Genomic DNA, 47,018 nt, shown 5'->3' with positions numbered 1-47,018 from the left:
GGCGGATCAGTGCGGTGGCGGATCAGTGCGGTGGCGGACCCAAACCTCCGCCAGCGAAGCCGCGATGCCGGGTCGGTTGGTGCGAACCATGGTGGACGATCGCTTCTCCCAGGTAGTCGTTTCAGCCCGCAGGGCTTCAGTCTGCGGGGTTCCGGCCTCCGGGGTTCCGGCCTCCGGGGTTCCGGCCCGCAGGGCTTCAGTCTGCGGGGTTCCGGCCCGCAGGGCTTCAGTCTGCGGGGTTCCGGCCTCCGGGGTTCCGGCCTCCGGGGTTTCGGCCCGCAGGGCTTCAGTCTGCGGGGTTCCGGCATGCGGGGTTCCGGCCCGCAGGGCTTCAGTCTGCGGGGTTCCGGCCTGCGGGGTTCCGGCCTCCGGGGTTTCGGCCCGCAGGGCTTCAGTCTGCGGGGTTCCGGCCTGCGGGGTTCCGGCCCGCAGGGCTTCAGTCTGCGGGGTTCCGGCCTGCGGGGCGCTGCAGGATAAGTCCTGCCATGGAGCGATGTAGCGGAACTTCATTATGCGTTGGTCTCACCAAAGCGGGCCATCCGTTATTGTCACACCCTGCTGAGATGCTTTTCTTATGGAAAGCACGGGTGCTTGGACAGTGGGGAACGGGGAGGCCTTGGAGGCCGCCGCCGGGCTTGGGGCCGCCGAGGCCCTGGCTGCTGTCGCAGCGTCCATTGCTGTTCTCGGCCGTATCATCGGGCCGGATTTCCGTGACCGTGCAGATGGCCGTGACGTTGATAGCGACCGGGACTCCGACCCGTTGCGGCGCCGGCGCGATGCTTGTCTGGACGCCTTGGCCGAGGTAGGCCGGTTCGAAGCTAAAGCTGCCGTGTTGAAGGTGCAGCTGGCAGCTGAGTACGTCGAGGCCGCTGAGGCCATCGCTTCCCCGGCTGTCACCGTGCAGGAGGCGACCGCGCAGGAAATGTCCACAATCGCTGAGGTCGCGTGCGTCCTCACCATCAGTGAACGCTCCGCTGCAGCGCTCCTGGACCAGAGCCGTCACCTGACCATCGGGCTGCCGCTCACCCTCAACGCACTCCGGGACGGGGTGATTTCGTGGCAGCATGCCCGCATCATGTGTGATGAAACCGGCAGCCTGGACGGTGCCGGGGCCGCCGCCCTGGAAGCGCACTTCCTTGACCCGGATTCGCCGGATGCTGCGCGGGGCTGCCCGGCCGGTGAGCTCGTCCCGTCCCGGTTCCGCGCCAAAGCCCGGAGCTGGCGGGAGCGACACCATCCCGTCTGCATCGAAGTGCGCCACCGCAAGGGTGTCCTGGACCGGCGGCTGGAATACACACCGGACCAGGACGGCATGGCCTGGCTGTCGGCCTATCTGCCGGCGGGGACCGCCGCCGGGATCTGGGACCGGACCACCACCGCCGCCAGAGCCCTTCAAGGCCCCACGGAGCCCCGCACCCTCACCCAACTCCGCGCCGATCTTGCCGCTACATGGCTCCTCACCAGCACCGGCAGCACCGGCAGCATCGCCACCGGCGGTAGTTCGATCGCTGGCCTTGGTGCCATCGGCGAGAACGACCGGCTTGCTGACGAGGTGAATAAGGGCGCTACTGAGTTCCTGGCTGATGGCACGGCCGACGCAGTGACTGACAGCGTGGGGCTGGGTGTCGGGCGTGTGGGCGTTACGTCTCCCAGGGCCCAAGTGCTGGTCACCGTCCCTGTCCTCTCCCTCCTGGGAGCCACGGATGAACCAGCTATTTTGGACGGGTACGGGCCGATCCCGGCGTCCATGGCCCGGGATCTTGTCGCCGATGGAGCCGAATCCTTCCACCGCGTCCTGATCGACCCCCGTGATGGAGCACCGCTGGAAATCGGCCGTACCAGCTACCGCATCCCCAAATCCATGCGCCAATGGCTACGCCTCCGCGACGGTAAATGCCCCTTCCCGGGCTGCCACAACCACTCCCTCGACAACGAAGCCGACCACCTCCTGGCCTGGGCCGACGGTGGAACCACAGGCATCACCAACCTCGGACAACCCTGCCGCAAACACCACCACCTCAAACACAGCACCTCCTGGACCCCCTCCGAAGCAACGAAAAGCCAACCACCTGGCTGGACCGCGCCGTCAGGCCGCCACTATCCGAGTGAACAACAAGACTGGCAACCACCCGCCTGGCCCGATCACATCGGCATACCCGGCAGCGCCCCCAACCTAGCCGAGAATCTGGACTTGGAACCGGATCTGGATCAGGCGCTGCCCGTGGACCCTTTCACCGAATGGTGCCCTTGGCCGGCAACGGAGACGGAAGATCAGGGCTGTCCACTGCCTGAATACCCAGGCCCAGACGAACTCCCGCCTCCGCAACTGGAGCGCCTTGGCGATCCCTTACACGACTGGTACCTCTTGCAAGCTGCTTAAGTTCCGGCTCGCCGTAGTTCCGCCTCGCCTCGGTTCCAACCCGCCGTAATTCCGACTCCCCTCGGTTCCAACCCGCCGCAGCTCCAACCCGCCGTAGTTCCGACTCCCCTCAGTTCCACCGTTCCAGTAGGCAGTATGGTGCCCAGCGTTCAGTCAGGGATCGCCCCCGCAGCGAGGACGGAGTGCCACTTTTGGCTAGATGCTGTGACGTTCTACGAGACGCCCGTACCGCTTAAACAGGAGCCGAAACTGAAGGGGAAGTCGACGACGGCGACGCCTCCCACCGTCGTCGGCCTGCCTAGCGTGCCGCTCCCCTACAGCAGCGACCGGCTGCCCCCGTTGCATTCAAAGCTGCAGTTGAAGCCACACAAGAGTGCGGGCCACCTGAATCACCGGTATGACTCCTATGACTGCTGGGAGCCATGCGCCCAACACGGCCAGCGCACTAATCCAGGTTGTTCTCCGCCGTTTCCGGCCCACACTTTTGCACCTTAAATGTTAGGAGGACAAGCCCGTGTTCCCCAGCACCAAAGAGGAGTAGCCCGCATTCCCCAGCAACCAGGCGGAAGCGGCCGGAGGCCGCGGCCCTATTCGTCAGTAGCCATGCTGCTCTAGTCAGCTGCCCTGCTGCCCAGATCTACTCCCCGAGGACCCGCAGCAGGAACGGGACCGTGGCGTGCATCATCCGCAGATCCCCGCCGCTGGCGGCTTCCTCGCCAAGGTAATCGCCATGCCCGCCGGGGACGATCAGCAGGCGGGCACCCGGGATGAGGCCGGCCATTCGAGCGGCATAATCAGGGGTGACAATCTCGCGGTCACCGCTCACCACAAGTGTTGATGCTGTGATGGTGCCCAGCTCTTTGTCGGACCATCCGGGGAAGTCCAGGATGCGCTGTCTGTCCAGCTCGAAGAGCCTCTCCAGGTGGCCGGGTTCAGGGTTGAGAAGGCGGTCGGCGTCCTTGTAGGTGTCCGGCATGTCGTCCACGGTGGCCCTCGCCATGCTGGCCCAGAACTCGTCCGGCACGGCATCGCGGCTCACAAAAGTGGAGGCAATAATGAGGGACCGCACCACGGCGGGATTCCCGAGTGCCAGCGCGACGGCGGTGTGGCCACCGGCGCTGAATCCCAACACATCCACAGTTTTCACGTCGAGCTGGTCCAAGACAGCGAGGATGTCGCCGGCCGAGTTCTCGGCAGTGAGGGGGCGGCTGGTCGGCTGCGTGCGACCGTGGCCCTCCTCTTCAACGGCAATCACCTGGCGCTGTTCAGCCAGCAGCGGGATGAGTTCGGCGAAGTTCGTATCGATGGTGGAGCCGCCGCCCGGAATGAGGAGCAGCGGCGGTTGGCCGGGCACCTCCCGGCCGTGGACCTCGTAATACATACGAAGGCCGTTGTTGTCCGCGTAGCCGTGGGTGAAAGTCACACGGCATCCTAACCCCGGTCATTCCAGACGAGAAGAGCCCAGGTCTTGGCGGACCTTTCGTCGCAGAAGGCGACGTTCTGAGGCAGCTCCACGGTGCCTAAAGCAATCAAATTGAGTTCAGATCTATCCAGTTCCGGCTTTAGGCAATTGAATATTCCCAACTGAATTCGGAGAGGAGCTAGAAATGCCCAACGACCTTGAGGACATGGTAAGTGTCCGATACATGGTGGACGACGTCGAAGCGGCGGTCGACTTCTACACAAGGCATCTCGGATTTACCCTCAGGATGAGCGCCGCGCCGGCGTTCGCCGACGTCGCCCGCGGCCGGCTTCGGCTTTTGCTGAGCGGTCCCAGCAGCTCTGCGGGCCGGCCAATGCCGGACGGCACGGTGCCGGCACCGGGAGGTTGGAACCGGATCCACCTCATCGTGAGCGACATTGCGGCCGAAGTGGACCGGCTCCGTGCCGCGGGCCTGACGTTCCGAAACGACATTGTCACCGGTCCGGGCGGTCAGCAGATCCTGCTGGAAGATCCGGCCGGCAACGTCGTCGAGCTGTTCCAACCCGCCGGCGGGTGAGCACTGCGGGGAAAGTCGCGGGCGTCCTAACGCCGGACGCCTCCAAGGAACGGGGTCTGTGCGGCTTCGTCCCGGTCTACATTGCGGCCTCTTCCTCGGCCAGTCTGATCATGCGGAGTTCGTCCAGTACCGCATGGGAGGGCCAATAGTCCTTCGCCAGCTTTATTGCCCGGTTTCGGTCCGCTGCAGGGAAGAGCTTGCCCAGCAGTTCGGCGGCCTCAAGCAGGGCGATAAGTGCAGTCATTCGGGAATCGCTGGGTCCACCGCCTTTAAGTGCCGCTTGGACCTTTTTCAGGATCGACGCTTCGGGACCATGGTCCTTCTCCGGGTAGCGCACGGTCCGGAACAGGCCGAGGTGCTTCTCGCCGACCTGATCCACGATGCCCAGTGCTGCCATCCCCTCGTAGACACGCTGCACTGCGGCGCGGCCCTCCAGCATGGAGACCCACCGCTTGGGAGTGTGGGGTCGTGATTTGTGACGGATGAGCTCCAGTTCATGCTGGAAGTCGGTTTGCGGGGCGGCCTCGGTGGCCCTGACATGCTTCCCCTGCAGCTCGATTGCACCGATCAGGTCCAGCTCGGCCAATATTGCCCCTGCCAAAGTGGTCCTGAGTACGTAAGCCGGCACTGAAGGTTCGCCGTCCGTGTCGTTCGTTGCCAGAAGGAGGAAAGCCTGGGGAAGGTTCAGCTCCTCCGCCTTAGGTGTTTCAGCATCCATACGCTCATGGTGGCGCAGTTACGCAGCCACCACAACGGACGACCGTGAGGGCAGGACGACGGCGGGGCGCGAGGCATCGACGGACGACAGCGATGGTTGGGCAGTACAGCTCGCGGGTACGACGGCGGACTGCAGCGTGGTGCCCGGCGGAGGTGGCTGGATAAGTTCTGGTGAGCCGCCGCGGCGGGGAACGGACGACGGCGGGTGCCTCCCGCCGTCGTCGTCTCGCTAGCGGTCTTGCGGGCCCAGTGACCCAGAAGAGTTCCTTCGGTCCGCTGGCCAGCTCGGCCACTGGAATTAAGGCACACGCGCGATAACAGGCCTAACGTCATACAACGCGAGGCATCCGGATCCGGGCAAGCAACGTCCTACCCTTAACACGTGACGTTCACTAAGATCCGTACCGCCGCCGCGAGCTCCCTCGCCGCCGCAGGTCTCCTGCTTGCTCTCGCCGCCTGTTCCACGCCGGCCGCCACCCAGCCAACTACCTCTGCACCGGCTTCCCCGGCAACCGCTTCATCCAGCGCCGCCTCCGAACCCTGCGCCGGTGTGAAGGTCATCGTCGACTCGGGCGCCCTGAAGCAGGCTGCCGCTGATAAGTCCGTTTGCGTTCCCGTGGACGCGCCGACTCCCGCTTCCAAGGTGCTCGACGAGGCAAACGTTAAGACCGAGGGCACTGCCGCATATCCCAAGGAACTGGTGTGCCGTGTAAATGGTGTGCCTGCCGCAGATTTCGACATCGCCCACAAGGGCGGCACGTACCGGGAAGAATGCAAAAATACGCCCGCGGCCTTTGCCTACTGGGCTCTTTGGGTTAAGCCGGCCTCCGGTGACTGGGCATACGCTCAGGAGGGCCTCGCCACCCTGAAGGTGAACCCCGGAGAGAGCCTGGAACTGCTCTTCACGGTCGACGGCGAACCGGCCGCCCCCACGGCATGACCTTTCGACCCGCGCCGTTACGTGCAGCGGCGGCTCTCGCCGTCGTCTTCATCGCGGCGCGGGTCATCTACCGCATCCTTTTCAACGGAGCGGGCATTGGTGAGCCGGTTCTACTCAACCTGGCGCCGGTGCCGCTGCCTGCCCCGTACGCCCATGTCGTCCTCCTGGGTCCCGTAACGGCATCTGGTCTGTGGGTGGCGGTCCTGTCCGCCCTGCCGATTGCCGGGATCATCCTCGGTTTCGGTGTCCTCAACGCCTGGGTGGACGTGGCCCGTGGCTTCGTGCACCTAGCCCGCCGCGGCCCCGTGCAGGGCATTGCCAGGACACTTGTGGTGGCTTGGGCGGCGCTCCCTGCGCTTGCCGACGCCGTGACCTCCGTACGCCTGGCTTTTCGATTGCGGGGCGAACGCTTCGGTCCCCGCGCCCTTATTCCCGTGCTCGAGCGCACCCTGGAGCATGCAGGCCGGGTTGCCGCGGCCCTGGAACTGCGCGGCTTCGGAAGCCGGGCAGCACACCAACCTGGCCAAGGTATCCAAGCACCGGTCCTCATCCGGGACGCACAATTCCGCATTGGTGACGCGCAGGTGCGCCTCGCAAGCTTCACGCCGTCGAGCGGGTCCATTACGGTCATTACCGGGCCGACGGGCTCCGGCAAGTCCACCATCCTGCGGGGTATCGCCGGCCTCCTCTCACACGTTGACGGTGGAGAAATTTCCGGCACCGTCCGCGTCGCCGGAACAGACCGTGCCACCGCGCCACCGCGCGAAACCGCCCGCCTCATCGGCGTGGTATTGCAGAATCCGCGCGCAGCATTCGCCACCACACGGGTCCGGGATGAAATCTCCCTCGCCCTTGAGCTGCACGGCATGGCATCCGGGACCGCCAAGGCCCGGGTGCTGGAGGTCGCGGAGAGTATCGGGGTGTCGGCGCTGCTGGACCGGAACGTCAGCACCCTCTCGGCTGGTGAGGCAACGCTCGTAGCCATCGCCGCAGCGGTGGTGGACCATCCGGTCCTGCTCCTGGTTGATGAGCCCCTGGCCGACCTCGACACCGCAGCACGCCGCCACGTCATCGCCGTGCTCGACGCCCTCGCCCACGACGCCGGCGTCTGCGTCATTGTGGCGGAGCACCGGGCGGAGCCGCTCGTACCGGTTGCTGACTCGTGGTGGACCATCGACGACGGCGCCCTGGCACCGGGTGCCGCGCCATCCGCACCTGCGCACCGTGCTACTGCGCTTCCGACGCCGGCAGAGCCAGCGGAGCTCGTGCCAGTGCCAGTGCCAGTGCCAGTGCCAGTGCTGACGGCAACAAAGCTCGCGGTGCACCGCAAGGGCACGCCGCTCGTGCGCAGCGCATCCCTGACCCTGTACCGCGGTGAAGTTGTCGCCCTGGTGGGGCCGAACGGGGCCGGAAAGTCGTCCCTCCTGGTGGCGCTCGCCCTTGGTGAAGGTACTGGCGCTGAAGGCACTGGCAGTGAAAGCACGGTCGACGGCGGCCGCGTCGCCCTCGTCCCGGACGCGTCGGATGACCTCTTCACGAGGGATACGGTCGCAGGAGAGCTCCGAGCGGCCGACCGGCGCCAGGCGCGCGCTGTGCGTCAAGCCGGGCGGCATCAAGCGGGCCGGCGTCACTCAGACCGGTGCCGCTCACATCGATATAGCCCGGGCGGTGACCAGCTTGCCCCAATGCCTGCAGCGTCACGCCTGGCCCGTTTGCGGGGAGACGCTCGGATTCCCATTGGGCACGAACATCCCCGGGACCTCTCTGCAGGAGAGCGCAGAATCCTTGCCATCGCGCTTCAGAGCATGGACGACCCACAGGTACTGCTGATCGATGAGCCGACCCGCGGACTTGATCCTGCGGCGCGTGCAGCAGTCTCGGGGGCGCTGCGGGCCGCAGCGGACGCCGGTGCGGCAGTCCTGATCGCCACACACGACCTCGACTTTGCCCACGGCCTCGGCGCCCGAATTCTCCCGATGCGTGACGGCGTCGCGCCCTCTTCCGTTGCTGCCAATGCGCCCGAATTGGCACTTCCGTCTCCCCGGCGAGCAGGTGCCGGACCAAGACCAACAGTGATCGGTGAACCAACAGATCCGCAGGGCGCGGGAAGACAGCGCCGCATCCGGATGCCGCGGGGCATTGAGCTGGCAGTTCTTTCAGCTGCTAATCTTCTGGCCCTCGCGGCATTTTGCTGGCCGTTGCTCGCCGCTGCCCTCCCGGAGGATGCCGCCGCGGCCCTCCCCTACGCGGCGTTGGCTATTGCGCCGCTCGCCGTCGTTGCCGTCGTCGTGTCCGTCGACGGCTCGGTCCGCTCCGCACACACGGTAGCGTTGCTCGGCGTCCTGGCCGCCGTTGGCTCGGCAGTGCGGGTGGCCAGCACCGGCGTCGGGGGCGTGGAGGCGGTCTTTATCCTGCTGATCCTGGCCGGCCGGGCCTTCGGTGCCCGTTTCGGCCTGCTCCTGGGCGCCGCCACGATCGCCGTCTCAAGCGCCTTGTGGAGTGGCATCGGGCCTTGGACTCCGTTCCAGATATTCGCCTGTGCGTGGGTGGGCGCCGGGGCCGGCCTGCTCCCCCGCCGGGTGCGTGGAAGAGCGGAGCTGTGGATGCTGTGCGCCTACGGCGCCGTAGCGTCCTACCTGTTCGGTCTGCTGACCAATCTGTGGTTCTGGCCCTTCGCGGTAGGCGCCGGCACCGGCATCTCCTATGAGCCCGGCGCGCCGCTTGGCACCAACCTCAGCAGCTTCCTGCTCTACTCGCTCGTGACGTCGACGGCGGGCTGGGACACCCTGCGTGCCGTCACCACGATCATCGGAATCGCTGTGGTGGGGCGGGCAATTCTCGCCGCGTTCCGGCGGGTGAAGCCGGTCTCCAGCGTGGGCGGGCAAGAGGCTCAACCCACTCAGGCCAGGGACCGGCTTCAACTCACACCTTGAAGTACTTCGCCTCCGGGTGGTGGAACACGAATGCGTCGGTGGACTGTTCAGGGTGCAGCATCAGCTCATCGCTCAGGACTACGCCCATCCGCTCGGGTTTCAGCAACTCCGTCACTTTGCGGCGGTCCTCCATGTCAGGGCACGCGGGGTAGCCCAGCGAGAAGCGCGCACCGCGATAGTCGAGCTTGAAGTACCCTGCCTTGTCCTTCGGCTCCTCGGCCGCGAAACCGAGCTCGGAGCGGATGCGCGCATGCCAGAACTCCGCAAGCGCCTCAGTGAGCTGCATAACCAGGCCATTGAGCTCGTAGTAGTCGCGGTAGTGGTTCCCGGCGAACAGCTCGGAAGTCACCTCTTCGATCTTCGACCCGGCAGTAACCAGCTGGACTGGCAGCACGTCGATCTGGCCCGATTCGCGCGAGCGCACGAAGTCGGCCAGGCACAGGTGCCGGTCCCGGCGCTGGCGCGGGAAGTCGAAACGCAGCCGCTCGGTGCCGATCGGACCGCCTGAACCGCCATCAGGGGCGAGAAGACCGGCCGTGCCGAGGACGCCGTCGTGATCCTCACCGTGGTGCAGCACCACCACCTGTTCGCCCTCGGAGACCACCGGGAAATAGCCGTACGCGACGGACGCATCAAGCATTCCCTCGGCGAGGATGCGGTCCAGCCAGTACCGCAGGCGCGGCCGGCCCTCACGCTCCACCAGTTCCTCGTAGGAGGCGCCTTCGTCGCCGCGGCCGGGCTTGAGCCCCCATTGCCCCATGAACGTTGCGCGCTCATCGAGCAAAGCAGCGTAGTCGTGCAGCGCCACGCCGCGCACAATGCGCGTGCCCCAGAACGGCGGCGCTGGCACGGCGTTGTCGGCGGCCACATCGGAACGCCCGGGCATCGCCTCCGGTTCGGTCACCGTGAACTTCGCGCCTCCCTTATGGATCCGCTTCTTCAGCGGCGGAAGGCCGACGGCGTCCGGGGCAGCGCCGCGGGCCACCTGCACCAACGGTTCCATGAGCGCGAGGCCCTCGAAGGCGTCCTTGGCGTACCTGACGGTTCCCTCAAACTGCTCCGCCAGGTCCTGCTCCACGTAGGCACGGGTCAGGGCTGCGCCGCCGAGGATGATGGGCCACTTCTTCGCGAGGCCCCGGGACTGGAGCTCGGCGAGGTTTTCCTTCATCACCACGGTGGACTTCACGAGCAGGCCGGACATGCCGATCACGTCGGCGTCATGCTCCTCAGCTGCGGCCATGATCTCGGCGATCCCCTGTTTGATGCCGATGTTGACGACTTTGTAGCCGTTGTTGGTGAGGATGATGTCCACCAGGTTCTTGCCGATGTCGTGCACGTCGCCGCGCACGGTGGCGATCACCATGGTGCCCTTGCCCGAGGAATCCGACTTCTCCATGTGCGGCTCGAGCAGGGCAACCGCGTTCTTCATCACCTCGGCGGACTGCAGCACGAACGGCAGCTGCATCTCGCCGGCGCCGAAGCGCTCACCGACCACTTTCATGCCCTCGAGGAGCTGGTCGTTGATGATGCCGAGCGGGGTCATGCCTTCACTACGTGCGAGGTCGAGGTCCTCTTCGAGGCCCTTGCCTTCGCCGTCGATGATGCGCCGCTGCAGGCGTTCGCCGGTGGGCAGCGCCGCGAGTTCCGCCGCGCGCTGGTCCTTGAGCGCCGCGCTGTCGACGCCGGCGAACAGGTCCAGCATGCGGGCCAGCGGGTCGTACGTGATGTTGCCGTCGGCGTCGTATTCGCGGCGGTCCCAGACGAGGTCCAGCGCCACCTGGCGCTGCTCCTCCGGGAGCGATGCGAGCGGCACGATCTTGGCCGCGTCGATGATGCCGCTGGACAGACCCGCCTGCACGGCCTCGTGCAGGAACACCGAGTTCAGGACCATGCGCGCGGCCGGGTTCAGGCCGAAGGACACGTTCGAGACGCCGAGCGTGGTCTGGATGCCGGGATACTTCGTGGTGATCTGGCGGATGGCCTCGATGGTTTCGATGCCGTCGCGGCGGGTCTCTTCCTGGCCGGTGGCGATCGGGAAGGTCAGGGCGTCGACGATGATGTCCTCGACGCGCATCCCCCATTCGCCCACCAGGGCGTCGATGAGGCGGCTGGCGATGGCCACCTTGCCCTCGGTGGTGCGTGCCTGGCCCTGTTCGTCGATGGTCAGGGCGATCACGGCGGTGCCATGTTCCTTTACGAGCGGCATGATGCGTGCGAAGCGGCTGGCCGGGCCGTCGCCATCCTCGTAGTTGACGGAGTTGACCACCGGGCGCCCGCCGATATGTTCGAGCCCGGCTTGCAGTACGGGCGGTTCAGTGGAGTCGATGACGAGCGGGAGGGTCGAGGCCGACGCGAAACGTGAGACGATCTCCTTGATGTCCGTGACGCCGTCGCGCCCCACATAGTCGATGCAGACATCGAGCAGGTGCGCGCCAACACGGACCTGCTCGCGGGCAATATCGACGCAATCGTCCCAGCGCTCTTCGAGCATCGCCTGGCGGAACGCCTTCGAACCGTTCGCATTGGTGCGCTCACCAATGGCGAGGTAGGCGGACTCCTGGTCGAACGGCACATGATGGTAGAGGGACGCGATGCCTGCTTCACGCTCGGTGGGAACGCGGGCGGCGCCGTTGCTGCCATTCCCGCCGATGGCGAGGGTGCCGCTGGTGCGGAAGGGCGCAAGACGCTCGACGACGGCGGCCATGTGTTCCGGCGTCGTACCGCAGCATCCGCCCACCAGGCCCAGGCCGAATTCGCGCACGAACTGCTCGTGCGCGGTGGCGAGTTCGGTGGGTGACAGCGGGTAGTGCGCGCCGTTGGCGCCAAGCACTGGCAGGCCTGCGTTGGGCATGCAGGCGATGGCCACGGAGGACTGCTTGGACAGGTGGCGCAGGTGCTCGCTCATCTCATCCGGCCCGGTGGCGCAGTTCAGGCCGATGGCGTCGACGCCGAGCGGTTCGAGCGCGGTGAGCGCGGCGCCGATTTCGGATCCCATCAGCATGGTTCCGGTGGTCTCGACGGTTACTTCGACGAAGATCGGGAGCCGGACGCCGCGGGAGACGATGGCCTGCTTGCAGCCGTTGACCGCGGCTTTGGTCTGCAGGAGGTCCTGGCTGGTCTCGATGAGGAAGGCATCCGCTCCGCCGTCGATGAGGCCCTCGGCCTGCAGGGCGAAGGTCTGCTTGAGGTAGTCGTAGCTGGTGTGTCCGAGGCTGGGGAGCTTGGTGCCCGGCCCCATCGAGCCGAGGACCCAGCGCATCCGGCCGTCTGTTTTTTCAGCCGCTTCGGCACGTTCGCGGGCGATCTTTGCACCCTTCCGGGCGAGTTCTTCGATCCGGTCGTCGATGCCGTAGTCGGAGAGGTTGGACCAGTTCGCGCCGAAGGTGTTGGTTTCCACCGCGTCGATGCCCACAGCGAAGTACGCGTCATGGATGTCCGCGAGGACATCCGGGCGGGTGTCGTTGAGGATCTCGTTACAGCCCTCGAGCCCCAGGAAGTCAGCCTCGAGCGACAGGTCCCGGCCCTGCAGCATGGTGCCCATCGCGCCGTCGGCAATGACGACCCGGTGGTTCACGGCATCCAGGAGTTCCTGCGAACGCGCAGGGCGGGGGACGGGTTCTATATCAAGTGCAAAACGCGGCATCTAAATAGGTTACGGGCGACACGCCGAAACATTGCTTCGTATTTCCCTGTACTACGACGGCGGGGAGTGGCGGGAACGCGGTAAATTTGACGCGATGATTCACATTGACCGGGACGATCCCGCACGCGGCGATGTCCACCAACTGCTGAGCGAGCACCTGGCAGACATGTTCGCCACCTCCCCTGCTGATAGCGTTCACGCCCTGGACCACTCCGCGCTGTCTGCACCGTCGATCTCGTTCTGGACGGCCCGCGAGGACGGCAATCTCCTGGGGTGCGGCGCACTCAAGCTTCTGGATTCCCCGCCCGGCTCCGCAAGGCACGGAGAAATCAAGTCCATGCGCACCACGGCAAGTGCACGGGGACGGGGCGTGGCCACACTCCTACTCCGGCATATCCTTGACGACGCCCGGACCCGAGATCTCAAGCGCGTCTACCTTGAGACCGGAACCCAGGACTACTTCGCTCCCGCGCGGCGCCTCTATGCCCGTCACGGCTTCATCGAGTGCCCACCCTTCGCGGACTACGTCGTGGATCCCAACAGCGTGTTCATGGAACTCCGCCTCTAGGGAACGGGCCGCCGAGGCTCACAAGGAAGCGAACGACGGCGGGACCTTCGGTACGTCGGGCAGTATGGGTAATCATTGCCCCTTGAATCCCGATTTTCTTTGATGTCACCGGCTCGAGCAGGAGCCGCCCAACAACGTACTCAAACCCCCGCCACAGGCAATGCGAACTGCGCCGCACAAGCTCCGAGCGAGCCCCGCCCGCGGCCAGCAACTCAGCGTGCGTCCCCTGCTCTATGATCTGCCCGGCCTCCATCACCAGGATAAGGTCGGCGTCGCCATGCGCGACGCCGATCCCATCTCTTCAACCGAGTTTCATCCCGGATTGAGTTACCAATTTGAGTTCAGTGATTCGATCATTTTTGTCCTGGTGATGAGTTACGGTTGGCAACACAACATTTTTCTTCAGGGGGACGAATGGAATTTGCAGAAAAACTCTCGGCTTTGGCAGCAAAGGTGCGCCAGCAGCGAGGAGCGATTCAAACCGAAGAGGCAACAAAAAATGCGTTTGTCATGCCCTTCATTTCAACGATTCTTGGCTATGACGTGTTCAATCCGATGGAGGTCGTTCCAGAATTTATCGCGGACGTGGGATTGAAGAGAGGCGAGAAGATTGACTACGCCATCGTCAAGGACGGCGTGGTCCAGATCCTGATCGAGTGCAAGAAATCCGCAGAGCCGGTGAAAATCGAGCATGCATCCCAGCTCTTCCGGTACTTCGCTGTGACGAACGCTAGGATCGCCATCCTCACAAACGGCGAGGTCTACCAATTCTTTACAGACCTCGATGCCCCCAATCGCATGGACGCCAAACCATTCCTGGTTCTGGATTTGAACGACATCGACGAGTCGCTCATTCCTGAACTCCAGAAGCTGTCCAAGGATGTTTTTGACCTTGACTCGATCATCAGTGCCGCAGGTGAACTGAAGTACATCGGCGAATTGAAACGGACTCTGGCCGTTCAGTTCAAGGAGCCGGAGGACGAATGGGTCAAATTCCTAACTGGTCGTGTCTATCCTGGCCCGTACACCCAGAAGGTGCGTGAGCAGTTCACGGCACTGGTGAGCAAAGCTTCCAAGCAGTTCCTGAATGACCAAGTGAACGAGCGGCTCAAGAAGGCCCTCGGCGCTCCAGGTTTCCCACAGACTGAAGACTCCGCGGCAGCCGCGAGCGTAACTAGTGCCCCTGTGGCGGACGCGGATTTGGCCGAGGCGGATGGTCTGGAGACGACGTTGGAGGAGATCGAGGGATACCAGATCGTTCGAGCCATTGTTTGCAGTGAGGTAAAGCCGGCCCGCGTAGTCCAGCGCGATGCCAAGTCCTACTTCGCCGTGCTGCTCGACGACAACAATCGCAAGCCGATCGCCCGACTGCACTTCAACCGCACTCAGAAGTACATCGGGATATTCGGCGCTGACAAAGAAGAAACGCGTGTCCCCATCAGCTCGCTTGAGGAGATCTACGAACACACAGAAGCACTCCGCGCGAGCGTGAAGAGCTACCTGTGAAGTCCTCGGAGCGACGATGATCAACAAAATGGCACTAGTCATCGTCTTGGTTGGGACGGTTCTTGTCGTATTTGCAACTGCATACATAATGGGGGCGTTGGGTGCTACCCCAAACGCGAGTGAGACAGTGAGTACCGACGAGAGAGCCGAAGTGGCAAAGGTAACTACGGCACCGGACATCTTCGATCGAATGGGCGAGAGGTGGGAGTACGGGCTTGGCGAAGGCTGGGAAACCTCCCCGGTCTTTTTGGTCGTGACACAGGACACCGATAAGGCAGCAGCAGCTCTGCGGGCTGCAAGTCCCCGGCTTATGCGGGTGAACGAGCGCGGCCAGGAAGTGGATCTCGACGCCAGCCCCGACGAATACACGCCGGGCTACGTATCGGAGGTCGATGTCACGAACAAGGGCTTGGAAATTTACGTCGACACCGATGGAGAACTACCGAAAGCCATGGCAGATGCGATGCTGCGCATCGTTGTGGAGGAGCTCTCGGCGGCCCGCATAACGGCTCATGTGACCGCACCTTCGTCAGCTTCGGATACCGATGTCGAAACATATGAGCCGCCCGTAAGGAGCACCTAAACCTCCGCCACAGGAGCCGCGAACTGCGCCTCGTACAGCCGCGCGTACGCCCCGCCGGCGGCGAGCAGTGAGGCGTGCGTCCCCTGCTCCACGATCTGGCCGGCCTCCATTACCAGGATGAGGTCGGCGTCGCGGATGGTGGACAGGCGGTGCGCGATCACGAAGCTCGTCCGGTCGGACCGCAGCGCGCTCATGGCCTGCTGCACCAGCACCTCGGTTCGGGTATCCACCGAGCTCGTGGCCTCGTCCAGGATCAGCACCGAAGGCCGGGCCAGGAACGCCCGCGCAATCGTGAGCAGCTGCTTCTCACCGGCCGACACGTTGGAGCCCTCGTCATCCAAAACCGTGTCGTACCCGTCCGGCAGGGAGCGGGCGAACCGGTCCACGTACGTCGCCCGGGCGGCTTCCAGGATCTCGTCCTCGGTAGCCGAAGGCCGCCCATAAGCGATGTTGTCCCGGATGGTCCCGCCAAACAGCCAGGTATCCTGCAGCACCATCCCCATCCGCGAGCGCAGCTCGTGCCGCGTCATCGAGGTGACGTCCACGCCGTCGAGCGTTATCCGCCCCGCATCAATCTCGTAGAAGCGCATCATCAGGTTCACCAGCGTGGTCTTCCCCGCCCCGGTTGGCCCCACAATGGCCACCGTCTGGCCCGGTTCCGCCACCAGGGACAGAGAGGAAATCAGCGGCTTGTCCGGCGAATACGAGAATGACACGTTCTCGAACACCAGCCGTCCCCGTGCCGCACCATCTGGAGAAGCAGCAGGCAGCGGGTCCGGCGATTGCTCGTCGGTGTCCAGCAGCTCGAACACCCGCTCGGCTGACGCAACACCGGACTGCAGCAGGTTGGCCATCGAGCCCAGCTGCGCCAGCGGCATGGTGAACTGCCGCGAGTACTGGATGAACGCCTGCACGTCGCCCAGCTGCATGGCCCCGGACGCCACCTGAAGCCCGCCCACCACCGCAATCCCCACATACACAAGGTTCCCGATGAACGTCATTGCAGGCATGATGAGCCCGCTGATGAACTGCGCCCCGAAGCTCGCCTCGTACAGCTCCACGTTCTTCTGCCGGAACCGCTCCTCCACCTCGCGCTGCCGGCCGAACACCTTCACCAGCGCGTGCCCGGTGTACGTCTCCTCGATCTGGCCGTTCAGTTCGCCCGTGTTCTTCCACTGCGCCACGAACAGCTTCTGTGAGCGCTTCGCAATCAGCGCCGTGGTCACGAGCGTCAGCGGCACCGTCACCAGTGCAATCAGGGCAAGCGTCGGCGAGAGCAGAAACATCATCACCAGCACACCCACGACCGTGAGCAGGGACGTGACCGCCTGGCTAATCGACTGCTGAAGGCTCTGGGAGATATTGTCGACGTCGTTGGTCACCCGGCTGAGCAGCTCACCGCGCTGGATCGAATCGAAGTACCGCAGCGGCAGCCGGTGGATCTTCGCCTCGATCTGCTCCCGCAGCCGGTATACCGTCCGCTGCACGACGCCGTTGAGGATGTACGCCTGCGCCCAGCCGAAAGCAGAAGCCAGCAGATACAGCGCCAGCGCCCACAGCAGCACCGTGGACAGCGCTGTGAAATCAATTCCGACGCCCGGCGTTAGCGGCATAGCGCTGAGCATGTCGGCTTTTTGGTTGTCTCCGGCCGCCCGCAGCCCCGCAATCACGTCAGCCTTGCTGGTCCCGGCCGGAAGGTCCCTGGAGACGACGCCGCCGAAGATCAGGTTGGTGCCCTCCCCCAGCAGCCTGGGACCGATCACCGAGAACGCCACGCCCACAACCGACAGCACAAGCACCAGCACCAGCCACAGCCGCTCCGGCCGCAGCGTCGCCAACAGGCGCTTGGCCGAGGGCAGGAAGTTCATCGGCTTCTCGGCGGGGATGTTCATCCCCGCGAACGGTCCTCCACGGCCGGGTCCGCCTGCCGGGCGGGGCACGCGAGCGGGACTGGACACCGCCGCCGTCGGGGTTCCGCCGCCACTCATGCCGCGTCCTCCACAGCCAGCTGCGAGTTCACAATCTCCTGGTACGTTTCCGAGGTTTCCACCAGCTCGTCGTGCGTTCCCTGCCCGACGATCCGGCCGCCGTCGAGCACCAGGATCTGGTCGGCGTCGACGATGCTTGACACCCGCTGGGCGATGATCACCAGGGTGGCGCCGGAGGTGTTGTGCTTGAGCGCCTGCCGGAGCCGGGCGTCCGTGGCGGTGTCCAACGAGGAGAACGAGTCGTCAAAGATATAGAGCTCGGGCCGCTTCACCAGCGCGCGGGCGATGGCCAGCCGCTGCCGCTGCCCGCCGGAGACGTTGGTGCCGCCCTGCGAGATGGCCGCATCCAGGCCGCCCTCCATCTCCCGGACGAAGTCCTGCGCCTGGGCGATAGCGAGGGCCTGCCACAGCTCGTCCTCCGTGGCATCGGGTTTCCCGTACAACAGGTTGCTGCGCACCGTGCCAGAGAACAGGTAGGGCTTCTGCGGGACCAGGCCGATGTGGCCCCAGAGCAGGTCGGGGTGCAGCTCCCGGACGTCGACGCCGTCGATCCTCACTGAGCCGCTGGTCGCGTCGAAGAGCCGCGGCATCAGGTTCACCAGGGTGGTCTTGCCGGAACCGGTGCTGCCGATGATCGCTGTCGTCTGCCCTGACCTGGCCGTGAAACTGATGCCGCTCAGGACCGGCTGCTCGGCACCAGGGTAGGCGAATCCGACGTCGTGCAGCTCCAGTTCGCCGCGGCGCTTGCCGTTGACCGAAACAGCACCGGTGCGGTCAGCAAAGCCAACGGGGCGCACTGGCGGCCGCACGCTCGTCTCCGTCTCCAGCACGTCCCCGATCCGGTCCGCTGAGACAGCTGCCCGCGGAATCATGGCCGCCATAAACGTGGCCATCATGACCGACATCAGGATCTGCATCAGGTAGCTGAGGAAGGCAATCAGGGTGCCCACCTGCATGGACCCGTCCTCGATCCGGAACGAGCCGAACCAGATCACCGCCACGCTGGAAACGTTCAGGACCAGCATGACCACCGGGAACATCAGCGCCATCAAGCGCCCGGCGCGCAGGGCGGTGTCGGTCACGTCCTCGTTGGCATTGGCGAAACGGTCGGTTTCTATGTCCTCCCGCACGAAGGCCCGCACCACCCGGATGCCGGTGAGCTGCTCGCGGAGCACCCGGTTGACCGTGTCGATCCGGGTCTGCATCTTGCGGAACAGCGGAATCATACGCCGGACGATCAGTCCCACACCGATCAGCAGCACAGGCACACTCACGGCAATCAGCCAGGACAGCTGCACGTCCTGCCGGACGGCCATAATCACCCCGCCGATGCTGAGCATGGGCGCCGCGACCATCATCGTGGCGGACATCAGGACGAGCTGCTGGACCTGCTGGACGTCGTTGGTGGAGCGGGTGATGAGGCTTGGCGCACCGAAGTGCGTGACCTCCTGCTCGGAAAACTCGCCCACCCGGGTGAAGATGGCCCCGCGGAGGTCCCGACCGACGCCCATCGCCGCCCTCGCTCCGAAGTACACGGCCGTCACCGCGCAGACGATCTGGAGCAGCGTGATGAGCAGCATCACGCTGCCCATCGACAGGATGTAGCCGATGTCCCCCTTCGCCACGCCTTGGTCAATGATGTCGGCGTTCAGGGTGGGCAGGTACAGGGACGCAATGGACTGCGCCAGCTGGAACACGACGACGGCGAGCAGCAGCCGCCGGCGCGGCCGCAGGTATTCAACGAGCAACTTCCAGAGCATCGCGGGCTCCATCTCACTAGCAGCTTCATGCGGTCCCGACTCCTGGCAGGCCCGTGCGAAGAGATTCGGAGTTCAGTCTACGACCGGATTCTGGTGGAATCCCGAAGATCGTTTGCCCGTTCCCGGAGAGCGTATTTCTCCCGGGACGCATGAGGACGACGGCGGGATGCCCGCCGTCGTCCGCCTCACCCAATGACCGTCTAGCTCGCTGGCCGCAACGAGGTGATCATCCGTTTGATGTCCTGGTACTCGGGCGTGTCCGCGTACTTCTTGGCTTTCTCCAGATACGGCAGGGAGTCGTCTCCGGGCGTCTCGTTATTCGCGGGGTTATAGAACGCGCCGAACATGGCAGCGTTGGGAGGCCAGGTGAAGAAATGGAAGATGGGGCACGCCGACTCCCCCGTAGGCGCCGGAACGGACGTGATGCCATAGGCCGCCGCGGGAGTGTCCGCCGGACCCGGATCGGTGGCGTCACCGCGGGTCTCGAAAACGTACCGTGGCGCCACCCCTTTCTGCGCCAGCGCCGCCAGCTCCTGCGACTCCAGGACCGAGTAGGGGTACCGCTCCGTGCAGGTGGAACCCGTCGCCATGTTGGTCCGGAGCGTAGCCAGCGGCTTGCCTGCCTGGTTGGTGACCTCCGCGAAGGTACCGCCGCCTTCGGCCAGTTCTCCCGCCGGGTCTTTGACGCTCCAGGCAGAGGGAAGGTCGAAGGCCAGCTGGCCGTCCGCCGTCGTGTATGTCTTCCAGGAGGCCGACGGCGCGGCAGTGCCAGTACCGCCCGGCGTCCCGGTAGCCGTCGGTGCAGTTTCAGTTGCAGTTGCAGTCGCGGAGGTGGCGGAATCGCTCGGGTTCCCAGGCGTCGGTGTGGGCGGCCCTGCTTGCGGACCGCATCCTGCGAGCAGCACAGCGACGAGACATACTGCGGGAATTACGCCGGACGAGGCTGACCGTCGCATCTCACCCTCCTGGGGGCTGGGGATAATTCTTCAATTGTGGCGCCGCCGGCTGCGCCGGGACCTCCTACGGATTGATTGCCGCTGAACTGTTGCATGGTGTAACGATCCGGCCCTACGCTCTGGCCCCGCACACGCACATAAAGGAGGAGGTGCTGCCTTGGAGGGTGCTGCGCCTGCCTGGACTTAACCCTGACCTCGGCTCAAACCCTGACCTGGGGTCAAATGCCGGCCTGTAGGCTGAGAATTGCCGGCGGCATACCGCGGTTAATCGCATGACGCTCAACCCGCACGTTCAATCGGAGGAGAGAATCCCGGTGACGGACACGATCCTGATGCCCGAAGTAGCCGATGCCTTGGCCGCCCACGGTGTCGAGCACGACGTTCTTGGGTGCTCCCCTGACCTCGCGGACACTGCCCAGTTCTGCCAGCACTACGGCTTCACTCTCGAGGAGGCGGCCAACACCATCCTCGTAGCGTCAAAGAAGGTGGACCCGCCGCGGTATGCGGTGTGCGTCGTCCTCGGCACCACCCGGCTGGATGTGAACCGCTCCGTCCGCGGACTGCTGAACGTCAAGCGGGCCTCCTTCGCCGACGCTGAGACCACCACTGCCTTGACCGGGATGCTGGTGGGCGGAGTCACCGCACCCGGGATCGAGGGGCTCCCGATCTACGTGGACCGTGCGGTACTGGACGCGGAGCGGGTTGTCATGGGCGGCGGCAACAGGTCCAGCAAGATTGTCCTGGCCCCTGCCGAACTCCTGAAACTGCCCGGCGTCGAAGTCGTGGACGGGCTTGCCACCCCCAGCGAACCTGTGGAGCTGCTGCAGGAATGAACCTGACGCAAGGGTTCGGGGGCGGACTAGCGGCACGACCCATCCACTTTCTGGGATTGACTATGGCATGGCGGCGCGCGCCTGCCCTAGGTTGATGAGGCCCGACACCTTTGAGAAGAAAGAGCGAGCCATCATGGAGAACGAGTATCCCTTTTCGCAGATAGACGTCTTTGCTCCCGGTCCGAAGCCCGGCAACCCGGTGGCCGTCGTGCACGACGCCGACGCCTTGTCGACCGAGCAGATGCAGACGTTCGCAAACTGGACGAACCTGTCCGAAACCACATTCCTCCTCAAGCCGTCCCATCCGGACGCGGACTACAGGCTGCGGATCTTTACGCCCCGCGCCGAGCTCCCTTTCGCCGGACATCCCACGCTCGGTTCAGCCCACGCATGGCTGGAGAATGGCGGCCAGCCGGTCCGCGAAGGACAACTCGTCCAGGAATGCGGAGTGGGGCTGGTCAAGATCCGGCGGGCAGGCGCGGAGCTGTCCTTCGAGGCTCCCCCGCTGCGCAGGTCCGGCCCGGTTGAACCCGAGGTCCTGGAACAGGCGGTCTCGAGCCTCGGCGTCGGCCCCGAACAGGTTTTGGAAAGCAGCTGGGTGGACAACGGGCCCGGCTGGCTGGGCGTCCGGCTGGCCTCGGCCCAGGAGGTGCTGGACCTGAAGCCCGATTTCTCAGCCATGGGAGACCTCCTGGTTGGCGTCATCGGCGCCTTCCCGGCGGGCGGGCCGGCAGACTTTGAGGTCCGGGCCTTCGCCCCGGGACTCGACGTCCCCGAGGACCCGGTAACCGGCAGCCTCAACGCCGGCCTGGCGCAGTGGCTCTTAGGCGATGGCGTCGTCGGCGGGAACTACACCGTCCGGCAGGGCACGGTGCTGGGGCGGGGAGGCCTGGTCAGCATCACCGGCGAGGCGGACAGCATCTGGGTGGGTGGCGCCAGCCGCACGGTGATCAGCGGCAGGGTTTCGCTGTAGGCAGGGCGGCGCCTAGTTTTGTGGCTCGCTGTGGCCGCTGCCGTGCGGCACTGTAGGGCGGCGCCTAGTTTTGTGGCTCGCTGTGGCCGCTGCCGTGCGGCACTGTAGGGCGGAACCCAGGTGGCGCGCTACAGTCCGCCGGCACGCTGCCTCCTTCAGCCCGATCAGCCGCCCAGCACCACGTTGGCCGGGGGCTCTCCTGCCAGCATGAGGTCGATCTGCCGCTGCAACAGCCGGCCCATCCGCGGGCGCATTGCGGAGCTCGCCCCGCCCACGTGCGGGGTGATGATGACGCCGGGTGCGTTCCAGAGCGGGTGGTCCCGCGGCAGCGGTTCGGGGTCCGTGACGTCGAGGGCTGCCCTGATGCGTCCGGAGCCGGTGTGGCGGACAAGGGCGTCAGTGTCGGCCACGGGTCCCCTGGCCACGTTGACCAGCAGCGCGCCGTCGGGCATTGCCGAAAGGAACGCGTCATCAATGAGGTGACGTGTGGCGTCGTTGAGCGGAACCGCCACGATCACAATGTCGTGCTCCGGAAGCAGCGCGGGCAGCTCGTTAATTCCGTGGACGACGCCGTTCTCATCCGTCCGCTTCCCGCTGGCCACCCGCGTGACGCGGGTTTCGAACGGAAGGAGCCGCTGTTCGATCGCTTTGCCGACGCCGCCGTAACCCACGATGAGGACGCGCCGGTCAGCAAGGCTGGCTGTGGGCCGCGCTTCCCACAGGCCCTCCCGCTGGTTCCGGATGTGGCGCGGCAGCTCCCGCTGGCTTGCCAGCACCATGGCCAGGGCCAGTTCCGCGGTGGACGTTTCATGCACCCCCGCTGCATTGGCGAAGACCCGTCCGGACGGGAGCGCCTCCGCCACCCCGTCGTACCCGATCGACTGGCTCTGCACGAGCCCCGTCTGCACTGACTCGAGGTTCCGCAGGACCTGCGGCCCGCCCATGTACGGCGGCACCACAATGTCGATCTGCCGCTGCGGCGGGTCGCCCGCGAGGTCCCACTCGAGCACCGTGACGTCAGCATGCGGCTTCAGGTACTCGCGAAGTGCCGAATCCGGCAAGCTCACAGTTATCTTCCGGGTCATGGTTCTCCAACTGCTCCGTTGGCTCGGGGCAGGGCCTGTCACAAGGGAATGCGCCTGCCGGGTGAGTGTTCACCTGCCAGCCTAATGGAGCATCGGGGCGGGCAGCCGGCGCCGCACGCCAGTTGACACGCACGACGCCGTCACCCACACGCAGCGTAGCGACGAGCGCGTGGGGCGGGTCTGAGTATCTCCCTGGTCGGATCCCGGTCGTCACCGTGCCGGTTCAGGCACCTCGCGTTCGCCGGCAAGAGGGGTCAGGTTGCCGACGGCGGCAGGAACCTCAGGCGAGCCGGGCGCCGTCGTAATTTCTTCGGTTTTCCCCTGGAAGGCTTCCAGCATCGCCTCGCGGTCAAACTGGCCCTCCCACTTCGCCACGACGAAGGTGGCCACGCAGTTGCCCAGCAGGTTTACCACGACGCGCATGGAATCCATGGCCCGGTCCGCGCCGAGCAGCAGCGCCACGCCCGCCACCGGGAAGATGCCGAGCGCGCCCGCGGTGGCGGAGAGCGCCAGGAAGGCCGAGCCCGGCACGCCTGCCATCCCCTTGGACGTCAGCATCAGGATGCCCAGCGCCGCCAGCTGCTGGCCGAAGTCCAGGCTGTGCCCGAACGCCTGGGCCAGGAACAGCAGGGAGATCGAAAGGTACAGCGCGGCACCGTCAAGGTTGAACGAATAGCCCGTGGGCACCACGAGACCGGTGGTGGCACGCGAGCAGCCGGCGTTTGTCAGCTTGGTCATGATGCGCGGGAGCACTGATTCCGTGGAAGCCGTTCCCAGCGCGAGCATGAATTCCTCCCGTGCGTACCGGATGAACTGCCACAGCGGCACCCGCGGATAAACCCAGGCCACGAGGAACAGCAGGGCAATGAAGATGATCGCTGCGCCGTAGCAGGCAGCGATCAGTACGGCGTAGGTGCCCAGCGAACTGATGCCGTACTGGCCGATGATGAAGGCCATCGCACCAAACGCCCCGATCGGCGCCACGCGCATCACCCAGCCCATGATTTTGAAGAACAGCTCCAGCACGGTCTCCAACAGATTCACCACCGGCAGGCAGCGCTCCCGTCCCACCACCACGATCGCGGCACCGAAAAACACCGAGAAGCAGAGCACCTGAAGGAGGCTGTTGGAGGCAAAGGCGCCCACCACGCTCGTGGGGATGACGCCCAGCAGGAACTGGCCGGCGTCCTTGGGCGGCGCCGTTCCGGTCTTGGCCTCCAGCGCGTCCTGGGAGAGCGAGGTCGGATCGATGTTCAGCCCGGCGCCAGGCTGGACCACGTTGCCCACGATCAGTCCGAAGACCAGGGCGAACAGCGTGGCGCCGGTGAAGTACAGCAGGGCCTTCACGCCGACGCGGCCTACGGCCTTCACGTCGCCGACCGCGGAGATCCCGGTGACGATCACCAGGAAGATCAGCGGCGCGATGATCATCTTGATCAGCTGGATGAAACCGTCGCCCAGCGGCCGCAGGTTCGAGCCGAGGTCCGGCCAGAAGTGCCCGATCAGGACGCCGAGGCACACGGCCACAAGAATCTGGAAAAACAGCTGTCTATAGAACGGCTTTCTGGCCGGAAGTTTCGTGTCGGTGGAAATGGCCGCGGCTGAGGAGAGGTTCATCGGGGTGCCTGTCGGTGTGAGGGAGGCACGCGGGTGCCTTCGGTCACAGGCAACGCTAGGCAGCGTTTGTTTCCGGAACGCTAAATCCGCAATGCGGAATCGTTTAACCGCTAAATGAAACTGCCGCCGCCTGTTTGGCCGTAGATTACTTGGCCTCCCGGCCTTCGCGTCGGGACTCCTTCACGTGACTCCACGCACGTTATTTTGATCTAGTCGGAATAAGCGCCTAGACTTGTTGCCAGGCCACTGAAGCCCCTAAGTGCCTCGTGGTGAAGCAACGCCTTAGTTTGCATCCACCGCGGCGGCCCCACCGGAGTCGGCGCCGCGCGGGAACACCTGTTTGAGCCCATCAACCGGCCTGGATCCTATCCGCCGGTTTGGCTTCCGCAGCTTCATTCCCCCGCAGCCGAGATCAACTTCGGCCAAAACGGCAGCCGCTGGGAGGAACGGGCACTTAACTACCGGCAAAGAAATGACGGCAGATCCCGCACCGCCCAGGGCCAGGCCGCAGATCATCCAGCTCAACCCGCGACCCATCAGGAGAACACCATGCGACTGCAGACCGAACGCTTCACGGCCCCCGAAGCCACCCCCGCCCGTACCCTCTCCACCCACAAAGCACCTCGTGGCGGCAGCTACGTGACGCTGCCCGAGCGCAGGCATGACCTCCCCCGCACGGAGGGGACCTATGTCACCACGCCCGGCGGCAGCGCCGGCAACGGCGAACGGGTCCACGGCCGCTACGTCACACTACACACGCCGCTCCTGGACGAAACCGAAGGAAGCTACACCCGTCGCGCCTAGCAGTTTGGCGCTGGCGGGCGCCGCGGCTCGCGCGGCAAATCCTCAGGATCACATCAAGATGCGCCAAGGAATTACCAGAGGCCGGAAGAGCCACCCTAGGTCGGTCGCCGCGGCGCCGGTAAGGCACGGCAAGAACTGACCGGGGACGACGGCGCAACGTCAGGTGCCGCCGTCGTCCTCCTTTCATTTTCGCCCTGTATAGTTCACAGCCCGCGCGTGACTTCGGCCTCAGGCAGGGACGATCCTCCGGCGGCTGTCGTTGGAAGGGAGTGGAAGGAGACCATTTGCTTATTGTTCTGACCGGTATCGACGGTTCAGGAAAAACCACGGCCGCCCACGCCCTTGTGTCTGCTGCCCTTGCCGAGGGGAGGGACGCGTTGTTGCTGAGCAATTACGCCGGCCGGCGCCGGATGTCGTTGCTCAGTGCCAGGTTCGGGGTGCAGCTTCCCCCGAGGCTGGGCGACGCCGTGGAATCAACCATCCGCGCAGTGAACGTTCTGGCGTCCCATGCCCGGGCCAGCCGATTCCGCGGCCTGACGGTCATGGACCGCCATCTTCACTGTCAACTGGCCCTCCGGCAGGCCAGGGGCCTGCCGCGGGGACGCGTTCTCCCCCTGCTCCTGCGGATGCTTCGTCAGCCGGACCTCGTCATCTACCTGGACGTCGACCCGGAACGTGCCCACGAGAGAATCGTGGCCCGCGGCACTGACGAGGAAACCCTGGCAGACCTGGCGTCGCTCCGCCACGCCTACCGCTCGCTGCCCGAGTTCACGCAATTCACTGTGCTCGACGCCGACGCTTCGCATACTGATGTCCTCGCCGAACTGGCACGCATCCTCGCCGGGGCTGCGGTGGCCGATGCCGATGCCGATGCCGATGCTGCGAGCCTCAAGGTTTAGTCAAGAATTCCTAATACGCCGCACTTTCGCCCCGCTTCGTCCCGGCCCGGCTGTACATTATTTCCAAGCTCTCCGCGTTCCCCAGACGGAGAGCCAGGGAGTCCCTGCACTGGAGTCACAGTACTCGCGCAGGGGCTCCCTTTCAGTTTCCCGGTACCTCGTCCGCCCGCAGCCACCCACTGGCCAGGTGGCGACATCACCCGATATGGTAAGCATACTGACGAATTGAGTTGTGGTTCGTCATCGTCTGTTCAAGTCGACGAAGGAGACACTGTGAGCACGAGGATAGAAAAACGAATTCTGGTCAATGTGCCGGTCAGTACGGCCTACAACCAATGGACCCAGTTCGAGGACTTTCCCCGGTTCATGAGCGGCGTGAAAAGCGTGACGCAGCTAAGCGATGACCGCCTCGAGTGGGTTGCCGAGATCGCTGGCGTCAAGCGGAAATGGGAAGCGAAAATCCTGGAACAGATCCCGGACCGCAAGGTCGCCTGGGCCGCCACCGAAGGAGCCACGAACGCCGGGTCGGTCGAGTTCGAGGACGTGGGAGGTGGGCAGACGTCCGTCCGGCTCTTCATCGACTACGAGCCCGGGGGCCTGGTGGAGAAGGTCGGCGACAAGCTCAACGTGGTGGAGCGCCAAGCCGAGTCCGATCTCCAGAAATTCAAGGAATTCATCGAAGACGAACGGTATGCCAGCGGCGCCTGGCGCGGCTCCGTCAACGAAGGCGGGTCAGTGGGCACGCCCGGCGTGGAACAGGCTGCCGAGTCGCGCGGGGACAGCGGCAAGGCCGGTGTGTCAGGCAAGCTCGCCGCCGGAGTCGGTGTTGCGGCGGCAGCAGCGGCCGGAGCCGTGGCCGCCACCCGCAGCAGCTCGGACACAGGCACGGACACGGACACCACACTGCCGGTCGCGGGCGAGACCGCAACTCCGGCGGTAACGCCGGTGTACAACGACACGGCGGGCGCCACGGAGACCACAGGCGCAACCGGAGCGGCTGGAACCGTGGGCGCTGCCGGCGTCGGAACGGCGGCCGTCGGCGCGGAAGGATCGGCCCTGACCGACGAAAGGATCGCACATCCCTTTGACCAGACCAACGACCTCATTGACGATGAAGGCGATTCAGACGAGACCGCGGCCAGTGACACCCTGAGCGCGGCCGATCGCGATGAGGCTGCGGACCGCGGCCCCGGCGGCATCCCGCCCGCAGGAGGCTCGCTGGGGCAGCACTAGCGGTCCCCTAGGCTGGGGACGACGGCACTGACGAGGACGACGGCGGAACTTCCCGCCGTCGTCCTCTTGCTTTTCCCTGCACCGGGTCCCTTAATGGTTCTCACTCAACGGTCTTCGTTGAACGCCGGACCATCAGTTCTTCCCCGCGGGGAAGGGCAAGTAGCGGAGGCCCCGTGGAGAGTTTCAGGACGCCGTTGTATCCACAACTTGCCGCTGAGCGAGGGTCCGAAGCCCCGTGACGATCGCGGAGTCCGGGTTCAAAAATCCGGACCGGTCCATTGCCTCCCGGGACCCAGCCCTTCCGGGCCTGCCCTATCTGCTCGACAACAGCCGCCTCTCGGACCTGCTCGGTGAACCCGTCCGTGTCACGCGGGTCCGCTACAAGCCTCACACCTCACTGCTGGTGGCCTTCCGCCGCGCCCGAAGGGGCACTTTCGACTACGGCTGGGCCATGACCACGGCAGCCAAGTCCAACGGCAAGCTCCTCCGGCGCGAGCAGACTTCCAACTCCCGCGGCGGGGACATCCGCATCCTCCATATTGACCCGCAACTGCCGGACACGCTGGTGGCCGTGGGCGGCGTCGAGGATGACTGGGCGCTGCAGGAAAACCTCATGTGGCTCCGCGAGCACGGCTTCGCGAGGCTTGGCCTCCGGCAAGCGGTACCGGGCAGCCTGCTCAGCGGTTCGACGACTCTGCTGGGCTACAAGCCGGAACGCCGACTCGTCCTGCTGCTTCAGAATGGCGGCTCCCCGGTCGTGGTCACGGCCGCGGCCAAAGCGCTCGGCACCAAGCACCAGCATCTCCACGACACGCTGCATCTGAACGGCGTGCCTGTCCTGCCCCAGCTGGGCGACTCAAAGTGCGCGGAGCACGGAATCAGCGCCTGCGTGGCCTGGGGCGGAGGGGACCTTGCCGGGCTCGTTGACACCCACGGAGCGTGGCGTGCCGGCGGGGCCCTGGCACGGGTCCATCACATCCCGGCTCCGGCGGATTCCTCCGCCGAGAGACCCGCCTTGCACTGCGACGTCGCTGAACAGCTGACCGCAACGCGCTCCATGGTGGCGTCGCTCGTCCCGGCCCTGGAGACCTCCACCCGAAAACTGGAGGATACTCTGAGCACCTTGCTCGCAGCCCGCGGGTCACGCGCGACCCGCGGGCCCGGGGAACCCGTCCTGGTCCACGGCGACTTCTCACCGGAGCAGGTGCTGGTGAAAGGTTCGGAGGTCCGCATCATCGACTTCAACAACGCCCAAACCGGCCCCCCCGAGGCCGACTTGGGCTCATTTGCCGCAGCAGAAGAGGCCAGCCAGCCGCTGCCCGCATCACGGTCCGCCGGCGGTCCTCTGACTGAACGGCTGGCCGAGGGCTACACGGAAGCGGGAGGCCGGTTCAGGCAGACCGGGGTTAATGCCTGGGCAGCCTTCCGGTTGTTCATGAGCTGCCTGGAACCCTTCAACAATCGGGCGCCGGAGTGGGCCGATGACATGTCCTGGCACCTGCGCAGGGCGCAGGACCTGACCTCGTCCTGATCTCCCCCTGACGACAGTCTCCTGACAGCAGGCGGGCACGGAAAACGGCCACCCAAGCGCCACAATGCGCCTGGGTGACCGCTGGTTTCGTGGCGGCTCCCCGACCGGTCAGTGCACCGGGTCAGGTTTTCCGGCCACCTTGTTGTGGGTTTGCATCAGGTGCAGTTGCAATTTCGCTTCTGCTTCCCGCCGCCGCCGAGCCTGCTCGCGCAGCTGCCGTGTTGCCTCGGAGCCTTCAGGATGAAACATTCCGGCCGTTCGATTTCGGGACGCGCCACCGCCGGAGGGTGCCGCTGCCATCATCTCTTCGCTCATGCCGGTATCCTCACACGCTCCATGGCCGGCCGGGAAGAGCCGAGACCGTAGTGTGACCGGATCGGAACCTGGTGCTGTGCGCTGAATAAGGGCCGGCGGCGCTTTTGGGAAGGCACCCCGGGCTCCCGGGGCTCTTGCCGTCGGCCCCACACCAATTCTACGGAGGAAAAGGTTCTGCGGACAGGGTAGTTTCCAGCATTTCCCGAGGCCGGCCCGGCAAATCTGCACCACTTTGGCCCATGGCTTGGCCGGCGTGACCATGAAAACCGCGGGTGCGGTAGCAGGGTAGCCAGGAAAGCGGTGCAGAACGTGCGCGCCTGACGGCCAGGCAGACCCAGCTGAACCACGCCCCCTTGACGCATTGCCCACCGCTTCCCTACACTTTTCATAAAGCAGAATCTAAATTCCACAAAGCGGAAACCGTAAGATGCCGCGATGCACAGGAAGATAGATCAAAGCCCCTCCTCGGAAGGACCTACAATGACGTACACCGTGAACTGCTCCATCCTGCTGACGGAACTGCCGCTCCTGGAGCGTCCCGCCGCAGCGAAGGCTGCCGGCTTCGACGCCGTCGAATTCTGGTGGCCCTTCGAAATCTCCGTCCCCACCGACGCCCAGATCACCGAATTCGAGAACGCCATCACCAGCGCCGGCGTCCAGCTCACGGGCCTGAACTTCAACGCCGGCAACATGCCCGGCGGCGACCGCGGCCTCACCTCATGGCCCGCACGCTCCACCGAGTTCCAGGACAACATCGACGTTGTCGCGGGCATTGGTGAACGCCTGGGCTGCAAGGCCTTCAACGCCCTCTATGGCAACCGCATCGACGGCGAATCCCCCGAGAAGCAGGATGCCATTGGCGCCGAGAACCTGGCCGCTGCAGCCAAAGGCGTCGCGCGCATCGGCGGCACCGTCCTCCTCGAGCCTGTCAGCGGCGCACCCAAGTACCCGCTCCTCACCGCTGCAGACGCCCTCAAGGTGATCGCGCGCGTCAAAGAGGAATCCGGCGCGGAGAACATTAAGCTCCTCGCGGACTTCTACCACCTGGCGGTCAACGGCGATGATGTCGCCGCCGTCATCGAGAACCACGCCAAGGACTTCGGCCACATCCAGATCGCCGACAACCCCGGCCGCGCGGCTCCCGGAACCGGTGAGCTTCCCCTCGGCGAATGGATCGCCCGCAGCCGCGAACTCGGCTACGAGGGCTACATCGGCCTCGAGTACAAGGAACCGGCAGAGACGGCCTTCAGCTGGGCCATCAGGGAACACGCCTCGCGCTGACCGGTGATCGAGCTTGACGAGATCTCGGTTTCGACAGGCTCAACCACCAGCTTCCACCGCATCACCACAGACTTCAGTAAAGGAACCACAATGAGCAACGTTGCAGTCATCGGCCTCGGAATCATGGGCCTGCCCATGGCCATCAACCTCGTCAAGGCCGGCCACACCGTCACCGGCTTCAACCGCAGCCAGGACAAGATCGACAAGCTCGTCTCCGAAGGCGGCAAGGGAGCCACCAGCATCGCCGACGCCGTGAAGGACGCCGACGTCGTCATCACCATGGTGCCCGACTCCCCCGACGTCGAGGGTGTCGTGAGCGGCCCCGACGGCCTCTTCGCCAACGCCCAGCAGGGCACGCTCTGGATCGACGCCAGCAGCATCCGCCCCGACGTGGCCAAGCGCCTCGCCGACGATGCCAAGGCCGCCGGGATCCGCGCCCTCGATGCCCCGGTCTCCGGCGGAGAACAGGGCGCCATCGACGCCGCCCTCTCCATCATGGTCGGCGGCGAGGCGGCCGACTTCGAAGCAGCGCAGGACGTCCTGAACGCCGTCGGCAAGACCATCGTCCACGTCGGCCCGTCCGGCTCCGGCCAGACGGTCAAGGCAGCCAACCAGCTGATCGTCGCGGTCAACATTGAGGTCCTCGGTGAGGCCATCGCCTTCCTCGAGGCCTACGGTGTGGACACCGACGCGGCCCTCAAGGTCCTCGGCGGCGGCCTGGCCGGCTCCAAGGTCCTCGACCAGAAGGGCCAGAAGATGCTGGACCGCAACTTCGACCCCGGATTCCGCCTGGCCCTGCACCACAAGGACCTCGGCATCGTCACCTCAGCCGCCCGTGAAGCCAACGTCGCCATCCCGCTCGGCGCGGTCGTCGCACAGCTCGTCGCCGCCACTGTTAACCAGGGCGACGGCGGACTCGACCACTCCGGCCTCTTCAAGCAGGTCCTCCAGCTCAGCGGCCGCAAGTAACCCAGGCAGCGAGTACGAACAGCTAAAGTCGGCCGCAGCTGAGCGATCACAACTGCGGCACTTCGACACGAACACGCCGGCCGCCGTCGTAATTTACGACGGCGACACCCCCAAAGTGCCCCGCGACAGTCCGCCGGGCCTCCCTTCAGCACACCCTGTTTCAGGGTTTCGACAAGCTCAACCACCGAGCACAACCACAGACTTTCAAGGAGCACACCATGACGAAGATGCGTACCGTAGACGCAGCCGTCGCCATCCTGGAAAAGGAGGGCGCCACCGAGGCGTTCGGCCTGCCAGGCGCGGCAATCAACCCGTTCTACTCGGCGATGAGGGCCCACGGCGGCATCCGCCACACCCTGGCCCGCCACGTTGAAGGCGCCAGCCACATGGCGGACGGCTACAGCCGGGCAGCCGACGGCAATATCGGCATCTGCATCGGCACGTCCGGCCCCGCCGGCACCGACATGATCACCGGCCTGTACGCCGCGTGGGCCGATTCCATCCCGATGCTCTGCATCACCGGCCAGGCGCCCGTGGCCAAGCTGCACAAGGAAGACTTCCAGGCCGTGGACATCGAGTCCATCGCCAAGCCGGTCACCAAGATGGCCATGACCATCCTGGAGCCGGGCCAGGTTCCCGGCGCCTTCCAGAAGGCCTTCCAGCTGATGCGCTCCGGACGCCCGGGTCCCGTGCTGCTGGACCTGCCTATCGACGTGCAGATGGCCGAGATCGAATTCGACATCGAGACCTACGAGCCGCTGCCCATCGAGAAGCCGAAGGCGAGCCGCAAGCAGCTGGAAAAGGCCCTGGACATGCTGACCGCCGCGCAGCACCCGCTGATCGTGGCAGGCGGCGGCATCATCAACGCCGGCGCCTCCAAGCAGCTGGTGGAACTGGCCGAGCTGCTGAATGTTCCTGTCATCCCCACCCTGATGGGCTGGGGCGCCATCTCGGACGACCACCCGCTGATGGCTGGCATGGTGGGCCTGCAGACCTCGCACCGCTACGGCAACGAAACCTACCTGCAGAGCGACTTCGTGATCGGCATCGGCAACCGCTGGGCGAACCGCCACACCGGCGGCCTGGACACCTACACGGCCGGGCGCAAGTTCGTGCACATCGACATCGAGCCCACGCAGATCGGCCGCGTGTTCTCCCCGGACCTGGGCATCGCGTCCGACGCCGGCGCGGCGCTGGCCGGGCTCGTTGAGCTGGCCCGCGAGCGCCGCGACGCTAAGACCCTGCCGGACTACTCGGGCTGGGTTGCCGAATGTGCCGAGCGAAAGGCCACCCTGCACCGCAAGACGCACTTCGAGAACATCCCCATCAAGCCGCAGCGCGTGTACGAGGAGATGAACCGCTCCTTCGGACAGGACACCACCTACGTGTCCACTATCGGCCTGTCCCAGATCGCCGGCGCCCAGATGCTGCACGTCTTCGGCCCGCGCAAGTGGATCAACGCCGGCCAGGCCGGCCCGCTGGGCTGGACCGCCCCCGCCGCCCTGGGCGTGGTGCGCGGCAAGCCGAACGAGACCGTTGTGGCCCTGTCCGGTGACTACGATTTCCAGTTCATGATCGAGGAACTGGCCGTGGGCGCGCAGTTCAACCTGCCGTACATCCACGTGGTGGTGAACAACTCCTACCTTGGCCTGATCCGCCAGTCGCAGCGCGGCTTCAAGATGGAACAGAACGTGTCCCTGGCTTTCGAGAACATCAACAGCCCCGAAACAAATGGCTACGGCGTTGATCACATCAAGGTGGCCGAAGGACTGGGCTGCAAGGCCATCCGCGTGGCGGACCCTAGCGACCTGGGCTCCGCCTTCGACAAAGCCAAGGCCCTCATGGGCGAGTTCCAGGTTCCCGTGGTGGTTGAGGTCATCCTGGAGAAGATCACCAACATCTCCATGGGCACCGAGATCAACGCCATCAACGAATTCGAGGAGCTGGCCGAGACCCGCGAGGACGCCCCCACCGCAATCCTCGCCATGCAGCCATAAGCTGCTGGGCAACTTCGAAAGACAGTGCAACCAGGAAAGACAGGCACCGCAATGCGCATTGTGATCGCGCCGGACAAGTTCAAGGGCTCGCTCTCCGCCCCGGACGTCGCCCAGCACCTTGAGAAGGGGCTGCAGGCCGCCGCGCACGCGGCGGGGCGCGGCACCTTTGAGGTACTCCGGATTCCCGTGGCCGACGGCGGCGAGGGCACCTTGGATGCCGCCGTCGGCTCCGGCTTCACCCGCCGGAGCGCCGTGGTTAGCGGGCCTACCGGGCAGCCGCTGACGGCCGAGTTTGCAGTCCGCGGCCGGGCTGCGGTCATCGAGATGGCCGCCGCATCCGGTCTCGCCGTCCTGCCGCACGCAGCTGGGAACGGTACGCCCGAGGACCGCACATCCGGGAACGGCGGCACCGGAACCGGCGCCCCGGACTCCGCCACCGCTAAGGCAGCCACCAGCCTGGGCACCGGCGAACTCATCCGGGCCGCCCTCGACGCCGGCTGCCGGCAGATCATTTTGGGCGTCGGCGGCAGCGCCAACACCGACGGCGGCGCCGGAGTCCTGCAGGGACTGGGCGCCCGGCTGCTCGACGCCGAGGGCAACGACCTGGCCCCCGGCGGCGCCGCCCTCGCCAACCTGGCAAGCATCGACTTCTCCGGCTTCGACTCCCGGCTGGACGATGCCCGGTTCGTCCTGGCCAGCGACGTGGACAACCCGCTGCTCGGCGCGGAAGGAGCTGCGGCGATCTTCGGGCCGCAGAAGGGCGCCACGCCCGAGGACGTCGAAACGCTGGACAACGCGCTGGCCAACTTCGTCAAGATCCTCGCTCAGGAGATCGGTCCCCGCGCGGTGAAGGCCGCGGACGCACCGGGCGCCGGAGCGGCCGGCGGCGTCGGCTACGCGGCCATCGCGGTCCTGGCCGCGACACGCAGGCCCGGCATCGACGTCGTCCTTGGATTCACTGAACTTGCGGACCGGCTGGCCGGCGCCGATCTCATGATCACGGGCGAGGGCAGCCTTGACGAGCAAAGCCTGCTGGGCAAGACGCCCATGGGAGTCGCCCGCGCGGCGGGCCTGGCCGGCGTGCCGGTGGTCGCCGTCTGCGGCCGCACCACGCTGACCGCTGAGCAGCAGCAGGAATCCGGCTTCCGGCAGGTCTACCCGCTGACCTCGCTGGAGGCCAAGGTAGAAGTATGCATAGCTGAAGCAGGACGGCTGCTAGAACAATTGGGACAGCAGATAGGCCTGGCGGAGCTTGACCCGGCCGGGACCGCCCCGGCGAACAGTGCACGCACAAAGGAGCCCTTGAATGTCTGAAGAAAGCTTTGACCTCGTCATCCGGGGCAAGCGCGTCCTCACCACCGCCGGCATCGCCGCGCGTGAAGTGGGCGTGCGCGGCGGCAAGATCGTCGCCCTTGAGCCGCTCGGCAACGGCCTCTCGGGCCGTGAGATCGTGGACCTCGCCGACGACGAAACACTCATCCCCGGCCTCGTGGACACCCATGTCCACGTCAACGAGCCAGGCCGCACCGAGTGGGAGGGCTTTGCGTCCGCCACCCGCGCAGCCGCGGCCGGCGGCGTAACCACCATCATCGACATGCCGCTCAACAGCATCCCGCCCACCACCACGGTGGAGGGCCTCAAGCTCAAGCGCGAGGTGGCCGAGGACCAGGCGTTCGTGGACGTCGGATTCTGGGGCGGCGCCGTTCCCGGCAACAAGTCCGAGCTCCGCGGGCTGCACGACGAAGGCGTCTTCGGCTTCAAGTGCTTCCTCCTGCACTCGGGCGTGGACGAGTTCCCGCACCTTGACGCGGACGAGATGGAGGAGGACATGCGCGAACTGAAGTCCTTCGACTCGCTCATGATCGTCCACGCCGAGGATTCGCACGCGATCGACCATGCACCCCACCCCGGCGGGGACAAGTACGCCACCTTCCTGGCCTCCCGCCCCCGCGGCGCCGAGAACAAGGCGATCGCCGAGGTCATCGAACGGGCCCGCTGGACCGGTGCCCGCGCGCACATCCTGCACCTGTCGTCCTCGGACGCGCTGCCGATGATTGCCTCCGCGAAGCGTGACGGCGTCCACCTCACCGTGGAGACCTGCCCGCATTACCTGACGCTCATGGCGGAGGAAATCCCCAACGGCGCCACCGCGTACAAGTGCTGCCCGCCCATCCGCGAGGCTTCCAACCGCGAGCTCCTTTGGCAGGGACTGCAGGACGGCACCATCGACTGCATCGTCTCGGACCACTCCCCGTCGACGCTTGACCTGAAGGACCTGGAAAACGGCGACTTTGCCGTGGCCTGGGGCGGCGTCTCCTCGCTGCAGCTGGGGCTCTCGCTGATCTGGAGCGAAGCCCGGCACCGCGGCATCCCGCTGGAGCAGGTGGTGTCGTGGATGGCCGAGAAGCCTGCCGCCCTTGCCCGGCTCTCCAACAAGGGCCAGCTCGCCCTCGGATACGACGCCGACTTCTCCGTCTTCGCGCCGGACGAGGCCTTCGTGGTGGACGTGTCCAAGCTCAAGCACAAGAACCCGATCACGCCCTACGACGGCAAGTCACTCTCCGGCGTCGTTCGCCGCACGTACCTGCGCGGCAACGTGGTGGACGGCCAGACCCCCAGCGGCAAACTGATCCGCCGCGGCGGCGTCTGAGGAATTCTGGCATGGCTGTCCATGTCCACACGCCAGCCCCGAGGGGACGGTGCGCCCCGGTCGCCTTTAGGTCACCTGCTTCTGGCGGACCGTCCCCTAAGGCGCCGTCCGTTAAGCCGCCGTCCCCTAACGTGCCGTCCCTCAAGGCGCGGGGCCTGGCCGTCTGGGTGACGGTCGGGGCGGGGCAGGACATTGATGAAGCTGCACTGGCCAGCGCCGCCGAACTCGTGCTGGCCCGTGCCCTGAAGATCGCTCCGGAGGCGGAAGTCCACTGGCCTGCGGCCGGAGCTGCAACGTCCGACGTCGGGACCTCCCCCGCCGGTGCGCCCCCTGGGGAGGGGGCGCAGGCCGGGGCCGAGGGCGGCACTCCCGCGCCGCCCTCGTCCTCTTTGGAGGACTCCCCGCACACGGACGACGGCGGTGCCTCCCCCCTTCCACCCTCACCCGGTCCCGTCAGCCGTGTCGCCGTAGACCTCGCCAAAGGCGAGGTGCTGCTGGACGGTAAAGCAGTGTCACTTACCGGCGTCGAATTCACGCTCTTGCGCTACCTCGTGGAGAATTGTTCACGAACGATCAGCCGGGAGGAACTGCAGCGGTTCCTGGAGCGGTTCGACAACCCCGGCGCTGCGCCCCGCTCGATCGACGTGTATGTGGGGCGTGTGCGGCGGAAACTGCTGGGCGGCCGGCACGCGATCGCCACTGTCCGCGGCGGCGGCTACCGGTTCGTCCCGAGCCCCAGTGCGACAGTGCGCGGACCGGCGGAATACAGTATCTAGCCGGGCCGTTAACCACTCCAGCGTCATTGTCCTGCCGGCTTTGTTTTGCACAGCTTGTAGTCCCTGGGTTGAATTGCCTAACTTGTTTTTGCCCGATCCATCCGAAGGAAATGCCATGAGCACCTACCTGACCACGAAGCTCCAGCCCGGAATCCAGGCGCCGGACTTCACCCTGCCGGACGCCGAAGGCAAGCAAACCTCGCTGGCCGACTACCGCGGCAAGAACGTCATCGTGTACTTCTACCCCGAGGCCGCCACCCCGGGCTGCACTACCGAGGCCTGCGACTTCCGCGACAATCTGGCCTCGTTCCAGGGCTCCGGCTACGAAGTCCTCGGCGTCTCCCCCGACGCTCCGGAAAAGCTGGCCCACTTCACCGGCGACTTCTCGCTGACGTTCCCGCTGCTTGCCGACGAGGACCACGCCGTGGCTCTGGCCTACGGCGCCTGGGGCGAGAAGCTTGTGGACGGCGAGGTCCGTGAGGGCATCGTGCGCTCCACGGTGGTTCTCGATCCTGAAGGAAAGGTCCGTGTCGCGCACTACCAGGTCAAGGCGCAGGGCCACGTCCAGGCGCTGAAGGACGAACTCGGCATCTAACCCTCCCTCACATCCCGCGCTGTTTGACGGGACCCTCCCTCACATCCCGCGCTGTTTGACGGGACCCTCCCTCACATCCCGCGCTGTTTGACGGGACCCTCCCTCACTTTCCACAAAAAAACCAAGACGCTCCCTCACGCCAGTGTGAGGGAGCGTCTCTGTTCGAGCCGCCGAATGTGAGGGAGCGTCCCCGTTATATCGGTAAAAGGTGAGGGAGCGTACCCATTAAGTCGGTAAAAGTTGAGGGGCGTTGGTGGTTGGCTGGGTCATGACGGGCCTGCGGTCAGCTCCGGGTGACGGACACTGGCCGGGGTGAAGCGGGCGCCGGGCGTCGGGAAAACCAGGGACTTCAATGCGCGCGTGGCTGTGCACCTCAGTGACGGTGTCCCTTGTCTGCTCGGCGATCCTGGCCATAGTGGTGACCCACATGCCATCCATGGCTTTGACGCGGCTGATCAGCTGTTCGAGGGCCACCGCTTTGGACGGCCGGCCGGAGATGGACGGATGATTGCTCAGCACGAAGCAGCTTCCGGCGGCATGGTGCGCCTCTGCTTCCAGCGTCCACATTTCGAGGATTTTCGCCGGGCTTTCGATGACTCCGCTGCCGGTGACTCTGGGGGAGAAGGCGTACTGCTCCCAGTCGTCCAGCGCCCAGTCAACGGGGATTTCGACCAGGTCCCGGGAGTCGCCGTCGGCGACGCTGAAGCGGTACGGTGCATCGCCGTCGAGCAGGCTGGAGTCGTAGAGGAAGCCGCGGTCCGCCAACAGGGCCGGCGAGTTTAAGCTCCCACCAGGGAGCGCGGTAGCCGCAGGCCCGCGACGTTGGCCAGTGCTTCCAGCCCCCGGTCGATGTATCGCCCCTCGGTGGCGGCGTGGATGCCCTGCATGGGTTCGTGCAGGTAGCCGTGGTGGGCGATCTCGTGGCCAGCGTCCACGATGCGGCGGACGACGTCGGGGTAGCTTTCGGCGGTGAATCCGGGGATGAAGAATCCGCGTGGCACAAGCCGCCTCGTTGCTCTGCATCTTGCCACTCGGCTAGCCCGCTTATAACCTCACAAGCTGCCCCCTGCCCGGTCGCTCCCTCACCTTTGACCCGTTTAACGCCTGACGCTCCCGCACTAGAAGTGAGGGAGCGTCAGGCGTTAAGCAGCACTAAGTGAGGGAGCGTCAGGAGTTAAACCGCAGGACGTGAGGGAGCGTCCTGTTAGCGGAGGACCACGGTCCTGTTGCCCTGCAGAATGACCCGGCCTTCGCAGTGCCAGCGGACGGCGTTGCTGAGGGCCTTGCATTCCGTGTCGCGGCCGGCTGCCACCAGCTCCTCAGGCCCATAGGTATGGTCCACTTCAACCACCTGCTGGGCGATGATCGGTCCCTCGTCCAGCTCGGCGTTGACGTAGTGCGCGGTGGCCCCCACGGTCTTGACCCCCCGGGCGTAGGCCTGGTGGTACGGCTTGGCGCCCTTGAAGCTGGGCAGGAACGAGTGGTGGATATTGATGGCCCGGCCGTCCAGTTTCCGCGCCAGCCCGTCGCTGAGGACCTGCATGTAGCGGGCCAGCACCACGAGTTCGACGTCGAGCTCGTCCACGAGCTCCAGCAGGCGTGCCTCGGCGGCCGGCTTCGTGGCGGCCGTGACGGGGACGTGGTAGAAGGGGATGCCATGCCAATCGACCAGAGTCTGGTGGTCCGTGTGGTTGGAGACCACGGCCACGATTTCCACCGGCAGTTCGCCGATCCGGGCCCGGAACAGCAGGTCGTTGAGGCAGTGGCCGAACTTCGACACCATGATCAAGACGCGGCGCTTGGCGCCGTGGGGCTCCAGCCGCCAGCGCATCCCGAAGCGTTCGGCCACGGGGGCAAAGGCGGCACGCAAGGTATCCGCGGTGGAGGCATCGCCGTCGGACGCAAAGTGCACCCTCATGAAGAAGTGCCCTTCGGAGCGTTCGCCGAACTGCTGGTTGTCGATGATGTCGCAGCCGTGTTCCAGCAGGAAGCCGGAGACGGCGTGGACGATGCCGGGTGACTCCCGGCAGTCGAGTGTGAGAACGTGCTCCACGGTGGTCGCGGGGGCAACAGGGACAGTTTCAGGCTTAGTGGCGGTCATGGCTCAGCACTCAATCACATTCACGGCGAGTCCTCCTCGGGAGGTTTCCTTGTACTTGGTTTTCATGTCGGCTCCTGTCTCGCGCATCGTCTTGATGGCTTTGTCGAGGGATACCTTGTGGCTGCCGTCCCCGTGCAGGGCAAGGCGGGCGGCGTTGATGGCCTTCACGCTGGCGATGGCGTTCCGCTCGATGCAGGGAATCTGCACCAGGCCGCCCACGGGGTCGCAGGTCAGGCCAAGGTTGTGTTCAATGCCCACCTCGGCGGCGTTCTCCACCTGCGTGGCGGTGCCGCCCAGTACTTCACAGAGACCGGCGGCCGCCATGGAGCAGGCAGAGCCCACTTCGCCCTGGCAGCCGACTTCAGCGCCAGAGATGGAGGCATTCATCTTGAAAAGAATCCCGACGGCGGCTGCCGTAAGGAGGAAGCGCACGACGCCGTCGTCATTGGCTCCGGGAACGAACTTGATGTAGTAGTGCAGCACCGCCGGGACGATCCCGGCCGCGCCGTTGGTGGGGGCGGTGACGATCCGGCCGCCAGCCGCGTTTTCCTCGTTGACTGCGAGTGCGAACAGGTTCACCCATTCCATCGCGAGCAGCGGATCTGCCGGTGCCTGGACCAGCGACTGCGTGGCAGCCGCCTCTGCGGTGGCAGCAGCGGCTGAGGCGGCGGATTCCGTCAGCGTCCGGAACAGCGACGGCGCGCGCCGCTTGACCATCAGGCCGCCGGGCAGGATGCCCTCGGCGCTGCAGCCGTTCTCCACGCATTCGCGCATGACTGCCCAAAGGCCCAGCAGCTTCTCCCGTAGCTCCGATTCGCTGCGCCAGACCAGCTCGTTGGCGAGCATGACGTCCGAGATGGACATTCTTTCCCGCCGGCAGATGTCGAGGAGTTCGTCAGCGCTGCTGAATGGATACGGGAGCACCGTGTTATCCGCCACGATCCTGTCGCCACCTGCCGCGTCGCCGTCCACCACGAAGCCGCCGCCGATGGAATAGTAGCTGCGTTCGCGGAGCACGGCCCCGGTGTGGTCCAGTGCCCGGAAAGTCATGCCGTTGGGGTGGGCCGGGAGGGACTTTCGCCGGTGCAGGACCACGTCCTCGTCCCAGTTGAAGTCCACCCGGTGGTCTCCGGCGATCAACAGTTCGGCGTCAAGGGCAGCGGCGGCCACCTGGTCATCCGCTGTGCGGGTGTCCACGGTTTCCGGGTCCAGGCCCTTGAACCCCAGGACCACGGCCTTGTCCGAGCCGTGGCCCCGCCCGGTGGCACCGAGTGAGCCGAAGAGTTCGGCCTGCACACGCGTGGTGGAGCTGAGGAGCCCGTCGCCTTTCAGACCGTCGGTAAACAGCTTCGCTGCCCGCATCGGGCCGACCGTGTGTGATGACGACGGCCCGATGCCAACGGAGAACAGGTCCAGCACACTCAGTGCCATTAGGGAACCTCGGGGGAGCCGTATTCCCGCATGGCGTCCAGGAGCCACCGGCCCAGGAAATCTGCGAACGAGGCGCGCGGGAAGATCCGGTACGTTTCGTCCCCGGTCTTCCACAGGATGGCGGGGATGTTGCCGATTTCCGTGGACAGTGCCGAGCCGGTCTTCAGGACGCGGGGGTGCAGGTCCAGCGAGCAGCCCTTCTCCAGCACGGCCCGGGCCCGCGGTCCGGTCAGCTCGAAGGTGGTGCGGTTGGCGGACAGGTCCACTACCTGGCCTTCGCCGTCCGACAGAGCCGCGCGAAGTGCCTGGATCAGGTCGCCGCCGAGGGACTCGTGGGCTTCCGAAGGCGCCACCACGAGGAATTCGGCGGGTCCCAGCCAGAGCACCGCAGTCTCGCCGTTGGCGTAGACGTCCCCTGACCGGGCAGGCAGTCCGCCAGTAACGGAGGAGATGCGCGTTCCCGCCTCAGTGTTCGGGTCCACCCGGACGCCGACCATGGTCAGGAAAGCCAATTCGTTCAGCTCCACGACGCCCGCAATGGACCCCGACTCAAACGCTGCACGCAGGAGGGACGCCGGGCTTTGCCGGGCCATCCGGGTCTTCTTGGAATTTTCGAGTGCTGCTGTTTCAGCCATCTTTACGGGTCCCTTCGGGGTCAAAAAGTACGGTTTCTGCCACGACAACGTCGACGAGCTGGTTCCCTGCGGCGGCCACCAGAGTTTCGCCGATCCGATTGCGGCCGTTCTTGATCAGGGCCAGCGCGAAGGACCGGCCCAGTGCGGCGCTGTGGTAGCTGGAGGTCACGAAGCCCTGCATGGGCACGGGGCCGTAGGCCGAGGTCACCGGGATGCCCTTTTCCACCAGCTGGGTGCCTTCCGGCAGCCTGAGGCTGCCGTCCACCGGGAGCACGCTCACCAGGTGCTTGCGGTCCTCGCGCTGGGCGTCCACCCGGGAGTAGGAGCGCTTGCCGATGAAGTCCTTGGCCTTCGAGACAATCCATTCCATTCCCGCGTCCTGCGGGGTGACCGTGCCGTCCGTGTCCTGGCCGACGATCGGGTAGCCCTTCTCTGCACGCAGCACGTGCATGGTCTCCGTACCGTACGGGGTGATGTCGAACTCCGCTCCGGCTGCAGCGACGGCTTCCCACGTGTTCAGCCCGTACCAGGACGGCACGTTGATCTCGTAGGCCAGCTCGCCGGAGAACGAGATCCGGCAAATCCGCGCCTTCACGCCGGACGCAAGGGTAGTTTCGCGGAAGGTCATGAACGGGAAGGCCTCGGCGTCCAGGCCGCCGTTGGCGGCGAGTTCGGGGGCAACCTTCGCGATCACCTCACGGGACTTTGGCCCGACGACGGCGATGGTGCTCCACTGTTCGGTCACCGACGTGCAGTGCACATCGAGTTCCGGCCATTCGGTCTGCAGCCATTCCTCGAGCCAGTCCAGCACCTTGGCGGCGCCGCCGGTTGTGGTGGTCATGAAGTAGCGGTCCTCATCGAGACGGAGGGTCACGCCGTCGTCGAAAATCATGCCGTCAGGAAGGCACATGACGCCGTAGCGGGCGGAGCCGGGAGCGAGCTTCTTGAACGCGTTGGTGTAGATGCGGTTCAGGAATTCGCCGGCGTCCTTGCCCCGGATTTCGATCTTGCCCAGGGTGGTGGCGTCCATGAAGCCCACGGAGTCCCGGACTGCGGCGCACTCGCGGAGCACCGCTTCATCCATGTCCTCCCCGTCCTGCGGGTAGTACCAGGGCCGCTTCCACTGCCCCACGTCCTCGAACAGTGCGCCGTGTGCCACGTGCCAGGGGTGGATGGAAGTGACGCGGGCGGGGTCGAACAGCTCGCCGCGCTGGCGTCCGGCGAGTGCCGCAAAGGCGACCGGTGTGAACGGCGCCCGGTAGGTGGTGGTGCCGATGTCGCCGATGCCGCGGGAAGCCTCGCCGGCGGTGCGAAGCGCTGCGGCAATGACACCGATGGCGTTGACGCCGGAGGTCTTGCCCTGGTCGTTCGCGGTGCTGATGGAGGTGTAGCGCTTGATGTGCTCCACGGACCGCATTCCGGCTCCGGTGGAGCGGAGGACGTCAGCCACGGACTGGTCCCGCTGGAAGTCGACGAAGTGGTGGTGCCAGTCATCCGGGGTGCCGGACTGACCCGGCACCAGCCACAGTTGGCGGGTAGGCGCGGACGCCTTAGGCTCAACGAGCGCGGAAGGCTCGATGGGGGACGAGAAGCCGGCGGCGATGGCGGCTGCGGCTCCGGCAGAGGTGCCTTCGGCGAGGCAGTCTGCGGTTTCGAAGCTGCCGCGGCCGGAGCCGACAATCTGCTGGTTGGGAACCACGGTGCTCGGCACGAAGGCCGCCAGGTCTTCGTCCCAGCGCAGCTTGCCCTGCCGCTGCGAGTGGAGGTGGACCAGCGGGCTCCAGCCGCCCGAGACTGCCAGCAGGTCGCAGGCGATCTCTTCGACGCCGGAGGTGAGTTCGCCGTCGTCGTTGATGCTGCGGACGGTCACGCTGCTCAGCCGGCCGTCTGCAGCGGCGGCGGTGTTGGCCACCGCGCTGCCGATCAGCACCCGGGTGCCGGCTTCGACGGCGGCAGCGGCCACTTCCGTGAGCCGGGGACGGGCGTCGACGACGGCCGCGACCTTGACGCCGGATGCCCGCAGGTCGGCTGCCAGGGCGTAGGCGCTGTCGTTGGTCGTGCTGATGACCACGCGCTGCCCGGCGGCCACTGCGTAGCGGTTGAGGTAGCTGCGGACGGCCGAGGCCAGCATGATGCCTGGGCGGTCGTTGTTCTCGAAGACCAGCGGGCGTTCGTGGGCGCCGGGTGCCAGCACCACCTGGTTGGCACGGATGTGCCAAATCCGCTGCCGCGACACGCCTGGGGCGGCCGGGCTGGAAAGGTGGTCGGTGCGGTTCTGGACCGCGATGACGTAGTTGGCGTCGTAGGCGCCAAAGGCGGTGGTGCGGTTCAGGACGGTGCATTCGGCCGCGGAGATGAGCTCAGCCTCGATGTCCGCCACCCACTCCAGGGCGGGCTTGCCCTCGATGGTTTCCGTCAGTCCGGAGGCGGTGGATCCGGACAGGAGCGTCCCGCCCAGTTCGGGCTGGTCGTCCATAAGGATCACGCGGGCGCCGGTGCGCACGGCTTCGCGGGCCGCGGCCAGGCCGGCGGGACCGCCGCCGATGACCAGGACATCGGTGTGGACGTACTTCTTGTCGTATTCGGCGCGGTCCTCCTCCGGGTCCAGCCGGCCCAGGCCGTTGAGCAGCTCCGCCTTCAGTCCGTCCACGAGAGTGACCGTGGTGGCGGGGAGCATGGACTCGGCTACGTGGCCGGGGAAGCGTGCCGCGACCTTGACCAGCGCGTTGGCTTCCTCCACTCCGGCGGACATGATGCCGCGGGGGCGGTCCTCGTAGAGCGAGTTACCGACGGCGATCCGGCCGTTGGCGAGCAGGGCCGAGGCGAGCGTGTCGCCGGGGTGTCCGGTAAATTCCTGGCCGTCCACGGTGAAACGCCAGGAGATGCTGCGGTCGATGCGTCCGCCGGCGGCGAGGCGGGCGTTCTGGGAAGTCACTTTGTTGCTCCTTCCGGGGCACTAATGCTGGATGCGGGGGTGCTGGAGGCGGCGTCGCCGAGCGTGATGGTGCTGTTCGCGGCGGTGGTGGCAGTACCGGATTCAGCCGCGGCCGGCACGGCCGTCGCAGGCCGGGGCGAGCCCATCTGGTAGACAGCCTGGATGTCGTACGTGACCGTGTCGCGCACCATGTTGAACCATTGCCGGCAGCCGGTGCTGTGCACCCACCGCTCAGCGAACGTGCCCTTCGTGTTTTCGCGGTAGAACAGGTACTCGGCCCATTCCCGGTCGTTGAGCTCGTTGGGATTTTCGGGGTACGCCACGTGGGCCTGGCCGCCGTAGTGGAATTCGGTCTCGTCACGTGGCCCGCAGTTGGGGCAGGGAATCAGGAGCATGTCCTTACCTCTTTCTAGTGGGCCACGGCAGCAGCGCCGTGTTCGTCGATCAGGGCACCGGTTTCGAAGCGTTCCAGCGCGAAGGGTTTGTTGAGCTTGTGCGGCGCGCCGGTGGCGATGGTGTGCGCGAAGGTCAGGCCGGCCGCGGGGGTGCCTTTGAAGCCGCCGGTGCCCCAGCCGCAGTTGACGAACATGTTCTCCACCGGGGTGGTGCCCACGATCGGTGAGGCATCCAGGGTGGTGTCCACGATGCCGCCCCAGGTCCGGAGCACGTGGGCCCTGGCGAAGATGGGGAAGAGTTCGACGGCGGCCGCCATCTGGTGCTCGATCACGTGGAAGGAGCCGCGCTGGCCGTAGCCGTTGTAGGAGTCGACGCCGGCACCCATCACCAATTCGCCCTTGTGCGCCTGGGAGACGTACACGTGGACGTGGTTGGACATCACGACGGTCGGGTGGACCGGCTCGTGGAGTTCGGAGACCAGTGCCTGGAGGGGGTGGGACTGGATGGGGAGCCGGAACCCGGCCATCTCCGCCAGGACCGAGCTGTGCCCGGCGGCGCAGAGGCCCACCTTCTCGGTGTTGATGGTGCCGCGGTTGGTCTTGACGCCCACCACGCGGTTGCCGTCCTTCAGGAAGCCGGTCACCTCGCAGTTCTGGATAATGTCCACGCCCATTTCGTCGCACTTGCGGGCGAAGGCCCAGGCGACGTGGTCGTGCTTGGCGATGCCGGCCCGGGGCTGGTAGGTGGCGCCCATGACGGGGTAGCGGATGTTGTCGCTGATGTTCAGGATGGGGCAGAGTTCCTTGACCTGCTGTGGGTCCAGCCATTCCGCGTCCACGCCGTTGAGCTTGTTGGCCCCAACGCGGCGGACGCTTTCGCGGACGTCGCCCAGGGTATGGGCCAGGTTCATCACGCCGCGCTGGCTGAAGAGGAAGTCGTACTCGAGCTCCTCGGGCAGCACCTCCCACAGCTTCAGGGCGTGCTCGTAGATGGCGGCGCTCTCGTCCCACAGATAGTTGGAACGGATGATGGTGGTGTTGCGGGCCATGTTGCCGCCGGCCAGCCAGCCCTTCTCCAGGACGGCGATGTTAGTCATTCCGTGGTTCTTGGCCAGGAAGTATGCGGTGGCCAGGCCGTGCCCGCCGCCGCCCACGATCACTGCGTCATAGGAGGACTTGGGCTCCGGGTTGTGCCACAGGAACTCCGGGTGTTCCGGGAGCTGGTGGGTGCTCACTGGGCTGCTCCAATCATGTCTGCTTCAAGGCTGGCGAGTTCCTCGACGCCGGTGCTGCCGCCGTCGAGGTGCGGGTAGAGGGGGAACTGTTCGGCGAGGGCCTCCACGCGAGCACGGAGCTCGACGGCGGTCTCGTCGTCGAGGGTGCCGCTGCCCGCCGCGGCGATGAGCGCCGTCGCAATGATGTCTGCAACTTGGGCGAACTCCGCCGCGCCGAAGCCGCGGGTTGCGAGGGCGGGCGTGCCGATCCGGAGGCCGGAGGACACCATCGGCGGGCGGGGGTCGAACGGCACCGCGTTGCGGTTCACCGTGATGCCGATCTTGTGGAGCGCGTCCTCTGCCTGCTGGCCGTCCAGTTCGGAGTTCCGCAGGTCCACGAGGACCAGGTGTACGTCCGTGCCGCCGTTGACCACCGTGATGCCGGCGGACCCGACGTCGGGCTGAAGGAACCGCTCGGCCAGCAGCTTGGCGCCCTGCAGGACGCGCTCCTGGCGTTCCTTGAATTCAGGCGTTGCTGCCAGCTTGAAGGCCACGGCCTTGGCTGCGATGACGTGCTCCAGCGGCCCGCCCTGCTGGCCGGGGAAGACCGCGCTGTTGATCTTCTTGGCGTACTGCTCCTTGGCGAGGATGACTCCGCCGCGCGGTCCGCCCAGGGTCTTGTGGGTGGTGGTGGTGACGACGTCGGCGTAGGGCACCGGGTTGGGGTGCAGGCCGGCGGCGACCAGGCCGGCAAAGTGTGCCATGTCCACCATCA

General features: G+C 65.9%; 39 protein-coding genes and 1 pseudogene. 20 read left to right on the top strand and 20 right to left on the bottom strand.

All coding sequences use genetic code 11. The features are described 5' to 3' along the window. Positions 1 to 6 precede the first annotated feature (6 nt). Entirely contained in the window at positions 7 to 510 is a 504-nt protein-coding gene (locus J7E80_RS00190) for a hypothetical protein (protein WP_215049467.1), read from the bottom strand. A 64-nt stretch (positions 511 to 574) separates the two neighbouring features. On the opposite strand from J7E80_RS00190, the gene J7E80_RS00185 reads away from it, so the two are divergent. Beyond that, positions 575 to 2,380: an HNH endonuclease signature motif containing protein gene (locus J7E80_RS00185; RefSeq protein ID WP_215049466.1), complete on the top strand. Its 1,806-nt coding sequence runs from the start codon at positions 575 to 577 to the stop codon at positions 2,378 to 2,380. 637 nt (positions 2,381 to 3,017) lie between these two features. On the opposite strand, the gene J7E80_RS00180 is transcribed toward J7E80_RS00185, so the two are convergent. Next, positions 3,018 to 3,803 (bottom strand): alpha/beta hydrolase, encoded by a 786-nt coding sequence (locus tag J7E80_RS00180; RefSeq protein ID WP_311380720.1) that lies wholly within the window; start codon positions 3,801 to 3,803, stop codon positions 3,018 to 3,020. Between the two features lie 184 nt (positions 3,804 to 3,987). On the opposite strand from J7E80_RS00180, the gene J7E80_RS00175 reads away from it, so the two are divergent. Beyond that, on the top strand, positions 3,988 to 4,380 hold the full coding sequence (locus tag J7E80_RS00175) for a VOC family protein (RefSeq protein ID WP_215049465.1): 393 nt from the start codon (positions 3,988 to 3,990) through the stop codon (positions 4,378 to 4,380). Positions 4,381 to 4,456: 76 nt separating this feature from the next. Here the strand turns inward: J7E80_RS00175 and J7E80_RS00170 are convergent, their stop codons facing one another. After that, a complete protein-coding gene (locus J7E80_RS00170; RefSeq protein WP_215049464.1) occupies positions 4,457 to 5,098 on the bottom strand; it encodes a GPP34 family phosphoprotein in 642 nt (213 codons plus the stop codon). A 381-nt stretch (positions 5,099 to 5,479) separates the two neighbouring features. Between J7E80_RS00170 and J7E80_RS00165 the strand changes: the two genes are divergently transcribed. Beyond that, positions 5,480 to 6,037 carry a hypothetical protein gene (locus J7E80_RS00165; RefSeq protein WP_215049463.1) on the top strand — a complete coding sequence of 186 codons (558 nt, stop codon included), beginning with the start codon at positions 5,480 to 5,482 and terminating at the stop codon, positions 6,035 to 6,037. After that, complete coding sequence (locus J7E80_RS00160; RefSeq protein ID WP_215049462.1) at positions 6,034 to 8,970, top strand: ATP-binding cassette domain-containing protein; 2,937 nt, start codon at positions 6,034 to 6,036, stop codon at positions 8,968 to 8,970. The genes J7E80_RS00165 and J7E80_RS00160 overlap by 4 nt, the downstream gene beginning before the upstream one ends. Here the strand turns inward: J7E80_RS00160 and metH are convergent. Beyond that, a complete protein-coding gene (gene metH / locus J7E80_RS00155; protein WP_215049461.1) occupies positions 8,960 to 12,613 on the bottom strand; it encodes a methionine synthase in 3,654 nt (1,217 codons plus the stop codon). The two genes, J7E80_RS00160 and metH, sit on opposite strands and share 11 nt — an antisense overlap. 94 nt (positions 12,614 to 12,707) lie before the next feature. On the opposite strand from metH, the gene J7E80_RS00150 reads away from it, so the two are divergent. Next, positions 12,708 to 13,181: a GNAT family N-acetyltransferase gene (locus J7E80_RS00150; protein ID WP_215049460.1), complete on the top strand. Its 474-nt coding sequence runs from the start codon at positions 12,708 to 12,710 to the stop codon at positions 13,179 to 13,181. A 140-nt stretch (positions 13,182 to 13,321) separates the two neighbouring features. Here J7E80_RS00150 and J7E80_RS24520 read toward each other — a convergent pair. Continuing rightward, positions 13,322 to 13,455 (bottom strand): annotated as a pseudogene (locus J7E80_RS24520) (permease); the annotation flags it as partial. Between the two features lie 140 nt (positions 13,456 to 13,595). Between J7E80_RS24520 and J7E80_RS00145 the strand changes: the two are divergent. Both J7E80_RS00145 and J7E80_RS00140 read left to right on the top strand, forming a co-directional pair. Then, a complete protein-coding gene (locus J7E80_RS00145) occupies positions 13,596 to 14,687 on the top strand; it encodes a type I restriction endonuclease (protein WP_215049459.1) in 1,092 nt (363 codons plus the stop codon). A 16-nt stretch (positions 14,688 to 14,703) separates the two neighbouring features. After that, positions 14,704 to 15,270: a hypothetical protein gene (locus tag J7E80_RS00140; RefSeq protein WP_215049458.1), complete on the top strand. Its 567-nt coding sequence runs from the start codon at positions 14,704 to 14,706 to the stop codon at positions 15,268 to 15,270. Here the strand turns inward: J7E80_RS00140 and J7E80_RS00135 are convergent. The 3 genes from J7E80_RS00135 to J7E80_RS00125 form a co-directional block, all read right to left on the bottom strand. Then, positions 15,267 to 17,258 (bottom strand): ABC transporter ATP-binding protein, encoded by a 1,992-nt coding sequence (locus tag J7E80_RS00135; RefSeq protein WP_215049457.1) that lies wholly within the window; start codon positions 17,256 to 17,258, stop codon positions 15,267 to 15,269. The genes J7E80_RS00140 and J7E80_RS00135 overlap by 4 nt on opposite strands. Next, positions 17,255 to 19,018, bottom strand: coding sequence for an ABC transporter ATP-binding protein (locus J7E80_RS00130; protein WP_215049456.1), 1,764 nt, complete (start codon positions 19,016 to 19,018; stop codon positions 17,255 to 17,257). Before J7E80_RS00130 ends, J7E80_RS00135 begins: the two co-directional genes overlap by 4 nt. 200 nt (positions 19,019 to 19,218) lie before the next feature. Then, positions 19,219 to 19,974, bottom strand: a complete 756-nt coding sequence (locus J7E80_RS00125; protein ID WP_215049455.1) for a hypothetical protein — start codon at positions 19,972 to 19,974, stop codon at positions 19,219 to 19,221. Between the two features lie 314 nt (positions 19,975 to 20,288). Here J7E80_RS00125 and J7E80_RS00120 point away from each other — a divergent pair, with 314 nt between their 5' ends. Both J7E80_RS00120 and J7E80_RS00115 read left to right on the top strand, forming a co-directional pair. Next, positions 20,289 to 20,807: a YbaK/EbsC family protein gene (locus tag J7E80_RS00120; protein ID WP_311380719.1), complete on the top strand. Its 519-nt coding sequence runs from the start codon at positions 20,289 to 20,291 to the stop codon at positions 20,805 to 20,807. A gap of 94 nt (positions 20,808 to 20,901) precedes the next feature. After that, positions 20,902 to 21,780 carry a PhzF family phenazine biosynthesis protein gene (locus J7E80_RS00115; RefSeq protein ID WP_251036252.1) on the top strand — a complete coding sequence of 293 codons (879 nt, stop codon included), beginning with the start codon at positions 20,902 to 20,904 and terminating at the stop codon, positions 21,778 to 21,780. A 164-nt stretch (positions 21,781 to 21,944) separates the two neighbouring features. Here the strand turns inward: J7E80_RS00115 and J7E80_RS00110 are convergent, their stop codons facing one another. After that, positions 21,945 to 22,865 (bottom strand): 2-hydroxyacid dehydrogenase, encoded by a 921-nt coding sequence (locus tag J7E80_RS00110; RefSeq protein ID WP_215049454.1) that lies wholly within the window; start codon positions 22,863 to 22,865, stop codon positions 21,945 to 21,947. Between the two features lie 210 nt (positions 22,866 to 23,075). After that, positions 23,076 to 24,482 carry a cation:dicarboxylate symporter family transporter gene (locus tag J7E80_RS00105; RefSeq protein WP_215049453.1) on the bottom strand — a complete coding sequence of 469 codons (1,407 nt, stop codon included), beginning with the start codon at positions 24,480 to 24,482 and terminating at the stop codon, positions 23,076 to 23,078. A 549-nt stretch (positions 24,483 to 25,031) separates the two neighbouring features. Here J7E80_RS00105 and J7E80_RS00100 point away from each other — a divergent pair. The 4 genes from J7E80_RS00100 (at position 25,032) to J7E80_RS00085 (ending at position 28,949) form a co-directional block, all read left to right on the top strand. Further along, positions 25,032 to 25,286, top strand: a complete 255-nt coding sequence (locus J7E80_RS00100) for a hypothetical protein (protein WP_215049452.1) — start codon at positions 25,032 to 25,034, stop codon at positions 25,284 to 25,286. Between the two features lie 284 nt (positions 25,287 to 25,570). Next, positions 25,571 to 26,185, top strand: a complete 615-nt coding sequence (locus J7E80_RS00095; RefSeq protein ID WP_215049450.1) for an AAA family ATPase — start codon at positions 25,571 to 25,573, stop codon at positions 26,183 to 26,185. A 273-nt stretch (positions 26,186 to 26,458) separates the two neighbouring features. Then, positions 26,459 to 27,418, top strand: coding sequence for an SRPBCC family protein (locus J7E80_RS00090; protein ID WP_215049448.1), 960 nt, complete (start codon positions 26,459 to 26,461; stop codon positions 27,416 to 27,418). Between the two features lie 235 nt (positions 27,419 to 27,653). Next, complete coding sequence (locus J7E80_RS00085) at positions 27,654 to 28,949, top strand: phosphotransferase family protein (RefSeq protein ID WP_215049447.1); 1,296 nt, start codon at positions 27,654 to 27,656, stop codon at positions 28,947 to 28,949. A gap of 108 nt (positions 28,950 to 29,057) precedes the next feature. Here the strand turns inward: J7E80_RS00085 and J7E80_RS00080 are convergent, their stop codons facing one another. Further along, entirely contained in the window at positions 29,058 to 29,264 is a 207-nt protein-coding gene (locus J7E80_RS00080; RefSeq protein WP_215049445.1) for a hypothetical protein, read from the bottom strand. Positions 29,265 to 29,744: 480 nt separating this feature from the next. Between J7E80_RS00080 and J7E80_RS00075 the strand changes: the two genes are divergently transcribed. From J7E80_RS00075 to bcp, 7 genes are all read left to right on the top strand, one after another. Then, positions 29,745 to 30,545 carry a hydroxypyruvate isomerase family protein gene (locus J7E80_RS00075; RefSeq protein ID WP_215049443.1) on the top strand — a complete coding sequence of 267 codons (801 nt, stop codon included), beginning with the start codon at positions 29,745 to 29,747 and terminating at the stop codon, positions 30,543 to 30,545. A gap of 90 nt (positions 30,546 to 30,635) precedes the next feature. Beyond that, positions 30,636 to 31,514, top strand: coding sequence for a 2-hydroxy-3-oxopropionate reductase (locus J7E80_RS00070; protein ID WP_215049441.1), 879 nt, complete (start codon positions 30,636 to 30,638; stop codon positions 31,512 to 31,514). A 218-nt stretch (positions 31,515 to 31,732) separates the two neighbouring features. Continuing rightward, on the top strand, positions 31,733 to 33,511 hold the full coding sequence (gcl, locus tag J7E80_RS00065; RefSeq protein WP_215049439.1) for a glyoxylate carboligase: 1,779 nt from the start codon (positions 31,733 to 31,735) through the stop codon (positions 33,509 to 33,511). Positions 33,512 to 33,562: 51 nt separating this feature from the next. Further along, positions 33,563 to 34,825: a glycerate kinase gene (locus J7E80_RS00060; protein ID WP_215049437.1), complete on the top strand. Its 1,263-nt coding sequence runs from the start codon at positions 33,563 to 33,565 to the stop codon at positions 34,823 to 34,825. Then, a complete protein-coding gene (allB, locus tag J7E80_RS00055) occupies positions 34,818 to 36,161 on the top strand; it encodes an allantoinase AllB (RefSeq protein WP_215049435.1) in 1,344 nt (447 codons plus the stop codon). Before J7E80_RS00060 ends, allB begins: the two co-directional genes overlap by 8 nt. An 11-nt stretch (positions 36,162 to 36,172) precedes the next feature. Further along, entirely contained in the window at positions 36,173 to 36,937 is a 765-nt protein-coding gene (locus J7E80_RS00050; protein WP_215049433.1) for a winged helix-turn-helix domain-containing protein, read from the top strand. 115 nt (positions 36,938 to 37,052) lie between these two features. Beyond that, a complete protein-coding gene (gene bcp / locus J7E80_RS00045) occupies positions 37,053 to 37,532 on the top strand; it encodes a thioredoxin-dependent thiol peroxidase (protein ID WP_215049431.1) in 480 nt (159 codons plus the stop codon). A gap of 225 nt (positions 37,533 to 37,757) precedes the next feature. Here bcp and J7E80_RS00040 read toward each other — a convergent pair whose 3' ends face one another. The 9 genes from J7E80_RS00040 to glyA all read right to left on the bottom strand — a co-directional run. Next, entirely contained in the window at positions 37,758 to 38,297 is a 540-nt protein-coding gene (locus J7E80_RS00040; RefSeq protein ID WP_396020708.1) for a hypothetical protein, read from the bottom strand. A 14-nt stretch (positions 38,298 to 38,311) separates the two neighbouring features. Then, positions 38,312 to 38,533, bottom strand: coding sequence for a polysaccharide deacetylase family protein (locus J7E80_RS24515; RefSeq protein WP_396020707.1), 222 nt, complete (start codon positions 38,531 to 38,533; stop codon positions 38,312 to 38,314). A 203-nt stretch (positions 38,534 to 38,736) separates the two neighbouring features. Further along, positions 38,737 to 39,633 (bottom strand): formyltetrahydrofolate deformylase, encoded by an 897-nt coding sequence (gene purU, locus J7E80_RS00035; protein ID WP_215049430.1) that lies wholly within the window; start codon positions 39,631 to 39,633, stop codon positions 38,737 to 38,739. 3 nt (positions 39,634 to 39,636) lie between these two features. Beyond that, positions 39,637 to 41,064 carry an L-serine ammonia-lyase gene (locus J7E80_RS00030; protein WP_215049428.1) on the bottom strand — a complete coding sequence of 476 codons (1,428 nt, stop codon included), beginning with the start codon at positions 41,062 to 41,064 and terminating at the stop codon, positions 39,637 to 39,639. Further along, on the bottom strand, positions 41,064 to 41,699 hold the full coding sequence (locus J7E80_RS00025) for a sarcosine oxidase subunit gamma (protein WP_215049425.1): 636 nt from the start codon (positions 41,697 to 41,699) through the stop codon (positions 41,064 to 41,066). Before J7E80_RS00025 ends, J7E80_RS00030 begins: the two co-directional genes overlap by 1 nt. Further along, positions 41,692 to 44,634 carry a sarcosine oxidase subunit alpha family protein gene (locus J7E80_RS00020; protein ID WP_215049423.1) on the bottom strand — a complete coding sequence of 981 codons (2,943 nt, stop codon included), beginning with the start codon at positions 44,632 to 44,634 and terminating at the stop codon, positions 41,692 to 41,694. The genes J7E80_RS00025 and J7E80_RS00020 overlap by 8 nt, the downstream gene beginning before the upstream one ends. Continuing rightward, on the bottom strand, positions 44,631 to 45,029 hold the full coding sequence (locus tag J7E80_RS00015) for a sarcosine oxidase subunit delta (RefSeq protein WP_215049422.1): 399 nt from the start codon (positions 45,027 to 45,029) through the stop codon (positions 44,631 to 44,633). Before J7E80_RS00015 ends, J7E80_RS00020 begins: the two co-directional genes overlap by 4 nt. A gap of 14 nt (positions 45,030 to 45,043) precedes the next feature. Continuing rightward, complete coding sequence (locus J7E80_RS00010; RefSeq protein ID WP_215049420.1) at positions 45,044 to 46,264, bottom strand: sarcosine oxidase subunit beta family protein; 1,221 nt, start codon at positions 46,262 to 46,264, stop codon at positions 45,044 to 45,046. After that, positions 46,261 to 47,018: serine hydroxymethyltransferase (gene glyA, locus J7E80_RS00005; protein ID WP_396020706.1), on the bottom strand; the 758-nt coding region annotated here is incomplete at its 5' end. The genes J7E80_RS00010 and glyA, both read right to left, overlap by 4 nt.

Source organism: Arthrobacter sp. ISL-28, assembly GCF_018613875.1.
Classification (GTDB): Bacteria; Actinomycetota; Actinomycetes; order Actinomycetales; family Micrococcaceae; genus Arthrobacter.
Note: the sequence above shows the minus strand (reverse complement) of the source record. Positions and strands in the feature narration are given on the sequence as shown.

Excerpts from the sequence above, each read along its gene's own strand:
- J7E80_RS00190 (WP_215049467.1), bottom strand. The coding sequence starts at position 510 with ATGAAGTTCCGCTACATCGCTCCATGGCAGGACTTATCCTGCAGCGCC.
- J7E80_RS00185 (WP_215049466.1), top strand. The coding sequence starts at position 575 with ATGGAAAGCACGGGTGCTTGGACAGTGGGGAACGGGGAGGCCTTGGAG.
- J7E80_RS00175 (WP_215049465.1), top strand. The coding sequence starts at position 3,988 with ATGCCCAACGACCTTGAGGACATGGTAAGTGTCCGATACATGGTGGAC.
- J7E80_RS00170 (WP_215049464.1), bottom strand. The coding sequence starts at position 5,098 with ATGGATGCTGAAACACCTAAGGCGGAGGAGCTGAACCTTCCCCAGGCT.
- J7E80_RS00160 (WP_215049462.1), top strand. The coding sequence starts at position 6,034 with ATGACCTTTCGACCCGCGCCGTTACGTGCAGCGGCGGCTCTCGCCGTC.
- metH (WP_215049461.1), bottom strand. The coding sequence starts at position 12,613 with ATGCCGCGTTTTGCACTTGATATAGAACCCGTCCCCCGCCCTGCGCGT.
- J7E80_RS00150 (WP_215049460.1), top strand. The coding sequence starts at position 12,708 with ATGATTCACATTGACCGGGACGATCCCGCACGCGGCGATGTCCACCAA.
- J7E80_RS00145 (WP_215049459.1), top strand. The coding sequence starts at position 13,596 with ATGGAATTTGCAGAAAAACTCTCGGCTTTGGCAGCAAAGGTGCGCCAG.
- J7E80_RS00140 (WP_215049458.1), top strand. The coding sequence starts at position 14,704 with ATGATCAACAAAATGGCACTAGTCATCGTCTTGGTTGGGACGGTTCTT.
- J7E80_RS00135 (WP_215049457.1), bottom strand. The coding sequence starts at position 17,258 with ATGAGTGGCGGCGGAACCCCGACGGCGGCGGTGTCCAGTCCCGCTCGC.
- J7E80_RS00130 (WP_215049456.1), bottom strand. The coding sequence starts at position 19,018 with ATGCTCTGGAAGTTGCTCGTTGAATACCTGCGGCCGCGCCGGCGGCTG.
- J7E80_RS00125 (WP_215049455.1), bottom strand. The coding sequence starts at position 19,974 with ATGCGACGGTCAGCCTCGTCCGGCGTAATTCCCGCAGTATGTCTCGTC.
- J7E80_RS00115 (WP_251036252.1), top strand. The coding sequence starts at position 20,902 with ATGAGGCCCGACACCTTTGAGAAGAAAGAGCGAGCCATCATGGAGAAC.
- J7E80_RS00110 (WP_215049454.1), bottom strand. The coding sequence starts at position 22,865 with ATGACCCGGAAGATAACTGTGAGCTTGCCGGATTCGGCACTTCGCGAG.
- J7E80_RS00105 (WP_215049453.1), bottom strand. The coding sequence starts at position 24,482 with ATGAACCTCTCCTCAGCCGCGGCCATTTCCACCGACACGAAACTTCCG.
- J7E80_RS00100 (WP_215049452.1), top strand. The coding sequence starts at position 25,032 with ATGCGACTGCAGACCGAACGCTTCACGGCCCCCGAAGCCACCCCCGCC.
- J7E80_RS00080 (WP_215049445.1), bottom strand. The coding sequence starts at position 29,264 with ATGAGCGAAGAGATGATGGCAGCGGCACCCTCCGGCGGTGGCGCGTCC.
- J7E80_RS00075 (WP_215049443.1), top strand. The coding sequence starts at position 29,745 with ATGACGTACACCGTGAACTGCTCCATCCTGCTGACGGAACTGCCGCTC.
- J7E80_RS00070 (WP_215049441.1), top strand. The coding sequence starts at position 30,636 with ATGAGCAACGTTGCAGTCATCGGCCTCGGAATCATGGGCCTGCCCATG.
- gcl (WP_215049439.1), top strand. The coding sequence starts at position 31,733 with ATGACGAAGATGCGTACCGTAGACGCAGCCGTCGCCATCCTGGAAAAG.
- J7E80_RS00060 (WP_215049437.1), top strand. The coding sequence starts at position 33,563 with ATGCGCATTGTGATCGCGCCGGACAAGTTCAAGGGCTCGCTCTCCGCC.
- allB (WP_215049435.1), top strand. The coding sequence starts at position 34,818 with ATGTCTGAAGAAAGCTTTGACCTCGTCATCCGGGGCAAGCGCGTCCTC.
- J7E80_RS00050 (WP_215049433.1), top strand. The coding sequence starts at position 36,173 with ATGGCTGTCCATGTCCACACGCCAGCCCCGAGGGGACGGTGCGCCCCG.
- bcp (WP_215049431.1), top strand. The coding sequence starts at position 37,053 with ATGAGCACCTACCTGACCACGAAGCTCCAGCCCGGAATCCAGGCGCCG.
- purU (WP_215049430.1), bottom strand. The coding sequence starts at position 39,633 with ATGACCGCCACTAAGCCTGAAACTGTCCCTGTTGCCCCCGCGACCACC.
- J7E80_RS00030 (WP_215049428.1), bottom strand. The coding sequence starts at position 41,064 with ATGGCACTGAGTGTGCTGGACCTGTTCTCCGTTGGCATCGGGCCGTCG.
- J7E80_RS00025 (WP_215049425.1), bottom strand. The coding sequence starts at position 41,699 with ATGGCTGAAACAGCAGCACTCGAAAATTCCAAGAAGACCCGGATGGCC.
- J7E80_RS00015 (WP_215049422.1), bottom strand. The coding sequence starts at position 45,029 with ATGCTCCTGATTCCCTGCCCCAACTGCGGGCCACGTGACGAGACCGAA.